Here is a 57,671-nt window from a genome sequence, read left to right on the forward strand (position 1 = left end):
CGGGTACCAGCATTACCCCAAACGATCTGCTGACCTGGGTCGAAAGCCTGCAAAGCACATTGCCCAAAAGCTACCGGCAGGCCGTCATTTTTACCTTGCTGGCCGACGTTGCCTGGATCGTCTTACGTTTGAAGGAACAAGCCGGACTCACCGGTGCCACAGACGCGATCGCGCGCCTCGATCAGCGAGTCGACAACTGGCGCGAGCGATTCCCACTCCCTATCGACGACCACCATGCCCGTGGCTTGATCGAGCAGCTGGTTCGCGACGCCGCAAAGGTCAAGGTCGAACGACGGGAGGCCGTGCTACTCGTGGAGCGACAGCTTAGACAGGAAGAAGAAGGCGTATGGTCTTTGGTTTCCAACCTGACGCTGCCAGAGAGCATTTCGACCGCCCAGATCGCCAAGCTGTTTGGCATCGACCCTGATGAGATGCCAAGAGTTGGCGAATTATCCCTCAGGGTCGGCGACGCGCATCTGACTACGACCATCCGCCGGATGGCCAGCCAGGATGGCTACCGAATCCAGCGCCTGCCTTGGGGATTCTCAGGTCAAGCGGCGGCGGAAGAACATCTGCTTCAACTTTCCGCGTTGGATGGTCGTGTCTGGGCGATTACAGCCCCGCGTGGCGAAGCGCTGGACAACGGCTTGCCGTGGATATTTTCTGCGGAAGAATCCTCGAACCGACTACTGCGCCAAGGTAGCGGTAATGTGGCCCCTGTGGACGTCCTCATCGCTCTACCAAAGGAATGGACATTCGTCGATGGCAGCCATGCCGACATCCGTCCGCATGGCTCGCTGCCCCAATTCTCTCGCTGCATTTACCGATTGCGCGGATCGGTTCAAGCCAGGGACGATAATGGCCTGACTTGCCGCATTCGCACCGGCCAGGCTGCTGCCCCTGAGGAAAGTTACGAATGGCATGGCCAGCGGCTCTGGCTTAATTTCAAAAAGCCCACCATTGCATTCAAAGGGCTTCCTACGCTTTATCGCGCAAGCGATTCTGTAAGCCAAAAGGTCGATGGCAGCCCAGCATGGTCTTTCATCGGCGCAAACACGCAAAGTTCTTCGCCACTCATCGGCCCATTGCAAGCACGCTACCCCGCCACCGGCGAAGTCAAGCACCGTAGCCGCATGCTTGTTCTGCCTTCCGATGCGGCAATAACGATTCAACCATGCGATGCGAAATCGGGCCTCATCGAGCTTGCAAGCTGGGGAGCGATCGCTGCCAGAACGCAAACTGAGGGCGTCAGGCTCGAGAGCAAGCTGCACGGCGATGATCTACATCTGACGCTCACAGCTACCTCCGATAGGCGCACTCCAGAAACGGTCGATATCGAACTATTTTGGCCGCACACCACCACGCCGGTCAGGCTGACCCTTCCTTTCCCTGCAAAAGGCGTCCGTGCTTTCGATGCCAACGGCAAAGAAATCCTTGCCGGCAGCCTGTTGGCCGCTCAACGATTACTCGGTATACGTCTGCTGATCCTCAGCGGCGGCCAAAGCAGTCGTGTGGCGATCGAAATGGCGGCGAATGGCAGTCGCACCGTGCACGTTCATCAACTGCGCCATTTGCCAGATGCACTTATCACCGAAGTTCGTCTCCAGGACTACGCCGATGACATTCAGCGTCTGCTCTCTGCCGACGATGGTCCAGACGCGCGTGTGCGTGTTTCTTTGCGCATCGGTGGCAGCGAATGTTTCCATCTCGACATCGCACGTTACGCTGCGAAACTGAAGAGGCGCGACAGCGTCATCAGCCTCGACACTGACGACAACATAGCGCTCACAGCCGATGACTTTGCCAAGATGAGGGCGCTCGCCCTCCGCCTCGAACATCCAGGCGATGAGGCAATCCAGCTGCAATCTTGCGAGTCTGAAGGTGTACCGACAGGAACGTGGCGATTCGATCCGCATTCGAAAGAACCCGGTTGCTGGCTGATCTATCCGAGTCCAGATACAGCCATGCCGTTTCGTCCAATCATCTGGCCAGTGCAAGGCGAGCATTCGCTTGCAAGCGGTCTTGCGCGCGCGCTTGGCATCATCGATCAGGCAGAGCGGGAAGCGGCCATCGATGCGGAAATCGATCACATGTCCCGGAACTTCGTGGATGACGGTTGGGCAGAGATAGAACGGCTCGCCGGACAAGTCGGCCACCTGCCGCTTGCAACCCTCGACATATGGCGTCGCCTCGCACGATCCCCGCACGGCATGGCTTCGCTAGCGCTACGCGCTGGCAACCTGCCCAGCGGTTTCCTCGACCGTTTCGACCAAGAACTTCCTTTTGCATGGGAAATCGTCCCCTTCTCGGCCTGGAAGCAAGCAGTGGACTGCCTGGATGAGCAATGCCGGGAAATCTACGGACGAGAAGCCGGCAAAATCGTATTTCAGAGCTTTTTGGATGTACGTATCAAAGACATTACGGCGCGAAACGGCGCCTTGCATTATTTGCTCGGTATCGCCACTGCCGAACACGCCTCTCCCGAGGCCAGGCGGCAGCTCGAGGCGCTCAAGGGGCTTGGCGCTATTGCCGACCAGCAGCTCTTTCAGGGTGAGGACAGTTTACTCATGCGCCTACGCCGTTCGCATTGCGACGATGAGTGGCCCACAGGGTTGCACCGAATCCTCGCTGATGCGCGCAAACGCGCCGAAATCTCACCTTACCTTTGTCCAGATCGGTTTGATTACGCAGACGGCGCCATCAATCTGCCACTGCTGCTCGCCGCGCAAGTCGCGCACGATCAAGCCCAAGAATGGTTTGCCAACCCCCTAGCTATCAACCTGCTAAAAGCGCATAAAGCCTTCGACCCCGAGTGGTTTGAAGAAGCCTACAACTTAACCATAGCACGTTGCCTTGCGGCAGGAGTTCTCTCCACAACTTAAGGAGCGAAGATGAGCCAGATAATTTTTGCCGATCTTTTGCCAACACTGGCGAATCGTGCAAAACAGGCCGCCATCAGTCGTCTGGGTATCGCCAATGTGCCGCTGCGCCGCTACCTGGCCGAAATGTTCGACCGCCCTTTTGGGATGCCTGGGGCATTTCTTGCCGATGCGACTTTTGAAGCCACCTTCGGCTGGATGAAGGCCGATCAGCGTATGGCCGATCTTGCCGGCACTTTGCTCTCCCCGTTCCTCGTCCAGGCAATGGACGAGCCTCCAGCAGAGTTGGCCAAAGACTATCGATTCCCGCAGGATCAATACCCATACAGCCACCAACTCGAAGCCTGGAGCATCCTCTCACGGTCTGTTCCTCAATCCATCGTCGTCGCGAGCGGCACCGGTTCCGGCAAGACCGAATGCTTCATGGTTCCCATCCTCGATCGCCTCGTGAGACTGCGCGAGGAGAAACGAGGTCCACTCGTCGGGGTCAGGGCGCTATTTCTTTACCCACTAAATGCATTGATCAACAACCAGCGCGAACGCTTGCGTGCCTGGACACATGCTTTTGGTGGAGACATTCGGTTTTGTCTCTACAACGGCAACACGCCGGAACGTCCCGAGCCGTCTTGGGATCGGCAAAAGCATCCTTGCGAAATCGCCGATCGTGAAACGCTTAGAGCCTCGCCGCCGCCCATCCTGGTGACCAACGCCACGATGCTCGAATACATGTTGGTTCGCACCGCAGATGCGCCAATTTTGGAGCATTCACAAGGCAAGCTGGAATGGATCGTGCTTGACGAAGCGCATACCTATGTCGGCTCGCAAGCAGCCGAAGCGGCATTGCTTATTCGCCGCGTGTTGATTGCCTTTGGTGTAAAGCCGGAACAGGTTCGTTTCGTCGCTACATCCGCCACCATCGGCGACCCCGAAGGAGAATCTGGACAGAAACTCAAACGATTCCTGGCTGAAGTCGCTGGCGTATCCTTGGATCGGGTTCATTTGGTCGTCGGACAGCGCCGGATTCCTGCGCTGGATGGCAAGAACCCAAAGACCCATACGCCTGTGGACAAACTTGCCGACATCGATGCCGGCATCGAAACGGCCCCCAAACGCTACGACGCATTGGTAAATGACATCACGGCGCGCAGATTGCGAGATTTGTTCGTCGGCGATCCAAACAAGTCGCCTGTCGCCAGATTGTCGGAGATATGCAAAACCATTGGTCTCGATGAATTACCTTTGCATGATCAGCAGTTGAATGCATTGCGTTGGATCGACTTGCTCAGTGCTACGCGCGACGGTACGGGCCCAGGCAAAGATGAAGGGGAGGCATTCCTGCCGGTGCGCGCGCATCTGTTTCATCAAACCTTGTCTGGTTTATGGGCCTGTGCAGATGCGCAATGTCAAGCCAAACATGGATCATCCTTGGATGACCAGGCATGGCCTTTCGGACAGGTCTATTTCGATCCTAGGAAGCATTGCGACTGCGGCAGCCCAGTCTATGAAGTCGTGACATGCAACGGATGTGGTGCCGTCTATCTTCAAGCCGGTGAATTCAAAAACCAGCTTACGCACTTGCAAACGTTCGCCGCGCTCGATGAGTTCGAGCTGGAAGTAGAACCTGGCGAAGTTGCCGATGCAGAGGAGCAACCGGAAAACGACGAAGATGTCGATTCAAGACTCCAAAAGAAAGTGCTCATCGTCAATCGCAAACTACCTAATGTCGGCACCTTGGATGTCGAGCGGTCTAAGCGCCTGATCACCGAGGCCTCCGACAAAACCTTGCGCTTGCTCGTTCAGGAAGAAGATGGAAACGGTCTTTCATGCCCGGCATGCGGAAGTGATGAGTCATCTTATAACAAAAAACTATTTCATGAATGTCGTTTGGGCGCACCATTTCTGCTGGGTATCATTCTTCCTACGCTTCTCGAATATGCACCCGATGGCGATAAACCGGCAGATCACCCCTATCGAGGCCGACGCTTGCTGACCTTCAATGACAGTCGCCAAGGCACGGCGCGCATGGCGGCGAAACTTCAACAGGATGCCGAACGCAATCGCGTGCGCGGACTGGTTTATCACCTGACCTTGCAACACGGCCTCAGCGAGGCTAATGCGCAAACGGTCGCGCTCGAAAACGAAATCAAAACGCTCGAATCGATCTATGCCAGCACCCCCAATCCAACGCTGAGAGCGCTCATCGACACCAAGCACAACGCGTTGCTGAAACTAAGGCGTCCTAGTCCGATCGCTTTCAATGATCTGGCGCAGTACCTGGCCAATCAGGGCAAGGACTTCGAATACATGCTCACGCACTACCGTCGCATCGCGCCAGGTGCATTCGGCGATGTCAGCGGCCCCATCGAACTGGCGAAGATGTTTCTGGTTCGCGAATTCGGCAGACGCCCCAAGCGCCTGAACAACCTCGAAACTATGGGTTTGGTTGCCGTTCGCTATCCAGCAATTAATAGTATCTCCCTCCCCGAATCCGTCAAACGAACAACAGATTTCGACTTGGCTGCCTGGCATGATTTTCTCAAGATCTGTCTGGATTTCTTCGTTAGGGCCGGAGGGTCTTTGGAAATCTCCTCCGCCTGGCGCAATTGGCTCGGCATGCCATTTCCGCAAACCTGGCTGGTGCCAAGGGATCAAGCGGATACGAGCCGCTCTCAGCGCCGCTGGCCGCGAGCACGACGAAGCGGGCCGAAAAGCACGCTCGTGCGTCTGCTTACCTACGCATTGAAAGCAGATCTTCAAAACCCCTACGATGAAGACCGCGTCGACACTGTTCTCGTGGCCGCCTGGGATGCCTTGTGCGCCGCCGGACTTCTGCAGCAAAGGGGGGATGGCAGAGTGCTGCCACTCGATCGCCTGGCCTTTGGTCCGATCAGCGAAGCCTGGATATGCCCTGTAACGCGCCGTTTTTTGGATACCACCCTAGGCGGGTTGACGCCATACCTACCAGAGAAAGCGACCGACGAGACTGCGCGCTGCGAACAGGTTACATTGCCCTTGTACGACGAACCATTTGCCGGGGTTACCGACGATCTCGAAAGAATTCGCCGGGGCAGAGAATGGCTTGCGCGACACGAAAACATTGCACAATTGCGCGAACAAGGTCTATGGTCAGCAATCAATGATCGGGTCATCGAGCTCTCCCCTTATTTCACCGCAGCGGAACATTCTGCCCAGCAAGATTCGCACACCCTCGAACGCTACGAAAAGGCGTTCAAATCAGGCGACTTGAATCTGCTGTCTTGCTCGACGACGATGGAGATGGGTATCGACATCGGCGGCATCAGTCTGGTCGCGATGAACAACGTTCCGCCGCATCCTGCCAGCTACTTGCAGCGTGCTGGTCGAGCCGGGCGACGCCAGGAGTCACGTTCTCTGGCGATGACGCTGTGCAGATCCAACCCGCACGATCAGGCTGTTTTCAGCAACACCCGCTGGGCTTTTGATATCCAACTGCCCGTGCCGCGGGTGTCCCTGGACAGCCCGATCATCGTGCAACGCCACGTACAATCGCTCTTACTTTCACGCTTTCTTTACGAAGCGCTGAAGGGCAGCGGCCATGAGAAAACGCGCCTTACCTGCGGATCATTCTTCTTAGGCGACGAGCCGCTCGATAAGCGCTACATGGCTTGGTGCAAAGGGGGAATGGACAAACGCCCCGATATCGCACGCGATTTGCGGCTGCTCCTGCGTCACACTGTTTATGAAGGTGCTGACCTCGACCGCCTATGCGACATCGCCACAGAGCGCATAGACGAACTCGCCAAAGCCTGGCGACAAGAACACGATAACCTCAAAAGAGAGGCGGAAGAAGCACGAAAAGACTCGATGGCTTTGGCCGCCATCAACAAGCACATCGGTCGCTTGACTGAGGAATATCTCTTGCGTGACCTATCCACTCGTGGTTATCTGCCTGCTTATGGATTCCCAACGCATATTGCAACGTTTGACAACTTCGCATGGAGCCGAGAGCGGATGACCAAAGGTCGCGATGACAACCGCTACCGCAGGCGAGAAATGCCTAGCCGCGACCTCGTCACTGCATTGCGCGAATACGCGCCCGGTTCGGAAGTCGTCGTCGACGGCCTGGTATACAAATCTGCAGGCATCACGCTTAACTGGCATATTCCGGCCGATCAGCAAAGCGCTCGCGAAATTCAGGACATTCGCTTTGCTTGGCGTTGCCGCCGCTGTGGTGCGAGCGGTTCCAGCCATAGCCGCAATATGGCCTGTCATTGTGATGCCTGTGGCGCAAAAATTTCAGCCGAGAACATCCGCGAGTTTCTCGAGCCTGCCGGTTTCACTGTCGACTATTACAAAGAGCCGAGCAACGACATCACGACCCAGCATTTCGTCCCGGTAGAGCCGGCCTGGGTCGATGCCAGGGGGGCATGGATCCCTCTGCCCAACCCCTCACTCGGAAGGTTTCGCATATCTACAACCGGCCACGTATTCCACCAGTCTCGCGGTCTTCATGGAACTGGCTACGCCCTTTGCCTAGAGTGTGGGCGAGCAGCGCCCATGCCCAAAGAGGATGAGCTCCCCGAGATCTTTCAGAAACCCCACACCAAGCTACGTATGCGCGGAGAGAAGGGTACCTACTGCAAAGGAAGCGACGATCCTTGGCGGATCAAGAAGGGCATCACGCTTGGACACGAAACGTGGACCGATATCTTCGAAATTCAGTTAAAGACCAATGGCGTTTGGTTGAATGAACCAAAAGCTGCGCGCACCCTGGCAGTTGCCCTTCGCGATGCGCTGGCTGAATCGATCGGCATTCAAGCCTCTGAGCTCGGTTGTGACATAAAAGAAGCATGCCCGGACACTGGGACGATCTGCCAGTCGATTTTGATTTACGACCGCTTTGCGGCGGGTTACGCCTCGAGCGCTGAGCGCTATCTGGGCACGCTCTTCCATCAAGCGCGCAAGCATCTGGAATGCCCCGCAAACTGTGATAGCGCGTGCCCGCACTGCGTGCTTGACTTTGATCAGCGCTTTGCCGCAGATAGCCTAGATCGCCATGCTGCATTGGAGATGCTGACCGATGGTTGGTTAAATAGCCTTTGTCTTCCCGATGAATATCGCTACTTCGGAAACGACTCAGTTCCAGAATTTCGCCAGCTGCCGGAAGCCATCTGGAGGGTGATTTCTCGTCAAAGCGTCCATGCCGTCCGCCTTTACACCGGTGGTCATGCAGCGGACTGGGATGTTGGTATCTCGCCCTTACGCGAGCTTGCTTACCGTCTGGCTGGGCAAGGGATCGCAGCCGAGATCGCCATACCCAGGTCAATCTTCAACGACCTGGAGGAGGCAGATCGTCATCTGATTGCTAGTCTGGCTGATCATCCAAAAATCTCGATCTGTGAAATTCAAAATGCTTTGCCATGCGGCCATGGATGGTTGTTGGCAGAGACACTGTCTAGTCCCTCATTCCGTTGGGCTTTGGGCGATGCGTGTTCGATCGAGTTCAACGCCGAATGGGGTAACACCAGCGACGGGCCTTTAGTAGCAACGGTAGCTCAGACATTTCTCGATATCCCCACCGTCAGACGCACCGCCGAATCGATTCGACCTGCGTTGCTCGATGCCGGCGACTGCGAGATCGAAATTCACCACGAACTCGATGGATCTGTACAGGGCTTTGGAATGCGGTTGTGGACCTTGCTTGCCCAATCCCACCCGGCAACGCAGATGCGTCTGGCAGATCAAGAGGATGAGGTCGTTGCGGTAACTTACCGCGACCGTTACTTGTTTACTCCCTTGTCGATTGCCTTGTTGGCCGATCTCATTGCCGGCCTGCGCGAGCGCGTTGGACTGTCTCGCTGGGCGGTACGTGCAATTCTCATTGTTACGACTCATCGTCGTCCGACGGGAGAAAACATCTCCAAAAACCGCATTTGGTCTGACTGGGCGGATTCGGCAATGAGAGACCAAGCGCTAAAGGCTGCCTTTGGTTATCTCGGCATCGATGCCAACGTTGAGCTCGCGGATACATCAACAACAGGCCACAGCCGGTTACTCGAAATCATATGGTCGTCCGGAAAGAAACACACCTTGCACCTCGATCAGGGTGTCTCCTACTGGCGGGCATCCTACACGAACAGCAAACAAGCAACATTCTTCGATACCAGCGACGATAACTTCGCCGAGATCGGAAAACACCTGGCAGAGTTGTCGATACAAATCGAAGGATCAACGCTGCCGACTTATGTATTTTCTAAAGTTCGATGATGGAGTAATGGTTGGCGCAACATGTATCGGAATCTGCGGATGATGCGATCTACCTGCCTTTCCGTGCCCAGTCAGTACTTTACTTGTCAGATCCCGGACGATTACGCCGATCCGGGATGACCCGGTCGGCCAAGGCGACGGCCTAGGAGACGTCGTGGGCGACGAGGACGGCCGTACATTCCTCTTCCCGCCGCAGGCGCTCGAGGAGAGTGTGCATCATGTGCGCCCTCTCCTCACTTCGCCACGATGCGATCGAACACGCCGCCATCGGCGAAATGTTCCTGCTGCACTTTCTGCCAGCCGCCGAAATCTTCGATCGTCAGCAGTTCGAGCTTGGGAAAACGGGCGAGGTCGGCCGGGGCGGCGTATTGGGGATGGACAGGGCGGTAGTAGTGCTTGGCCGCGAGGCGCTGGCCCTCGGGGGAATAGAGGTATTCGAGGTAGGCGCGGGCGATTTCGGCGGTGCCGCGGCGGGCGACGACGCTGTCGACCACCGCCACCGGCGGCTCGGCGAGCACGGACACCGACGGGACGACGATCTCGAAGGCGTCCGGCCCGGATTCCTGCAAGGCGAGGAAAGCCTCGTTTTCCCAGGCGAGCAACACGTCGCCCAGGCCGCGCTGCACGAAGGTGTTGGTGGCACCACGGGCGCCGGCGTCGAGCACGGCCACGCGCCGGTAGAGTTCGCGCAAATAGTCGGTGGCCTTGGCCTCGTCGCCGAGCCAGCGTTTGTGCGCCCAGGCGAGCGCCGCGAGATAGTTCCAGCGTGCCCCGCCGGAGGTCTTGGGATTGGGCGTGATGATGGAGACGTCGCCCTTGACGAGGTCATCCCAGTCGCGGATGGCCTTGGGATTGCCTTTGCGTACGAGGAAGACGATGGTCGAAGTGTAAGGGGCGCTGCGCTGCGGCAGGCGCTGCTGCCAGTCGGGGGCGAGTTTGCCCTCCTGGGCAATGGCATCGATGTCGTAGCCCAGCGCCAGGGTGACGACGTCGGCCTCCAGTCCGTGGATCACCGCCAGCGCCTGCTTGCCCGAACCGCCGTGCGACTGGCGAACCGTCACCGTCTCCCCGGTGCGCTCTTTCCAGTGGCGCGCGAAGGCGGCATCATAGGCTTGGTAGAACTCCCGTGTGGGATCGTACGAGACGTTGAGCAACGACACGTCGGCACGCGCGCTGCCCAGCGCCAAGGCCGCCGCGGCGGCGACAAAGAACGAATGAGGTATGAAACGCATGGCGATCTCCCGACTGATGATGACCTCATGGTAACGAGGTCACATAGTCGGGAGAAGCTGGTTTTTTCCAGTTTTATATTACTTTCAAGAATAAATCGATCGAGATAGAATCTTTCCTACGATGACTTCAAAGAAGGCATCCACCAGCAACACCCTCCAAGCCACCCCGAGCGGCCGACCATATGCGTGTTCTACAGGGATTGGAGCATCTGGGCCAATCGGTGTGCTACAAGGATTCGTCAGAATTTCTGTGGACACCTCGACCCTTACTGATCCAAACTGATCCATGCCATCGGACGGGCAAGAGCCGACTTTACCCCCATCTCGATGACCTCTTGCGACGATATCCGGCGCACGGATGGCTCGTGCAGCCCAACGCCATCCCTTGGTGATGCCCACTCACGCCGCTGGGCGCCGAAAGTGGTCGAGGCTGAGTAAAATCGGGTACGATGCCGTAACGAGCGGCCAAAACGACGAAAATCGATGGCAAACAAATATCTATCGTCATCGACGGCCTATTACAATCCATATTTCATGAAAAAATGGTTTGATCGATATTTCGAAAAACAATTAGAAATCTTTTGTCATGAAAATAGACGTCCCTGATACTTTTATGCTTGAATAGCAAAATGTCCGGACTTTATACAAAATTTTTGAGTAACGAATTTTCTTTGCTTACAATAAAAAGACATTTCATTTTTTCATTTGAAAATACATGATGTCAATAAAATACAGGCAATATCCGCCAAAACAAACTCGTCAAGTGGTATAATATTTACTTATTGGGATTTCACGGCGATCAAACCCATGATGGAGCATCTCACACAAATCCTCTTACTCCTGTCCATAGCGATAGCCGTCGTGGTTACATTTCAGCGGCTACACGTCCCGACCAGTCTGGGTTATTTATTGGTGGGTGTAATTCTCGGGCCACATACTTTGGGGCCAACGGTTTCGGTACCCGAACTCGAAAAACTTGCCGAATTCGGCGTCGTCTTTTTGTTGTTCACGATCGGGCTCAATTTCTCCCTGCCTCAATTGCAAGCCTTACGGCACCAGATTTTTGGACTGGGAACCGGACAGGTCGTATTTACAACCTTGCTCGTTGGAATCGTCGCGTGGCTCGCGGGGTTTCCTGTCGCGGTCGCGTTCGTGTTCGGCGCCGCCTTCGCCCAGTCGTCGACCACCATTATCGCAAGCATCCTGAAGGAACGAGGCGAAGACAACACTCAGCACGGGCGCCTCGGGATTGCCATGTCTGTTTTCCAAGACGTCACCGCCGTTCCATTTATCGTCATCATACCCGTGCTGGGCACCTCGGTCTCCGCCGGGGTATTGGCAGGCTCTTTGGGTTGGGCGCTTGCGAAAGCCATGCTCGCGTTCGCACTGGTGTTCATTGCCGGTCGTTGGTTGCTGCGCCCGCTGTTTCATATCATTTCCGAGCAGCGATCGCTCGAAATATTCACGTTGGCAGTGCTCCTGATCGCCTTGCTCGCAGCGTGGACCACAAACAGCCTCGGCTTGTCGCTGGCATTCGGGGCATTTCTGGCTGGAATGATGCTGGGCGAAACGGAATTCCGTCATCAGGTGGAATCGAGCATACGTCCGTTCCGTGATGTACTACTTGGCCTGTTCTTTATTGGTATCGGCATGCGTTTCGACCCAACCGCGATACCACCAATATGGCACTGGGCCCTAGTCGGCGCGCTACTCATTCTGGCGAGCAAGACGCTGATCGTCGCCGCGATGCTGTGCAAGACTGGGGTTGACAACCAAGTCGCGTGGCGTACCGGCTTGTTGTTGAGCGTGGGCGGCGAATTCGGCCTTGCCCTCATTGCCATCGCATTGGATTCCAACGTGATCGAAGGGCAACAGGCTCAGATTGCGATCACCTCGGTATTGCTTTCGATGATCGCAGGCGCCGTTCTCATTCGTTTTAATGGTGTCATTGCGTCCCGGCTCGTCAGTACCCCGCATACCGAGACACCAAGTATTCCCGAGTTACCGGAAACATCGGAACAACAGGTCGTAATTGGTGGTTATGGTCGCGTAGGCCACACCATCGCTGTGCTCTTGCATTCATTCGGTATTCCATTCGTGGCTTTTGATATCGATCCGAAGCGGGTCGCCCAGGGAAGAGCAGATGGTTTCCCTGTATATTACGGTGATATATCTGATCCAGAATTGCTAGCAGCCATCCATGTAGAACGCGCGTCGCTGATAGTGCTTACCACCGACGATCCCACCAAAGCATTGCATGCTCTTGCATATTTACGCAGGAATTGTCCGCAGGTACCGGTCGTCGCGCGGGCACGGGATCTCGAAACGAGCGCAAAGCTCCTTCAAGCCGGCGCGGTTTACGCCTATCCGGAAGCCATTGAAGCGAGCCTGCGCCTTGGCGCAGCGGCGCTACAGATACTTCGGGTGCCGTCTGACGTCATTGATCAAGAGATCCAAGGAATCAGGGACTTGGGCTACAAGCCCGTGCTGGAAGATGAGCCGGACAAGCAGGAAAAAGCTGCCCATTGACGGACTTGTTGGTGGCGCAGACAGATATCGGACAGGATGGACAGCCGCCTTTGGGTTGGCGCCAGGTCCTGGATGATTCCGTGGTCTTTTTTATGAAGCGTTCCGCTTTTTGACTTCGTCGAAACTTGCGCCGATCGCTTTCCGCGAACCATCTTTTCATGGCTTCGATGGGTGTGACATGCACCATGGCTTTGTACCTCGCTGATGCGGCCGTTGCATTGGTCAGCCGATGCTCGATCTCGAGCGCCTGGTACAGGACATCGAAGGTATGCGCTTCCGTAGGGGTATGTTCTTGCGCGGGTAATGAATCGGTGAATTCCTTGCCGTTGTAGGAGAGGATCATACTCAGGCGCAAGAGGCTGCCTCGAGAAGTGCTTGCAGGAAGCTCCGGGTCTTCAGCATCGGGGCTTGTTGCCATGTCGAATGTTCTCCGCCGACACCCCGGTTCTCGGGCAAGGCGGCGCACCGGCAGGTTCGAGCTTTGAATGGTGTGCCGGGTCGCAGGGGTCGTGGCGGCGCTTTCGTACAGTCGGACCTTCACGACCCAAGAATGATGCACGACGTCGCGGGTCGATGCGATCGTCCGGGACCTGACGCATTAGAGGCACTCCACACGGCGTTCGCTCGAAGCCTAGACCGAGCCATCACCCCCCGTTCCTCGCTTCCGAGCGCTCCCCGACGCCAGCGCATGGGCCGCGCGGGTGGTCTCGGGCAGGCGGTAGCGGGTGGTGCAGGCCATCACCCAGTCCACGGCACGCTCCAGGCTCACGCGATGGCCGATGGAGACGTAGACCGGTTGCACGCCCACGCGGGTGCGCAGCACGGCGCCGATGATTTCGCTGCCGTCGCGCAGCGGTACCCAGGCGCCGCGCCGTTGCGGCACCGGTTCGTGCGTGCCGACGAGGCGCGACTTGGCCACGCCGATGCTGGGCAGATCGGTGAGTACGCCCAGGTGGCAGGCGATGCCGCAGCGGCGCGGATGCGCCCGGCCGTGGCCGTCGACGAGGAGCAGGTCGGGCGGGGCCGAGAGCCGTTCCAACGCCTGGAGCACCACGGGCAGCTCGCGGAAAGAGAGTAGCCCCGGCACATAGGGGAAGTTCACCTCGGATTCCGCGACCGCCGTCTCGCTCAGGGCGAGCGATGGAAAGTCGAGCACGGCAATGGCGGCCCGTCCCCGCGTGCCGCCGCCGGGAAAGCCGACGTCGATGCCGGCCACACGCTCTATCTGCCCGTGCGCCTCCTCGCACACGACCCGCCGGGCGATCTCGCGCTGTAGGGCGATCGCCTCCGGTATGCTGCGCGGCTGCAGAAGCGACAGATCTGCCACTACCCCTCCGCTGCTGCCGTGGCCGCGGGGCGGGGTCTGCGGCTCATCATCACCACCCCGCCGATCACCAGGCCACAGCCGGCGAGCTGAGCGAAGGTGAGCGGTTCGTCGAGCAACCAGGCGCCGAGCAGCAGGGTGAGTACGGGGCCGAGGGTGCTGATCATGGATACCGGCCCAGGACCCAAACGGCGGATGGCCTCCGAGGCGAGCCACACCGGGGCGACGGTGGAGACGAGCGCCATGGCGAGGCCGAGCCACAGCACCGGCGCCGGTTGTTGCCACAGCGAAGGCAATGGCCGCATGACGACGAACTGGCCGAGCACGAGTAGACAGGCGAAAGTCGTCGCCCAGGCGCTGAGCCGGGTGGCGCCGATCTTCCCCACCACTTGGCCGGTTCCCAGCAGATAGAGCGCAAAGGCCACGGCCGAACCAAAGACGAGCGCTCCGCCGAGCAAGACGTCGTGCACGCTACCGGGATTTTGGCCGAGGTCATGCACCAGCGCGAGCGCCAGGCCGGCGTAGCAGACGGCGAGCGAGGCGACGGTGCGGCGGTCGAGCCGCGTGCCGAGGAAAGCTGCGGACATCAACACGACCAGCGTCGGGTAGCAGAAAAGGATCATGCGCTCCAGGCCGGCGCTGATGTAGCGCAACCCCAGGAAGTCGAGGTAACTCGATCCGTAATAGCCGAGGAAACCGAGCACGAAGAGCGTGCCCCATTGCCGCGCGGTGAGGCGATGGGTCGCCTTTTTCTCCGCCGCCCAGCCGAGCAGCAGGAAGAACGGCAGGGCGAATCCCATGCGCAGCGCGAGGATCGTCTCGGCGTCGACGCCGTGGCGATAGGCGAGCTTGACGAGTACCGCCTTGAAGGAGAAACCGAATGCGCCGGCAAAGGCCATCCACAAACCGAGCGCGGTGTGTTCCCGAGTCGTCATCGTCTTTCTCTTTTACTCCACAAAACATCGTCCCACCGGACGACAGGTCGAACCCGGCGCCCAGAAGAGTTGTTCCGGATGCCAGGTGCCGAAATAGGCGCGCAGCTTGCGTGCGGCCTGGGGTTCACGCTCCAGCGCCACGGCGGGTACCCCGAAAGCGCGGGCGGTGAGCAGCAGATGCAGGCTCGTGGCGCAGACTTCCACCGCGCCGGCGGCGAGCCCGCCGATCGCTTCGAGCTCGAGTTCGGCAATGAGGCACGTCGCCGCCCGGCTCGAGGGCGAGAGAAAACGAAAAAGGCGCTCGAGCGCTTCCAGCGTGTCGTGCCACGGGGCGGCACCCGCACGGACGAGTGCGAGCCGTTCCCCGTGTTCTTGGCGCGATTCCAGCCAGGCGGCGAGCGCCGCGAGCCACGGATCGGTGGCGCATTCGGCGGCGAATTGCACCAGGCGATAGGCGCCGAGGCGTGCGCGCCAGTCGTCCGCACGCGCCCTGAAGGCATGTGCAAGCTTCGAGGCGGTGAGCGCCTCGGCGGGATCCGGCGCGAGCGGCAGGTACAACCCTCGTCGGGCGAAGATCGCCCGGGTGCGGGCATCGCGCACGCTCGCTTCGTCCGCTTCCGCGAGTGCCGTGAGTGCGGCGCGCTGGATGCTGCGCGGCAAGGTGTCGAGGCCCGTACCGCCGCAGGGGGCGAACTCGAGGCGGCGCACTCCGGGTGCATCGCGCCGGCGCAGCACGTAAGGCAGCGGCCGATGCGTACCGAGCAGGCGCACCGCCTCGCGGCGACGGGCGCAGGGGTCGGCATCGAAACGGCCGATCGCCCGCGCGGCACTTTCTTCGTCGAGCAGCATCACCGCCGTGGTCCAGGCATCGCAATCGAGGATCTCGCCGCCGACGTGACGCAGGTCGTAGCCGCCCGGGGTCAGATCCGAAAGCACTTCGGGCAGGGGATGCACGGCGAATCCGGCCACGGCGCGCGCATCCCAGGCACGCAGTCCCGCGAAGTGCACGCGCCGCCCGCCACTGGCCCCGGCGGCGAGCCGGGCGAGCAGCAGGTCGCCATAGTTGTGCCGGTCGAAGGCACCGAAGAGCACCAGGTCGCTCATATCGCCCGGCGCAGGCGCAGCGAGTGCGTCACCACGAAGAGGCTGGAGAGGCTCATCGCCGCGGCGGCAAGCATGGGGTCGAGCAGCCAGCCGGTCCACGGATGGAACGCACCGGCCGCGAGCGGAATGAGCGCCACGTTGTAGCCGTAGGCCCAGACGAAATTCCAGCGGATGGTGCGACGCGTGGCACGCGCGAGGCGCACGGCCTGCGGCACGGCGGCCGGATCGCCGCGCATGAGCACTACGTCGCCGGTCTCGATCGCCACGTCGGTGCCGGTGCCCATGGCGATGCCTACGTCGGCCTGGGCGAGCGCCGGCGCGTCGTTGATGCCGTCGCCGACGAAGGCGAGCCGCCGTCCCTGCGCTTGCCATTGGCGCAACACCTCGGCTTTTTCTTCCGGGCGCACTTCGGCACGAACTTCCTCGATGGCGAGCGACCGAGCCACCGCCTCGACGCTACGGCGAGAATCGCCGGAAAGAAGCGCCACCCTCAGCCCAAGCGCATGGAGTTCGGTCACTGCCGCCGCACTCGTGGGCTTGAGCGGATCGGCAAACGCCATGACCCCCACGGGCACTCCCTCCGCTACCACCCACACGAGCGTTCTCCCCTCGCTCGCCTGCGCCTCGGCCCACGCCTCCAGCAGCGGCTCTGGCGCCCGCGCACCCGTTTCCGTGTCCACGAAACGGCGCGACCCCACCGCGAGCCGCACGCCCTCGACGCGGCCGCGGATGCCGCCGCCCGGCACCGGTTCGACCGCCTCGGTGGCGGGTAGCGGCACTTCGCCCACCGCCGCGAGCAGCGCGCCGGCGATGGGATGCTCGCTCGCTTTTTCCAGGGCGGCCACGCGCAGCAGCCACTGCTGCGCCTCACCTGGCGCACTCCAGGACGAGGCCACCAGTGCCGGGCGACCGGCGGTGAGGGTGCCCGTCTTGTCGAAGACCACGGTGTCGATCTCGGCGAGCCGCTCCAGGGCCGCGCCGCGGCGCACGAGGATGCCGCATTCCGCCCCCCGCCCCGTGGCGACCATGAGGGCGACGGGCGTGGCGAGCCCCATCGCACAGGGGCAGGCGATGAGCAGCACACTCACCGCGGCGACGAAAGCGTAGGAGAGCCGCGGCTCGGGGCCGAAGGCCAGCCAGAGCGCAAACGTGAGCGCCGCCACGGCGAGCACCAGCGGCACGAACACGCCGGCCACGCGGTCGGCGAATGCCTGGATGGGCGGTTTCTCGGCCTGAGCCCGTTCGACCAGCGCGATGATGCGCGCGAGCAGGGTCTCACGGCCGACTTCGGTCACTTCCATGGCGAAACCGCCGGACGTGAGGACACTGCCGCCGACGACCCGGTCGCCGGGGCGCTTTTCCACGGGCAACGGCTCGCCGGTGAGCATGGACTCGTCGACCCAGCCCGCTCCCTCGCGCACGATGCCGTCGGCGGGCAGGCGCTCACCCGGGCGTACCTGGACCCGGTCGCCGGGGCGCAGTTCCTCGACGGGCAATTCCCACACCGAACCGTCGTCGCGCAGAACCCGGGCCGAGCGCGGCTGCAGCCGCAGCAAGCGCGAGATGGCGCGGGATGCCCGGCCGCGGGCGCGCGCCTCCAGCATGCGTCCCAGCAGAATCAAAGCGACGATGACGCCGGCCGACTCGAAATAGAGGTGGGCGCTGCCCGGCGGAAAAATGTTCGGCACGAGCCAAGCGAGCAGCGAATAGCTCCACGCCGCCCCCGCTCCCAGCAAGACGAGGGCGTTCATCGCCGGGGCACCGTGGCGCAGCTCCGCCCAGCCGGCACGCAGTAGCGGCGCACCGCAGACGAAGAGGATGACGGAAGAAAGTGCCGCCTGCAGCGCCTGCCACACCCAGGTCGGCGCGAGGCGGGCAAAGCGCGCTTCGCCACCCGGCAGCATCGGCCCCATGGCGATCAGCACGAGCGGCACCGCGAGCCCCACGGCCCAGAGCACCCGGCGCCGCGCCATGCGTGTGGCTTCGTCCTCTTCATCGGGGGACGTCTGCCGCGCCCGCGCCACCGGCTCGTAGCCAAGCTCACGGATCGTGCGCCGGATGGCGGCCTCGTCGACCCGGCTCGGGTCGTAGTGCACCGTGGCGCGCTCGAGCGCCAGATTGACGCTCGCCTGTCGCACGCCCGGCAGCCGCTGCAGTCCCCGCTCGATGCGCCGCACGCAGGCGGCACAGGTCATGCCGCGGATGCCGAGCTCGAGTTCGGCCTCGTCGGCCACGCCCGGATCAGACGAGCTTTGCGTCATAACCTTCTTCGAGGATCGCCTCGATCACCGCCTGCGGGCTCGGGTCGCCTTCGATCACCACTTCCTCCCGCTCGCGGCTCACCGACACGACGCGCTCCACACCTGGTACTTTTTTGAGCGCCTCGGCCACGGCCTTCTCACAGTGTGCGCAGCTCATCCCCGTGACTTGGTAACGTTGTTGCATCGCCCTTGCTCCTTTCTGTCAAATTTCCAACGGCGAAGAAGAGAGCAGCGCCGCCACGTCCTCTTCGGTGAGCGCAAACCCGCCCGCCTCGCCCGTCTCCAGCGTGCCTTCGGCAAGCGAGCGTTTGCGCGCCTGCATCTCCAGCATTTTTTCTTCGACCGTATTGGCGGCGATCAGTTTATAGACGAAGACCGGCTTGTCCTGACCGATGCGGTGCGTGCGGTCGATCGCCTGCTCCTCCACCGCCGGGTTCCACCAGGGGTCGAAGAGGATCACCGTGTCGGCCTCGGTGAGGTTGAGCCCCACGCCGCCCGCCTTGAGGCTGATGAGGAAGACCGGCGCATCGCCCCGGCGAAAGCGGTCGATCACCTCGTCGCGCCGACGGGTGCTGCCGGTGAGTTTCACATAGGGAATCTTCTGCTCGGCGAGCACCGGCTCGATGCGCTCGAGCATCTGCACGAACTGGGAGAAGACGAGGATGCGGCGCCCCTCTTCGACGAGCTCGGGCAGGGTTTCGCGCAACCAGTCGAGCTTGGCCGACTCCTTCACCTGGCGCGCCTGCGGCAGGTCGACCAGCGTGGGGTCGCAGCACACCTGCCGTAGTTTGAGGAGCGCGTCGAGCACCGTGATCTGGCTGCGGGCGAGGCCCTTTTCGGCCAGCGCCCGGCGCACGCGCTCCTGCATGGTCAGCCGGATCGCCTCATAGACCTTGGCCTGTTTCTCGCCCAGCGTCACGGTCTGGACGATCTCGGTCTTGGGCGGCAGCTCCGCCACCACCTCCGCCTTGGTGCGCCGCAGCAGGAACGGACGGATGCGCCGGCGCAAGTGTTCGAGACGCGCCGCGTCGCCCTCCTGCTCGATCGGATGGCGATACCAGCGGTTGAAGGTCTCGAGCGAGCCGAGAAAGCCCGGCATGAGGAAATCGAAAATGGCCCACAGTTCGCCGAGATGGTTCTCCATCGGCGTGCCGGTCAAGCACAGGCGCTGCTCGGCGCGAAACTTGCGCACGTGCTGCGAGACCTGGGCGCGCGGATTCTTGATCATCTGCGCCTCGTCGAGGATCATCACCGACCACGCCTGCGGGCGCAACAGCTCCACGTCGCGCCACACCAGGGGATAGGTGGTGATGACGAGGTCGTGCCCCGAGATCGCCTCGAGCCGTTCGCGCCGCTGCGCCCCGTGCCAGACGAGCACGCGCAGATCGGGGGTGAAGCGCGCCGCCTCGCGCGCCCAGTTGCCCACGAGGCTCGTGGGTGCCACCACCAGCGCCGGTTGCGTGAGCCGGCCAGCGGCCTTCTCGGTGAGCAGGTGCGCGAGCGCCTGCAGCGTCTTGCCCAGGCCCATGTCGTCGGCGAGAATGCCGTGCAGGCGGTGCCGGCGCCAGAACTGCAACCAGGCAAGGCCCGTGCGCTGGTAGGGGCGCATCTGCGCCTGCAGCCCCGGCGGCTCCTCCACCGGCATGGGCCCGCCGTGGCGCTCCAGTTCCTCGAGCATGGCCGAGAGGGTCGGCGCCTGGATCTGCGCCAAGGTGCCGGGCGGCAACTCGCGCAAGAGCGAGAAATCGTAGCGCGACAGCCGCACCGGCCCTTCGCGCCGCGGTTCGCGCCGCAGCAATTCGAGCGTCAGTTTCAGGATGGGCGCGATCGGCTCGAGCGGCACCACCGCGCAGGCGTCTTCCTCGGGGAAGGGATAGACGATTTTCTCCGGCCAGTCGTCCTCGCCATAGCGCTCGAAGACCTCCGCCGCGAGCTCCGTGAGGTCGATCTCGCGCTCGCCCGCCTTCACCTTGGCGTCGAACGCGAACCAGTCGCCCCCCTCGTCGGCCTGGGCGAGCTCCACGTCCGCCGTGCTCGCCTCCCATTCCTGCGGCCAGAAATCGTCCGCCACCTCGAGCTCGGGGGAAAACTCACCCAACACCCCGGATTCGAGCCGCTCGCGCAGTTCGTGCCACAGCAAGGGTGATTCGGCCTGCGCCTCGTATTCGGCGAAATCGGGCCAGACGAGCGCCATCCGCAGCGGCTCGAGCAGCACCCGCACCGTGCCGAACCACTGCTTTTCCCGGGCCACCGAGCGGTGCGGCAGCTCGAGACGCACCTCGTCCCCGAACGGATGATGGACCCGCCCCTGAGCATCGACGGCGACTTCGCCGTAGCGCACTTCGGGACGCACGCGCCGCCTTCCTTGCTCGTCGCGCCACAGGATCAGGCGAAAGCGGGCCGGCTCCTCGACCCGCGTGGTCGCCACCGGCGCCGGGGCCGGCAAGGCTTGGCCGAAGAGCTCGCTCCAACGGCGCGCGAACACCGGCGCGTCCTCCTGAGGCACGGGAGGCAGGGCATCGAGCCGCTCCACGTCGCCCCAATCGAGCCCTTCGGGCAGCAGCAAAGGGCCCACCGTATGGGTCTTTCGCTGGAAATAGTGCCATGGCTGCATGAAGCGCAGCGGCACGATGCCCGCATCGCCATTGCCTTCCACGTGCCACACGCCCTGAAAGGCTCCGCGCGCCGTCTCGCGCCACAGCCACAGCAAGCGCCTCGGCTCGCCCCAGCGCAGGAAGACGCCCTCCGTGTGCGATCCCAGGCAGGCGCGGCCGCTCTGGACGATGGCGGCAAAGGCCGCGCCGAGCCAGGTTCGCGGCGGGCCGTGCATCGAGGCCACCGCCAGCCCCATCAAATCGGCGACGGTGAGCGCCCCGTAGACTTCGGGGTGGTAGTAGATCGTGAGGAGATCGACGGGCTTGCCGGCGACGAAGCGGCGCGGATCGCGCTTGTAGGGACGGGTGAGGAAGGCATTCCAGCCGAAGATACCGCGGCGCTCGTCGAGCCGCACGTCGTAGAGGATGCGCTCCGGCGGCTGCTGGTCCGGCCCCGGGTGAGGGTGCGGCTCGTGGCGATGAAAGCGCAAGCGGGCCGTCTCCTCGATCCAGCGCATCGCCGGGGAACGCTTGGCCTCCAGAATCTCGGCGGCGCGCTCGGCGACGGCGGAAACGCCCCCCTTGCCCGGCGCAAGGGGCCGGTTGCCGAGCATGAGCTCGACGAGCTCGCCCAAGGGGATCCGTCCCTCTTCTTCAGGTGGTGGCGCGACATCCCCTGAACCCAGCGTGTCGAGCGTTTCCGCTTCGGCAGTCTCCTGCTCCAAGAGCCGTTCGCCGAACTCGATGAGCAGCGCCGCGCAGTGCTTGCACGCCTCCCCGATGGGGCAGGTGCAGGAACATTCGATGGACGAGGGTTTGACGTCGCCCTCACCTTTCCATGAAATATCGATGTTTTGGGTGTAAGGAGCACGCTGCGTGCCCTGGACCCGGCCCGCGATGTGCCAACGCCGCTCGTCGGCAGAGAATTCGCAGGAGCGCACTCTTCCCCGTTGCACCAAGTCTTCCCCCCGTGACCAGTAGTCGGGATCGAAGACGTACTGCCTCAACCATTCGAGACGGCGACGGTTGCGTTCTGCCGGATTCATCGCGCGCAAGCCGAGGAGAAAGAGAATCCCACAGTATAATTGGCCCAAGGTGCAAACTCAATCGCAACGCGGCAGGAGAGGCAATGGCTGGCCATTCCAAATGGGCAAACATCCGTTTCCGCAAAGAACGGCAGGATGCCAAGCGCGGCAAGATCTTCACCCGGCTCATCCGCGAGATCACCGTGGCCGCCCGCAACGGCGGGGGCGACCCGAACTTCAACCCCCGGCTGCGCGCCGCCATCGACAAAGCCAAAGAACACAACATGCCCTCCGAGAACATCGAGCGCGCCATCAAGCGCGGCACCGGTGAGCTCGAAGGGGTGAGTTACGAAGAGATCCGCTACGAAGGCTACGGCCCGGGCGGCGCGGCGGTGCTCGTCGACTGCATCACCGACAACCGCACCCGCACCGTGGCCGAAGTGCGCCACGCCTTCAGCAAGCACGGCGGCAACCTCGGCACCGAAGGCTGCGTCGCCTTCCAGTTCAAGCATTGCGGCCAGATGATCTTCGCCCCCGGCACGGACGAAGAGGCGCTCCTCGAAGCGGCGCTGGAAGCCGGGGCCGAAGACGTGATCCCCAACGAAGACGGGTCGATCGAGGTCATCACCCCGCCGTTCGAGCTCGAGCGCATCCGCGCGGCGCTGGAAGCGGCCGGTTTCACCCCGGCCATGGCCGAAGTGGTGTGGAAACCGCTCAACGAAATCGAGCTCACGGGCGAGGATGCCGCCAAGATGCGCAAGCTCCTCGACGCGCTCGAATCGCTCGACGACGTGCAGGCGGTCTATACCTCGGCGGTCTTCGACGAAGAGGAACCATGACGGCGGCGCGCATCCTCGGCCTCGACCCGGGGCTGCGCATCACGGGGTTCGGTGTCATCGAACGACACGGCGCCCGGCTCGCCTACGTCGCCAGCGGCTGCATCCGCAGCGGCGAAGGCACCCTACCCGAGCGCCTCGCCACGCTCTTTCGCGGCGTGGAGGAGCTCATCGCCACCTACCACCCGGCCGAGATCGCCGTCGAAAAAGTCTTCGTAAACCTCAACCCCCAATCGACCCTGCTCCTGGGGCAGGCGCGCGGCGCCGTGCTCTGCGCCGCGATCCTCGGCGCCACGGCCGTGCATGAATACACGGCACTGCAGGTGAAGCAGGCCGTGGTCGGCTATGGCAAGGCCGACAAAACCCAGGTACAGGAGATGGTGAAGCGGCTGCTCGGCCTCGATGCCGCCCCCGGAACTGACGCAGCCGACGCGCTCGCCTGCGCCATCTGCCACGCGCACCAGAGCACCCACCCTTACGCCGCCCAGGCCGTGCGGCGCCGCGGTGGGCGGCTGCTCGTTCCCCCGCCCTCGCGCCGATGACCCCGATCGCACTATGGCCCGCCTGGGCGCGCAACCTGCCGCGCCTGCTGCTGCTGGGACTGCTCGGCTGGTGGCTCATGAGCAGCGCCACCGCCAACGAGATCGCCGCCGGTCTGGCGCTTTTCCTCTTGGGTCTGCGCTCCCTCGAAGACGGGGTGAAGGCGCTCGCCGGCAGCACGCTCGACACGCTCATACGCACGAGCACCCGCAGCACGTTCGGCGGGCTCGCCTTTGGGTTCTTCGCCACCGCCGCGGTGCAATCGAGCAGCATCGTCTCGCTCCTGACGATGTCTTTCGTCTCCGCGCGGATGGTCACTCTCGGCGGCGGCCTGGCCATCATCCTGGGCGCCAACCTCGGCACCACCACCGGCACCTGGATCTTCGCCACGCTGGGCACCTCGCTCGATCTGGCGCGATATGCCCTGCCATTCGTCACGCTCGGCATGGTGCTGCGTTTTTCTCGGGAACGCCCCTTCTGGGCCGCGGGACACGTCCTGATCGGCCTCGGTTTGATCCTGTTCGGTATCCATTATCTGAAGATCGGTTTCGAACTCTTCCAGCACCAGTTCGACCTCAGCGCCTACGCCCTACCGGGGTATCAAGGGGTACTGGCCTACACCGTGGTCGGCACCCTCATCACGCTCGTGATGCAATCGAGCCACGCGACCATGCTGCTCACCGTGGCCGCACTCGCCTCCGGGCAGATAGGGTTTGACAATGCGCTCGCCATCGCCATCGGCACCAACATCGGCACCACCGTCACCGCGCTGCTCGGCTCCATCGGCGCCGACCTCGACGCCAAGCGGCTCGCGCTCGGCCACTTTCTCTTCAACGTCTTCACCGCCCTGCTCGCGCTGGCCGCCTTTCCGCTCTTTCTCGCAGGCACGCTACTCGGCTCGAGGCTGATCGGCCTACCGCAAGACGATCCGCTGCTTCAACTCGCCTTCTTCCACACCTTCTTCAATCTCGTGGGCGTGTGCTTCCTCCTGCCGAACCTCTCCCGCTTTCTCCGGTTGCTGCAAACCCTCGTGCCCGAGACTGCCCAAACGCTCACCGCGCCCAAATACCTCTCGCCGACCCAGCTCAAAACGCCCGAGATCGCCCTCGAATCGCTGCGCAAGGAAACCTGGCGCCTGTTCGACCGAGCGATCGACCTCATCGCCCTGGTGATGCAGGTCGATCCCAAAGCCATGCGCGCCGGCGAAAATCCACACGAACTCGATCGCCCGCCCGCGCGAATCCATACGCTGGACATCGATGGTCTGTACCGCTCACGCATCAAACCGCTTTCCGGGCTCATCGTCGACTTTGCCGCCCGCATCGCAGCCACCCCGGAAGTCGCCGCCAAAATGCAGCGAATCCTGCAAGCCAGCGCCGCGATCCAGGAAGCGGTGAAAGACACCAAGCACCTGCAGAAAAACCTCGTACGGTGTTTGACGCACTCCAATCCGATCATCCGCCGCCAGTACTTGCGCTACCGCCGACACCTCGTCGAAACGCTCTATGCCATCGCCAATCTGCCGCGCGAGCAGGGCAGCGACGGCAGTGCGGCCGAGCTCACGATGGTCACCCACACGGCGCTGGCCCAGCTCGACCCCTTGGCGAACGGTCTGCTGGAAGAATGGCTGAAGAACGGAGAGATTTCGCCCGAAGAAGCCACCTCGATGATGAACGACACGGCCTACGTGCGCCGCATCACCGAGAACCTACTCACCGCCGCCCGCGCGCTGGGCGAGGCGGCGCTGCCGCCGCATGCCGCCTGAGCGGGACGCCCCCTCAGGCAGAAAGCACGGCCGGACAATCCCGGTGGCGCACCACCACGCGCCCGCGCGCCGCGAAGGCTCGCCCCAGGCGCTCCACCAGGTAGACCGAGCGATGCTGCCCGCCGGTACACCCCACCGCTACCGTGAGATAGGCGCGATGCTCGCGCTCGTAGCACGGCAACCACCGCTCGAGAAAACCGGAAATCTCGGCGAACATCGCCCCCACTTCCGGGATCGCCTCCAGCCAGCGCACCACCGGCTCGTCACGCCCGGTCAAGGGGCGCAGCGCCTTGTCGTAGTACGGATTGGGCAGGCAGCGGGCGTCGAACACCAGATCCGCATCGAGCGGCACCCCGTGCTTGTAGCCGAAGGATTCGAAGGTGAGCGTGAGCCAGCCGCCCTCTCCGGCGAAGACGAACTCACGGATCCACGCGCGCAGCATTCCGGCCGAGAGATCGCTCGTATCGATGCGGTGCGCCCGCTGCGACAGCGGCGCGAGCAGCTCCCGTTCGAGGGCGATCGCCTCCACCAGCGGCCGTCCTTCGCGCGCCAACGGATGCGTGCGCCGCGTCTCGGAAAAGCGCTCGAGCAGCACCCCGTCGCGCGCTTCCAGAAAGAGCAGATCGACGCCATGTCCCTGCCCCGCCAGGCGCTCCAGCGTGCCCGGCAACGCATCCAGCCCACCAGTACGCGCGTCGATGGCGATCGCCACCTGCCCCACCCCTTGCCGAGCCAGGTGCTCGACCACCGGTGCGAGAAAGGCCACCGGCAGGTTGTCGATGGCCACGAACCCCGCGTCCTCCAGCGCCCGCAAGGCCACCGTCTTACCGGAGCCCGAAAGCCCGCTCACCAGCACGATGCGCATTGGGTCCTCTCCGATGGTTCAGTCATTCCCCTCTTCGAACCGGACTTCTGCTCCTCCACCACCCGCTCGGGAATCATGGATTTCCTTGCGGATAAATGCGCCTCCCCTCCCGGCGGATTTTATCCCTGAGGACTGTATTGGCGAGGCGATCCCAGTGCAGGAGGTCGATCTTGAAGAGGATGGGAAGGTCGTCGATCTCCTGCCACAGGGCGGCGAATTCCGCCTCGCTCATCGAGGGGGCGAACACGGCGAGGTCGATGTCGGAGCCGGGGCGATGCGTTCCCTTGGCGCGTGAACCGAAGAGGCGCACTTCCTCGATGCCGGGATGGCGGGCAAAAACGCGGCACAGGTCGGCGAGGATTTCGTCCGACAGGCCGGAAGGGTCGGTCACTTGGGCAACCATTGGCGCACCTGCCGTGCGAGTTCCTGAAAGAGGGGCAACCCCGTGCGGCAGACGAAGCGATAGACTTCTTCGGCCAAGGATTCGTCGTAGGTGTGGCTGGTGAGGTTGCGCATGCGCTGGGCTTGGCTCCAGGCGTTGCCGTCGTGCAGCAGCCCCGCGGCCAGGGCCTCACGGAAGACTTCGCGGGGCGTGAGTGCCTCGATTCCCTCCTCGAGCAGCTTGAGTCGCAGGACCTTCCAGGCGAGCTCCCAGCAGAACTCGAAACGCTGGATGACCGAATCGCGGAGAAATTCCGAGTAGGGTTGGGCACAAGCATCGGCGAGCCGCTCGGTGGCCTTGAGGAAATCCTGGCAGCGTTCATGAAATCGTTCGTGATGCGTCATGCCGCCTCCCGAAAAGACCGAAAGACCGATCGTATCACCGTCGGCGAGCCCGGGCACGCGGGGCGCTCAGGCCGGCAGCATCGCCTGCCACTGCCCTTCGGCGCGGCGGATCGCACCGGCGCGCTCGAGTTCGTCGCCCAGCCAGCGCACCGCCTCCTCGGGCGTCAGTTCGATCCAGTCCAGGGCGCGTTGGAAGAGTTCGACCCCGGCCAGAGTGGTACGCAGCTCTTCTTCCTCCATGCACCCCCGTTCGAGCAGGGTGAAGGTAACGCAGGCGCGCAGGGCGTTGCGCGCGATGCGCCGGGGATCGTTGGCGAAGGCTTCGAGCCGCCCCCAGACGCGCTGCAGGGCGGCCGCAACGTCCTGAAAGGGGGCGCCGTGCCCGGGGATCACCCAGCGCACCGGCAAGCGTTCGATCGCCGCGAGCGCCTCGCGCGCCGCGGCGATGGCGTCGGCCTGGCCGAGCAGGGAAGGAAAGAGAATGCCGAAGCCGTCTTCCCACAGGGCGTCGCCGCTGATGAGCACGCCGTGCGTCGGCTCGAAATAGGCGAGCGCGTGCATGTCGTGCCCCGGCACGGCGATCGCACGCCATTCCCATTGACCCATCGCAATCGTATCGCCCGGGGCGATGGTGGCCGAATAGGAGAAAGGTTCGGCCCGTTGCCCGGCGTTGGACAGCAGCAGCGCAGCTTCGTCCCAGCGTCCGATGGGATCGGCCAGCCCTTCCGGCACCCAGATGGGGCAACCGTAGCGCCGCGCCACCGCGGCGTTGCCGCCGAGATGATCCGAATGAGAATGGGTGTTGACCAGCCGTACGATGGGCTCGCCCCGCACCGTGGCTTCGAGAAGCGCCAGCGTCTCGCCAGCTTTCGTCACATAGCCGCTATCGACCAGCGTCCAGCCGTCGGTGCCGCGCAGCAGCACCGAGTTCGACGACAGCCAGCCGCGCTGCAGCACCACCATTCCTTCGGGCAAAGTCTGCGTCGTCATTATTTCTCCCGATTCTTCGCCATACATGCGCCGGCCGCAGCCGACGCATACTCCGTCTTCGATCGTGCAGATACCAACGCATTCGGGTTCCATGGAACGCCTCGAACGCACTACGGCACCGTCGGATCGCCGCGTTGCGCGGCACCCGACCGCGCATCCAGCGCCTGGCTGTTCGCTTCCCCCTCACCGAGCGCGGCGCGACGCCGCACCACTGCCGCGAGGATACGGCGGCGCTCGGCCTCGTCCGCGTCGCGCCAGCGGGCGATCTCTTCGCGCGTGCGCAGGCAGCCGACGCACCAGCCGGCCCGCTCGTCGAGCCGGCACACGCCGATGCAGGGCGAGGTCACGACCGTCATGACTGCGGCGCGGCGCAAGATCCGCCCAGCGCCCGGGCCACGCGCGAGGCCGGTTCGCGCCCGAGCAGCCCACTCACCCACCAGGCGGTCTCGATGAGCGCTTTCAAGTCCACGCCCGTCTCCACGCCCAGGCCGTCGAAGAGATAGACCAGCTCCTCGGTGGCGACGTTGCCCGAGGCCCCCTTGGCGTAGGGACAGCCGCCCAGGCCGGCGACGGAGGCGTCGAACGTGGCCACCCCGAAACGCCAGGCGGCATAGACGTTTGCCACCGCCATGCCGTAGGTATCGTGGAAATGTCCGGCGAGCCGCTCGAGCGGCACACGCCGCGCCACCGCCTCGAGCATGGCGACCACCTGCCGCGGCGTCCCCACGCCGATGGTGTCGCCCAGTGAAATTTCCTCACAGCCCATCTCGAAGAGAGCGGCGGCGACCTCCGCGACTTTCTCCGGCGCCACCGGCCCTTCGTAAGGACAGCCCACCACGCAGGAGACGTAGCCGCGCACCCGCACTCCGGCCGCGCGCGCCCGGCTCACCACCGGGCGGAAACGCTCCAGCGCTTCGGCGACGCCGCAATTGATGTTCTTGCGGCTGAAGGTTTCGGAGGCGGCACCAAAGATGGCGATCTCGTCGACGCCGGATTCCAGGGCCGCTTCCAGCCCCTGGAGATTGGGCACGAGCACCGGATGGCGCACGCCGGGGCGGCGGCGCTCGCGCAGGGCACGCATCACGGCGGCGTGATCGGCCATCTGCGGCACCCATTTGGGCGAAACAAAGGCGGTGGCCTCGATCACCTTCAGGCCGCAGGCGGCGAGCCGCTCGATCAGCGCCAGTTTGTGCTCGAGGGCGATCGGGGTCTTCTCGTTCTGCAGGCCATCGCGCGGCCCCACTTCGACGAGCGTGACCTTGGCGGGTCCTTCCATCACGCCTCCTCCTTGGCAGGTACGAAATCGACCAGCTCGGCCCCGTCCGGCACCTGTTCGCCCACGGCAAAGCGCACCGCCTCGACCACGCCGTCGGCCGGCGCGACGATGGCGTGTTCCATTTTCATGGCTTCGAGCACCACCAGCGTTTGTCCGCGACTCACCCGCGCCCCCGGTTCGACCTTGACCGCGATCACCCGCCCCGGCATGGGCGCGGTGAGACCGGCCGCATCGACCCCGGTGCCGGATCCTTCCGCTCCTTCTTGGCCGCAGAGGTCGAACACCCAGGCGCGGCCATCGAAGAAGACGTGCCGCCGGCTGCCGGCGATCACCGCGGTCACGGTCGTCCGCCGCCCGTCGAGCTCGAGACGCAAGTTCTCCTCGTCGAGCATCGCGCCCCAGGCGGTGGCGCTCGCCAGAATCTCCCCCTTCTCGTCGAGCAACTGCAGCTGCAGCTTCTCGCCCAGACAACGGGCCTGCACGCGGCGCGTTGCCTCGCCGCAGCGCCACTGCCAGCGCCGCAGCGCCGGCGCGTTGACGCGCCAGCCGTCCACCGCATGCCAGGGCGAGGTGGGGTCGGGCGCGCGGCGGGCGAACTCCTGCATGCGACGCGCCTCGGCCAGGCGCTCGGCGCAGGAGACGGCGAACCAGGCCGCCGGCGGCGGTGTTTCGGGTGCGCCGAAGAGAAAGGCCGATTCGCGCTCGATGAGGCCGGTGTCGAGATCCGCCTGGCGAAAGGCCGGAGAATCGACCAGTTTTCCCAAGAATTCGACGTTGTTCGCCACGCCGACGATGCGATAGTTCGCCAGCGCCTGCCTCATGCGCGTGAGCGCCTGTGCGCGGTTTTCGCCCCAGACGATGAGCTTGGCGATCATCGGGTCGTAATAGGGCGTGATCTCGTCGCCCTGCTCCACGCCGGTATCCACCCGCACCCACACGCTCTCGGGCGGCGGCTGCAAGTGCACGAGCCGACCCACCGAGGGCAGGAACCCCTTGGCCGGATCTTCGGCGTAGATGCGCGCCTCGATCGCGTGCCCCTCGAGCGGGATTTGGTCCTGGGCGAGCGGCAGCGGTTCGCCGGCGGCCACGCGCAGCTGCCATTCGACCAGGTCGAGCCCGGTGATCATCTCGGTGACCGGATGTTCGACCTGCAGCCGCGTGTTCATCTCCATGAAGTAGAAAGCGCCGGAAGGCTCGACGATGAACTCGATCGTACCGGCGCCGACGTAACCCACCGCCTTGGCCGCCGCCACCGCCGCCTCGCCCATGGCGGCGCGCCGCTCGGGGGTCATGCCGGGGGCCGGCGCCTCTTCCAGCACCTTCTGGTGGCGGCGCTGCACCGAGCAATCCCGCTCGTAGAGGTGGATCACCTGGCCGTGGCTGTCGCCGAAGACCTGCATCTCGATGTGCCGCGGCCGCAGGATGTATTTCTCGATCAGCACCCGGTCGTCGCCAAAGCTCGATCGCGCCTCGCGCTGGCAGGATTCGAGCGCCTCGGCAAAATCTTCGGGCCGATCGACGCGCCGCATTCCCTTGCCCCCGCCGCCGGCGCTCGCCTTGATGAGCACCGGAAAGCCGATGCGCCGGGCCTGTTCGAAAAGAAACTCCGGGTCCTGCTCCTCGCCGTGATAGCCCGGCGTGAGCGGCACGCCGGCCGCCTCCATCAGGCGCTTGGCCTCGGCCTTGGAGCCCATCTTGCGGATCGCCTCCACCGGCGGGCCGATGAAGACGATGCCGGCATCGAGACAAGCCTGGGCGAAGTCCTCGTTCTCCGACAGGAATCCGTAGCCGGGGTGGATCGCCTGAGCACCGGTACGTCGCGCGGCCTCCAGGATGCGTTCGATATCGAGATAGGACTCGCGCGCCGGCGGCGGCCCGATCCACACGGCCTCGTCGGCGAGCCGCACGTGGCGGGCGTTGCGATCGGCATCGGAATAGACCGCCACCGTGGCGATGCCGAGCCGCCGTGCCGTGGCGATCACGCGGCAGGCGATCTCGCCGCGGTTGGCGATCAGAATCTTCTGGAACATTGCTCCCTCCTCAAGGACGCGGCACCCAGGCAGCAGGACGTTTTTCCAGGAAAGCGCTCAGCCCTTCGCGCGCCTCGTCGGTGGCGCGCAAGCGGGCGATGCGTTGCGCCGTGTCTTCGAGCACCGCCTCGCTGAGCGGACGGTCGGCCACGGCGTCGATGAGCGCCTTGGCCGCCGCCTGCGCCTTGGGCCCGCCGGCGAGCAGCGCCTGCACCACCTCCTCGATCTTGGCATCGAGCGCCTCTTCTTCCACCACCTCGTGCGCCAGGCCCAAGGCAAAGGCCCGGGCGGCGTCGATGCGCTCGGCACTCTGGAAATAGCGCGTCGCCTGGCGCACGCCAATCGCCCGGATCACGTACGGGCTGATCGCCGACGGGATGAGTCCCAAACGCACCTCGGAGGTGGCGAATACCGCCCGCTGCGAGGCGATGCAGATGTCGCAGGCGCTCGCCAGCCCCATGCCGCCGCCCAGGGCCGCGCCATGCACCCGGGCGATGGTGGGCTTACTCAGGTGCGCGATCTGCCACAGCATGCGCGCGAGCCGGCGCGCGTCTTCGAGATTCTCCTCGAAGGATGCTGCTCCGGCCGCCTTCATCCAGTTGAGATCGCCCCCGGCGGAAAAACTCTTGCCGCGCCCGGCGAGCACGACCACGCGCACCTGCGCGTCGGCATCGAGCCGCGCGAAGGCGGCCGTGAGCTCCTCGATCACCTTGGCGTTGAAGGCGTTGTGCACCTCCGGGCGATTGAGCCACACCGTGGCCACCGGCCCGCGCGTCTCGATCACCAGTGTCTCGTACATCCTCTCCTCCTCGATTTTTTCCGTTACATGCGGAACAGGCCGAATCGCGTCTCGGCAATGGGGGCGTTGAGCGCCGCCGACAGGCTCAGCCCCAGCACGCGCCGCGTCTGCGCCGGATCGATCACGCCATCGTCCCACAGGCGCGCCGTGGCGTAATAGGGGTGCCCCTGGCGCTCGTACTGTTCGCGGATCGGCGCCTTGAAGGCTTCTTCTTCCTCGCGCGACCACGTTCCGCCCTTGGCCTCGATCGCGTCGCGCCGCACGGTGGCCAGCACGCTCGCGGCCTGCTCGCCGCCCATCACCGAGATGCGGCTGTTGGGCCAGGTCCACAAGAATCGCGGCGAATAGGCCCGGCCGCACATGCCGTAGTTGCCGGCGCCGAACGAACCGCCGATGATGACAGTGAACTTGGGCACCTGGGCGGTGGCCACGGCCGTGACCATCTTCGCCCCGTCCTTGGCGATGCCGGAATTCTCGTACTTCTTGCCCACCATGAAACCGGTGATGTTCTGCAGGAAGAGGAGGGGGATGCCGCGCTGGGCGCACAGCTCGATGAAGTGCGTGCCTTTTTGCGCCGACTCGCCGAAGAGGATGCCGTTGTTGGCCACGATCCCCAGGGGAAAGCCGTAGAGCTCGGCGAAACCGGTCACCAGGGTGGTGCCATAGCGTGCCTTGAACTCGTCGAAACGCGACCCGTCGACCAGCCGCGCGATCACCTCGCGCACGTCGAAGGGCTTGCGCGTATCTTGCGGCACCACGCCGTAGAGCTCCTGCGGATCGTAGGCCGGCTCCTCGGCGTCGTGCCAGGACAGATCCACGGGCTTGCGCGCGTTGAGGTGCGCCACGATGCGCCGCGCCAGGTAGAGCGCATGCGCGTCGTTTTCGGCGAGGTGATCGGCCACGCCGGAGATGCGGGTGTGCACGTCGCCCCCGCCGAGCTCCTCGGCCGTGACCACTTCGCCCGTGGCCGCCTTCACGAGCGGCGGCCCGCCCAGGAAGATGGTGCCCTGGTTGCGCACGATGATGGTCTCGTCGGACATCGCCGGCACATAGGCCCCGCCCGCGGTGCACGAGCCCATCACCACCGAGATCTGCGGAATGCCCAAGGCCGACATGTTGGCCTGGTTGTAGAAGATGCGCCCGAAATGGTCGCGATCGGGAAAGACCTCGTCCTGCAGCGGCAGGTAGGCGCCGCCCGAGTCGACCAGGTAGATGCACGGCAGGCGATTCTGCTGGGCGATCTCCTGCGCGCGCAGGTGTTTCTTCACCGTGATCGGGTAGTAGGTGCCGCCCTTGACGGTGGCGTCGTTGGCCACGATCATGCACTCCACGCCCTGCACCCGGCCGATCCCGGTCACGATGCCGGCGCCCGGGGCTTCGTCGTCGTACATCCCCCAAGCGGCCAGCTGCCCGACCTCCAAAAAGGGCGAGCCCGGATCGAGCAGGCGCTCGATGCGCTCGCGCGGCAGCAGCTTGCCGCGGGCGGTGTGGCGCCGCCGGGCCTCTTCCCCGCCGCCCTGCTGCACGCGGGCCACCTTCTCTTCCAGATCCGCGACCAGGCCGCGCATCCACTGCGCATTGGCGGCGAACTCCGCGCCGCGCGGGTCCACCTTCGATACGATACGGCTCATCCCCTCCTCCTCGATCATTCTGTCACAGCGAAAGGCCGCGGGCGATCACCAGGCGCTGGATCTCGCTCGTACCCTCGTAGATTTGGCACACGCGCACATCGCGGTAGATGCGCTCCACCGGAAAGTCGCTCACGTAGCCATAGCCTCCGTGGATCTGGATCGCCGCCGAGCACACCCATTCGGCCATCTCGGAGGCGAAAAGCTTGGCCATCGAGGCTTCCTGCAGGCAGGGGCGGCCGGCGTCCTTGAGGCTGGCGGCATGCCACACCAGCTGGCGGGCCGCCTCGATCCGGGTGGCCATGTCGGCGAGCTTGAACTGCACCGCCTGGTGCTCGAAAATCGGCTTGCCGAAGGCTTCGCGCTCATGCGCATAGCGCAACGCCGCCTCGAACGCCGCGCGCGCCATGCCCACGCTCTGGGCGGCGATGCCGATGCGTCCGGCCTCGAGTTGCGACAAGGCGATCTTGTAGCCCTCGCCCTCGGCGCCCACCAGCGCATCGAGCGGCACGCGGCAGCGCTCGAAAGTGATCTGCGCCGTGTCGCTCGCGTGCTGCCCCATTTTCTCCTCGATGCGCGTGACGAGATAACCCGGCGTGTCGGTGGGCACGAGGAAACAGGAAATCCCCTTCTTGCCCGCGGCCGGATCGGTCACCGCCAGCACCAGCGCCACGTCGGCGTTCTTGCCCGTGGAAATGAACTGCTTGACCCCGTCGATCACCCAGGAATCGCCCTCGCGCACCGCGGTGGTGCAGATCGCCGCCGCGTCGGATCCCACGTGCGGCTCGGTGAGACAAAAGCAGCCCAGCGCCTCGCCCCGCGCGAGCCGTGGCAGCCATTCCCGCTTCTGCCGATCCGAACCATAGGCGAGCGTGATGCCGCACACCAGCGAATTCTGCACCGACACCACCGTCGAGGTCGCCCCGTCGCCGGCGGCGATCTCTTCGATCGCCAGCACCAGGCTCAGGTAATCGAGCCCCGCCCCGCCCCATTCGACGGGCACCGTCACCCCCATCGCGCCGAGCTCGCCGAGTTCCCGCAGCGCCTCGCGGGGAAAGATATGCTCGCGGTCCCAGTGCGCCGCGAAAGGGGCGAGCCGCTCCTGGGCGAAGGCGCGCATCGTGTCGCGAATCATTTCGTGTTCGGAATCCAGGATCATTCTCGCTCCTTTTTCGTTCGTCGTTTTCGTTCAGCGCCGGGTCGTCAGCCACACGCCGGCGAGCACGGCCGCACCCCCCAGCGCTACCGAGGGCACGACAGTCTCCCCCAAGGCGATCGCCGCCATCAGCACCGCCGCCACCGGCACCAGATTGATGAACATCGCCGCCCGCGCCGCTCCCAGCACCCGCACCGCGTCGGTGTACCAGGTAAAGCCGATCGCCGTGCCGAAGACCCCGAGAAAAGCCACCGCCGCCCACACCGCCGGGCTCCACTGCGCCCAATCGACGCCGCCGGCGGCAAAGGCCGCCGCCCACAGCAGCACGGCCCCGAGGGCACAGGACCAGAAAGTGGCCGCGAGCGCCGAGATGCGCCGCGTGGCACGCCGCCCCACGAAGGTATAGGCCGTCCAGCAGGCGACGCAGCCCAACACCAAAACTTCACCCAAGCCGATGTGGCCGGCGAGCGGCGCGAGCGGATCACCGTTGCCGATCACCGTGAGGCAGCCGACGAAGGCGAGCACGGCCCCGAGCACCGCCAGCGGACGGGCGCGCTCGCCGCCGAGCCACCACGCCAGCGCCGCCACCACCACCGGATTCAAGGCCACCACCAGTGCACCCCGCCCGGCTTCGACGTACTTCAAGCCATAGAAAAAGCACAGGTTGTAGAAGAAGACGCCGGTAAGCGCCAGCCCCACGATCGGCCGCCAGGCACGGCGCAGCGCAGACCCGTCGAGCGGTTCGCGCTTGGCGAACATCACGGCACCGAGCACGAGGGCGGCGAGGGTGAAACGCGCCGCCGCCGCGGCGATCGGCGTGCCTACCGCCTGCGCCACGACCCTGCCGGCCACCCAGGTTCCACCCCAGCTCAACATCGCCGCGACGAGTTTCAGATAGACCGGCAAGGTCGCCTCGCCGGCGACGGGGCTCAGCCGCAAGCCACGCCCCCTTCGAGCTCGATCGCCATGGCCGTGGCCTCCCCCCCGCCGATGCACAGGCTCGCGACACCCCGCCGCCCGCCGGTGCGCCGCAACGCCCCGATGAGGGTGACGAGGATGCGCGCGCCGGACGCCCCGATCGGATGCCCCAGGGCGCAGGCGCCACCGTGGATATTGACCTTCTCGTGCGGCAGGCCCAGCTCCTTCATCGCGATCATGGTCACCACGGCAAACGCCTCGTTGATCTCGAAACAATCCACGCCGGCCGGATCCCAGCCCGTCTTCGCGAAGAGGCGCTTCATCGCGCCCACCGGGGCCGTGGTGAACCACGCCGGCTCGTGCGCGAAGGTGCTGTGCCCGACGATGCGGGCGATCGGCGTGCAGCCCAGGCGCTCGGCCTCGGCCCGGGTGGTGAGCACCAGCGCCGCCGCTCCGTCGGAGATGGACGAGGAATTGGCCGCGGTGACGGTGCCGCCCTCACGAAACGCCGGCTTCAAGGTGGGGATCTTGTCGAGCTTCGCCTTGAGCGGCTGCTCGTCGATCTCCACCACCCGCTCCCCGCCGCGCCCGGCGATTTTCACCGGAACGATCTCCCAAGAGAACGCCCCTTCCTTGATCGCCCGCTGGGCGCGTTCGGTCGAGGCGATGGCGTAGGCGTCCTGCTGCTCACGGGTGAAACCGTAGTGCTGCGCCGCATCCTCGGCGAACGTCCCCATCAGCCGGCCCTTCTGGTAAGCGTCTTCCAGGCCGTCGTAGAACATGTGATCCAGCAGCTGGCCGTGCCCCAGACGCAGGCCGACCCTGGCCTTGGGCAAGAGGTAAGGGGCGTTCGACATCGACTCCATGCCGCCGGCCACGGCCACCGCCACGGAACCCGCCTTGAGCGCGTCGTGCGCGAGCATCACCGTTTTCATGCCGGAACCGCACACCTTGTGCACGGTGGTGCAAGCAACCGAAGTCGGCAGCCCGGCGCCCAGCGCCGCCTGCCGCGCCGGAGCCTGACCTTCGCCGGCCTGCAGCACGTTGCCCATCAACACCTCTTCGATCGTCTCCTTGGAGATCCCCGCCCGGCCGATCGCCGCCTCGATCGCCGCCGCGCCCAGGCGCGGGGCCGGCACGTCGGCCAGATCCCCGAGAAACCCTCCCATCGGCGTGCGCGCCACGCCGACGATCACCACGTCGTCGGCCCGTTTGTCCTGCGTCATCGATCTTTCTCCTCGTGTAGTATCGTCAACGTCAACGATCAGGCCGTCTCGTCGAAGAGCTCGCGCCCGATGAGCATGCGGCGGATCTCGGACGTCCCCGCCCCGATCTCATAGAGCTTGGCGTCGCGCCACAGCCGCCCGGTGGGATAGTCGTTGATGTAGCCGTTGCCGCCCAGCGCCTGGATCGCCTCGCCGGCCATCCAGGTGGCTTTCTCCGCCGCGTAGAGGATGACCCCGGCGCAGTCCTTGCGCAGCTTGCGGCTGTGGTCGCTGCGATCGAGCGCCTGTCCCACCGCATAGACGTAGGCACGGCAAGCCTGCCAGGTGGTATACATGTCGGCGATTTTCCCTTCCATGAGCTGGAATCGGCCGATCGGCTGGTTGAACTGGCGCCGCTCGTGCACATAGGGCAGGACCACGTCCATGCACGCGGCCATGATCCCCAGCGGCCCGCCGGCGAGCACGGCGCGCTCGTAGTCGAGCCCGCTCATGAGCACCTTGACCCCCTCATTGACCTTGCCGAGCACGTTCTCCTCGGGCACCTCGCAATTCTCGAAGAAGAGCGGATAGGTGTTCGAACCGCGCATGCCGAGCTTGTCGAGCTTGTTACCGGCGGTAAAGCCCTTCATCCCCTTCTCGACGATGAAAGCCGTGATGCCGCGGGGTCCCGCCGCCGGGTCGGTCTTGGCATAGACCACCAGCACGTCGGCGTCCCCGCCGTTGGTGATCCACATCTTGCTGCCATTGAGCACGTAGCGATCGCCCTTTTTCTCGGCGCGCAGTTTCATGCTCACCACGTCGGACCCCGCCTCGGGCTCGCTCATCGCCAGCGCCCCCACCCATTCGCCGGAGACGAGCTTGGGCAGGTATTTGCGCTTTTGCGCCTCGGTGCCGTTGCGGTGGATCTGGTTGACGCACAGGTTCGAATGCGCCCCGTAGGAGAGCCCCACCGCGGCGCTCGCGCGCGAGATCTCCTCCATGGCGATGATGTGCGCCAGATAGCCCATGGCGCTGCCGCCGTACTCCTCGGCCACCGTCATGCCGTGCAAGCCGAGCTCCCCCAGCTTGCGCCACAGATCCGGCGGAAAAGCGTTGTCACGGTCGATCTGTGCCGCCCGCGGTGCGATCTCCTGCGCACAGAACGACTGCAGCGTCTGGCGCAGCAGGTCGTGTGTTTCTCCCAGCCCGAAGTCGAGCCCGACCGTTTCCATGTTTCCCCCTCCTTTGGTGTTGACGTTGACGTTAACGTAAATCAAACCGGGGCGTTTGCAAAGACCCCGTCAGGTGGCGGCCTCGACGCGCGCCTGCAGTTCCTGGCGTGCGGCCTCGGCCCCCCGGGCATCGTGCCCCAGCAAGCTCAGGCACTGGCGCTCGAGCATGTCGATCTCATCGAGCACCGCCTCGATGTCGCGGCGCTGCTGCTCGAGGGCGCGGCGCCGTTCTTCGAGCACGCTGAGGAAGCGGCGCAGTTGCGGCGCCGAATCGTGGCGCCCGTCGTACATGTCGATCAATTCCTTGATCTGCGCGAGCGACAACCCCAGGCGCTTGCCGCGCAGCGTGAGCTTGAGCCGCGTGCGGTCGGCGCGATCATAGACCCGCACCCTCCCCTCGCGGCGCGGATGCAGCAGCCCCTGATCCTCGTAGTAGCGGATCGTACGCGGCGTGATACTGAACTCCCGCGCCAGATCCGAGATGGTGAAGTATTCCCTTGTCCGGCTCATCCTCGCCTCGCGATTTTCCGGTAGACTGATTTCCGTTGACGTCAACGGAACATTACCACATGCACACCGAACTCAGCTATCCGCACCCGGCCACCCCCGAGCTCGGGCAAGTGACCACCGTCGCCCCCGGCGTACACTGGCTGCGCATGCCGCTGCCGTTTGCGCTCGATCACATCAACCTGTGGCTGATCGACGACGCCGAGAACCAGGTCGCCCTCGTCGACACGGGGTTTGCCTCGCCCCAGGTGCAAGCGGCCTGGCGCGAAGCACTGCGCCTGCGCCTGCCCTCGCGACTCATCGTCACCCACTTTCACCCCGACCATTTCGGGCTGGCCGATTGGCTCATGCGCGAATGGAACATCGAGCTGTGGATGAGCCATTCCGAATTCCTCACTGGCCACGCCGTGTGGAACGAGATCGCAGGCTACCAGCTGAGCGCGAGCCTCGCCCTCTATCGCGCCCACGGCTTGGACGAAGAACGCCTGGAAGCGATCACGGTACGCGGCAACGCCTATCGTCGCGGCGCTCCCCAATTGCCGGAGCGTTTTCATCGGCTACACGACGGCGACGAAGTAGTGATCGGCGGGCGCACGTGGCAAGTGATCACCGGGTGGGGGCACTCCCCCGAACACGTCAGTCTCTACTGCGCGGCGCAGAAACTGCTCATCTCCGGCGACATCCTGCTGCCCCGCATCTCCACCAACGTCAGCGTGTGGACGGTCTCCCCCGAAGACGACCCGCTCGCCGATTATCTGCGTTCACTGACTCGCCTCGAAGCCTTGCCCGAGGATACCCTTGTGCTACCATCGCACGGGCTGCCCTTCGTGGGTTTGCATGCACGCATCGCGCAATTGCGCGCGCACCACGAAGAGCGCCTGGCGGTGCTCGAAGCCGCGCTCGACGCGCCGAAGACGGCGGCCGAAGTAATTACCACGCTCTTTTCTCGCACGCTCGACACGCACCAGCTGGTGTTTGCCCTCGGTGAGTCGCTCGCCCACCTCAACCACTTGGTCGCGCTCGCGCGTGTCGAACGGCTGCGCCACCCCGACGGTCGATGGCGCTTCGTGCGCATCGCCTGACGAACTCCCTGCGTTTCACACACCACACACCCTGAGAGGGAAAAAATGAGTGAGGCACAAGTCAAATCCAAAACGCCCGCATCTCCTCCGCCCGAATTGCCGGACCCCCAGGAGATGGCGAAAATCTATGCCGAAGTAGCCGAGCGTGCCGCACGGCTACTGGGCGAGACCATGCGCAAGCAACTCAAAGAAGGGATCCAGCCACCCAGTGACGACGTCGGCATCGCTCAGACCTACATGGAGATGATGGCGCGTCTGCTCGCGAACCCCTACCGCCTCGCCCAGACGCAAATGAACCTGATGTGGGACTACTTCACCCTGTGGCAGCGCTCCATGCTCAAACTCATGGGCATGAAGGCGCCGCCGGTGGTCGAGCCAGAAAAGGGTGACCGCCGCTTCAAAGACCCGGACTGGGAAGAGCACTTCCTCTTCGACTACATCAAACAGTCCTACCTCATCGCCGCGCGCCGCATCCATGAAGTCATCGCCGACATCAAAGGGGTGGACGAGCGCACGAAAAAACGCATCGAATTCTTCACCCGCTATTTCATCGATGCGCTCTCGCCGTCGAATTTCGCCCTCACCAACCCCGAGGTCTTCCGCGAAACCCTGCGCACCCACGGTCAAAACCTCATCCGGGGGTTGAAGAATCTCCTGCGCGACCTCGAAGAAGGCGGCGGGCAGCTGCGCATCCGCATGACCGACACCTCCGCCTTCGAACTGGGCAAGAACATCGCCACCACGCCGGGCAAGGTGGTGTATCAAACCGAGCTCATGCAGCTCATCCAATACACCCCCACCACCGAGACGGTCTACAAGCGGCCGATGTTGATCGTCCCCCCGTGGATCAACAAGTACTACATCCTCGATCTACGTTCGGAGAATTCCTTCGTCAAATGGTGTGTCGAACAAGGGCACACGGTGTTCATCATCTCCTGGGTCAACCCCGACGCGCGGCTCGCCAACGCCACTTTCGACGACTACGTCGCCAAAGGCGTGCTCGCAGCGCTCGATGCGATCGAACAGCAAACCGACGAGCGGCAAACCAACGTGGTCGGCTACTGCCTCGGTGGCACCTTGCTGGCCACGACCGCCGCCTATCTCGCCGCCAAGCGACAGAAACGCATGGCCTCCACGACTTTCCTCGCCACCCTCACCGACTTCTCCGAACCCGGCGAGCTGGGGGTCTTTACCACCCCCGAGACCGTGGCGGCGCTGGAGAAGAAAATGCAGGAGCGCGGCTACCTCGAAGGCTCGGAGATGGCCACCACCTTCAACATGCTGCGCGACAACGATCTCATCTGGTCCTTCGTGGTCAACAACTACCTGCTCGGCAAAGAGCCCTTCCCCTTCGACCTGCTGTACTGGAACTCCGACTCCACCCGCATGCCGGCCGCAATGCACAGCTTCTATCTGCGCAAGATGTACGTCGAGAACAAGCTCGTCGAACCGGGCGGCATCGAAATCCTCGGCACCCCGATCGACCTGGGCAAGATCAAACATCCCTGCCACTTCGTCTCGACCCTCGAGGATCACATTGCGCCCTGGCGCACCACCTACAAAGGGGCCCGACGTTTCACCGGAGCCCCAGTGCGTTTCGTGCTCGGCGGCTCGGGGCACATCGCCGGCATCGTCAACCCCCCCTCGGGAAACAAATACGGTCACTGGACCAATCCCATCTCGCCTCTGCCGGAGGATCCGGACGAATGGCTGCGTGGCGCCGAACACCATCCGGGTTCGTGGTGGCCCAGCTGGAACGAATGGCTGGTGGCGCAGGACGACACGCGCGTGCCGGCGCGCGACCCGGCCAACGGGAAACTCCCCGTGATCGAGGATGCCCCTGGTTCTTACGTGAAGGTGCGCGTCTGATCGACGAAATCGCCACCACCGCCGTCAGCGAGACGGCGGTGGTGCTCGACACCAACGTGGCACTGGCGCTGTGGTACTTCGCCGACCCGGCGCTCGCCGGGCTGGCCACAGCGCTCGCCGCCGGCCGCCTCGTGCCGGTTGCCACGCCGCCGATGCGCGCCGAATGGGACTGCGTGCTCGAGCGCCCCGAATTCGACACCCGGCGCGCAGCGGCAGCCCGCGCCGCCTATGGGGCGTTGCGTCGCGAACTGCCCCTCCCCGAGCTGGAAGCTCCGGCCCACTGCCGCGATCCCGACGACCAGAAATTCCTCGTCTGCGCGCTCGCCTACGCGCCGCTTTTAATCACACGAGACAAAGCGCTCCTGCGCCTCGCGCGCCACCGCCGCATCGCCCCGCGGTTGCGGATCGTACGGCCGGAAAACGCTTTTCCGCGGTGACGAACAGGCTCCCGGTGACCCGTGCCACCGGGACGATTCTCACTTGCGCCAGGCGTCGGCCTGTACCAGCGAATCGTCGCGCCAGGCTTCGCGCGCGGCCTTGTTCGCCATCCAGTTGGGCAGGAAGGTGAACGCCTCGTCGAGCAGGTGCGGCGTGTGCTTGCCCGGCGAGTAGCGCAGCGCCCGCTCGAAGTATTCACGCAGCGCCGGCTTGAAGTTGGGATGGGCGCAATTCTCGATGATGACGCGGGCGCGCTGCTTGGGGGAGAGGCCGCGCAGATCGGCCAAGCCCTGTTCGGTGACGATCACCTGCACGTCGTGCTCCGTGTGATCCACGTGCGAGACCATGGGCACGATGCAGGAGATGGTGCCGCCCTTGGCGCTCGAGGGCGTCATGAAGATCGAGATGAAGGCGTTGCGCGCGAAGTCGCCCGAGCCGCCGATGCCGTTCATGATCGAGGTGCCCATGATGTGGGTCGAGTTGACGTTGCCGTAGATGTCGGCCTCGATCAGCCCGTTCATGGCGATGACGCCCAGGCGCCGGATGACCTCGGGGTGATTCGAGATTTCCTGCGGCCGCAGCAGGATCTTGTTCTTGAAGTCTTTCAGGTTGGCGTTGAGCGCGGTGAGCGCGTCCGGGCTGAGCGAGAAGGACGTGGCCGAGGCGCAGGTGAGCTTGCCGCAGCGGATCAACTCGAGCATGCCGTCTTGCAGCACCTCGGTGTAGGCGGTGAGATTCTCGAAGGGGCCGTCGCGCAGCCCCGCCATCACGGCGTTGGCGACGTTGCCCACGCCCGATTGCAGCGGCAGGAGGTTCTCCGGCAGACGCCCTTTTTTCACTTCGTGCTGTAGGAATTCGAGGATGTGGCCGGCGATGCGACGCGAATTCTCGTCGGGTGGGGAGAAGGGGGTGTTGCGGTCGGGATGGTTGGTCTCCACCACCGCGATCACTTTGTCGAGGTCGACGCGGTAGTAGGGGATGCCGATGCGATCGGCCGACTTCAGGATGGGAATGGGCTTGCGGTGCGGCGGCAGGGCCGTGCCGTAGTAGATGTCGTGCATGCCCTCGAGCTCGGGGTTTTGCCAGGCATTGACCTCGAGGATGATCTTGTCGGCCAGATCGAGCCAGGTCTTGTTGTTGCCCACCGAGGATGAAGGAATCAGCAGGCCGTCTTCGGTGATGCCCGCCACCTCGACCACGGCGATGTCGAGCTTGCCGAGGAACCCGCCCCAGACGAATTGCGCCACGTGCGAGAGGTGTATGTCGATGTACTCCATCTCGCCGGCGTTGATGCGCTTGCGGCAGGTGGGGTCGGACTGGTAGGGCAGGCGCATTTCGATGCCGTCGACCATGGCCAGCGCCCCGTCGAGCTCGGGGGCGGTGGAAGCGCCGGTCCACACGCTGATCTTGAAACGCTGTCCGCGCAGGTTCGCGTCGAGGATGCGCTTGGCCAGCGCCGCGGGCACCACTTTGGGGTAGCCGGCGCCGGTGAAGCCGCTCATGCCGACGTTCACGCCGGAAGGAATCAGGGCTGCGGCCTCGTCGGCCGACATGATCTTGCCGCGCAGCTGAGCATCGAGGATACGATCGTTCGCGCTCATGATCCATGAAAAGGGAAGGGAGAACGTGCGATTCTACCCCGCACGTCATGCGTTTTATATAAAACATCAAAGACTTGCCATATGAATCCCTTTATCCTTCGGTCTTCGCATAGCCCTGCGGATTGGCCTGCTGCCAGCGCCAGGCGTCGCGGCACATCTCCTCGATCCCACGCGTGGCACGCCAGCCGAGGCGCTCGGCAGCGAGGCTCGGATCGGCCCAGCACGCGGCGACGTCGCCGGGGCGGCGCGGGGCGATCTCGAAGGGGATCGCGCGTCCGCTCGCCTGCTCGAAAGCGCGCACGAGTTCGAGCACGCTATGGCCCCGGCCCGTGCCGAGGTTCACCGCCAGGCATTGCGGCGACTCGGCGGCAAGCGTGCGCAGCGCCGCCAGATGCCCCAGCGCCAGATCCACCACGTGTAGGTAGTCGCGCACCCCCGTGCCGTCGGGCGTGGGATAGTCGTTGCCGAAAACGCGCAGTTTCGGCAGCCGCCCCACCGCCACTTGGGCCACGTAGGGCATGAGGTTGTTGGGCACGCCGCCCGGGTCCTCGCCGATGCGCCCGGAAGGGTGCGCGCCCACGGGGTTGAAATAGCGCAACAGGGCGATGCGCCAGTCGGGCTGGGCGCGGAAGAGGTCGCGCAGCATCTCTTCGACCACCAGCTTGGTGCGGCCGTACGGGTTGGTAGCGCTCAAGGGATGGTCTTCGGTGAGCGGCAGGCGCTGCGGCTCGCCATAGACCGTGGCCGAGGAGCTGAAGACGAGGGTCTTCACGCCGCACGCCTGCATCGCCTCCAGCAGCCGCAGGGTACCGAGCACGTTGTTGTCGTAATAGGCGAGCGGCTGCGCCACCGATTCGCCCACGGCCTTCAAGCCGGCGAAGTGGATCACCGCCGTGCAGCCGTGCCGCTCGAGCACGCGCACGAGCGTGTCGCGGTCGCGCACGTCGGCCTCGATCACCGTCGGCGCACGCCCGGCCAGTTCGGCCACGCGCACGAGCGCCTCGGGGTGGCTGTTGGAGAAATTGTCGAGCGCCACCACCTCGTGGCCCGCCGCCAGGAGTTCCACACAGGTGTGCGAGCCGATATAGCCGGCCGCGCCGGTCACCAGCACCTTCATCCTTCACCCCTACCGAAAAAGGTTTAGTGTACGCGAAAGCGGCTCGGTCCTCGTCGGGCGCTGCTAGAATCGCCGATTCCCTTTTCCCGACCATCCCGGCATGCGTTTCCTCCTCAAGCTCTCCCCCGAGATCATCATCAAGAGCACCTCGGTGCGCAAGACGATGACCAAGATCCTCGCCGACAACGTGCGGCGTCTGGCCGAGAAAGACGGCATTGCCTGCCGTGTGCGTCGATTCTGGGACAAGATCGAAGTCGAAGTGGCCGACGAGGACGGCGGGCGGCTGCAGCAGCGCCTGTGCGACACCCCCGGCATCGATCTCGTCTTGCGCGTGCGTGAGCTCCCTTTGCCCGAAGTCTCGCCGCAGGCCGTGGCCCAGGCCGTGGCCGAGATCGCCGCGCCTTGGGTGGCCGGAAAGACTTTCGCCGTGCGCGCCAAGCGCAAGGGGCGCCATGCCTTCACCTCGCTCGAACTCGAACGCGCGGCGGGCGCCGCGCTCCTCGCTGCCGCACCGGGGGCCAAGGTCGATCTCACGCACCCCGAGGTGACGGTGGCGATCGAACTCTCGGGCGACGTGCTCGAGCTCGTCGAAGGGCGCGAGAAAGGGTTGGGCGGTTTTCCGCTCGGTGCCCAGGGCGAGGCGCTCGCCCTCGTCTCCGGCGGGTTCGATTCGAGCGTGGCCGCCTTTCTCATGCTACGCCGAGGAATCAAGACGCACTTCGTCTTCTTCGACCTGGGCGGAGCCGAGCACGAGGCGGCCGTGCAGCAGGTGTGCCACTACCTGTGGCAACGCTACGCCCGCTCGCATCCGGTGCTCTTCGTCTCCGTGCCCTTCGGCGAGGTGATCGAGCGGCTGCTCTCCGACGTGCGCGAAGGCTACATGGGGGTGATGCTCAAGCGCCTGATGCTGATGGCCGCCTCTCGCCTGGCCGACGAGCTCGGGCTCGACGCGCTGGTGACCGGCGAGAGCCTCGCCCAGGTCTCGAGCCAGACGCTGAGAAATCTCGCCCTCATCGACCGGGCCACCGACAAGCTGGTGGTACGCCCGGTGGTGGCGCTGCACAAGAACGAGATCATCGCCTGGGCCGAGCGCATCGGCACGCGCTCTTTTGCCGAACATCTGCCGGAACACTGCGCCGTCATCTCCAGGCGGCCGGTGATCCACGGCTCCTTCGAGCGACTCGCCGAGCTGGAGCAGAATTTCGACTTCACGGTGCTCGATCGGGCGCTCGCCGCGCGCAAGACCTGGAAGATCGAGGCGCTCGCCACGCCCCCCGAGGCCGGCGAGGCGCTGCCTGTCGTGACACGCAAAGCCCCCGGCGAGCTCCTCATCGACATCCGCCCCCCCGAGCTCGCCGACGAAGCGCCGCTACCCGAAGCCGACCTGGTGATTCCCTTCTTCGCCCTGCGCGAAGCCGTGCTACCCGAAGCGCGGCGCTATCTGCTCTACTGCGACCGCGGCCTGCTGAGCCAGTGGCACGGCCGGGCGCTCGCTGCGCGCGGATTGGACGTGGCGGTGTATCAGCCGGAGTTTTGAGCCGACACCTTCGTACTGCGACGCCATGAGACCACACCCAGTACCGCCAACAGCAAAGCCCACAGGCTGATCGCTACCGTCATGGAAGCGCGCGGCGTCAAGGTGCTTGCTCCCAGCGCCAAACCGGTAAGGAAGACGCACAGCATCATCACGAAGCCCGCCAAGGCCGAGGCCGAACCGGCTGCGTGAGGAAAAGGAGAAACCGCGCCACTCTGGCCGCAAGGCATGTGGATGCCGTGCGCGAGCATATAAGGATAAAAGGGCAGAACGACGGCCCACCAATGATCGACCCCCGAGAATGTCACCATGCCCACGGCTCCGAGCACACTCGCGGACGCCCCGAAAGCCACCGTACGCGCAATGCCCAAGGTACGCAATAGGCGGCGGCAAAGCAAAGTGCCTAATAGGAAAGCGGCGGCCGTAGAGCACAATACCCAGCCGCAATCCTGCGGGGTCAGCCCATAGCGGTCGATCAGCACGTAGGACGAAGTGGCGAGAAAGGTGAACACGCCCCCATAGGACGCACTGGAGAGCAAGGTGAAGTACCAGAAATCGGGGTGGGCGCCAATCTCGCGCCAGGTAAAGGCGAAACGACGCCAGCGCAGCGCCTCGGCATTGGGTCGGGGAAGGGTCTCGCGCAACCCCCATAGCACCACGGCCAAAGTGAGCACGCCGATGACGACCAACACCCCCAGGGCGGCGCGCCAGCCGAGCGCCCAAGTGAGCAAACCGCCCAAGGGAGGTCCGAGACAAGCCAACACCCCGAGGCCGGACAAAGCCTTGCTCATGGCCAGGGCGGCCGCGAGCGTTTCATAGACGTCGCGAACGATGGCACGCGCCGTCATTACTGAAGCCCCCAAAGCCACGCCCTGGACGATACGCCACAGCAGCAGCTGCCCTATGCTGGTAGCGAGGACGCCCCCCAGGGCGCTCATGACGTAGAGCGCAAGCCCTGTCGCCAGCACCGACTTGCGTCCGAAGCGGTCGGACAAAGCCCCCCATAGGGGTTGCGACACACCGAAAGCGAGCAACAGCGCTGCCAGGGTCTGCTGGCCTTCGGCCAAGCTCGCGCCAAGCTGAACCGTCAGCTCGGGTAAAGCCGGCAGATAGAGATCCGTGGTCAGCGGCTGTAGCCCCAGCAACAAGGACAACACCACCACCAGTAGAACCGAGTCCGGTTCCTTCCGTCTGCCATCCGCGTTACTATTCGAGGCATCCATCGAAAAATCGCATTCCATGATGCAAGGTTTTGCATACTATACGGGGCCATCTGCTGGCCGACAAGCGGCCTACGACTTCGACTCCGCCCCCGACCGCACCCTCGTCCCCGGTGAGAAATGGGAGCGCTATGCGGGCCGTGACGTCATCCCCATGTGGGTGGCCGACATGGATTTCGCCGTCGCCCCCGAGATCCGCCAAGCCCTGGCGCAGCGGCTGGAACACCCGGTCTATGGCTACACCGACCCTTGGCCTTCGCTCGTGGAGGTTGTGTGTGCCGGGATCGAGCGGGATCATGGCTGGGCGATCGACCCCGCCTGGCTCGTGTGGCTGCCGGGGGTGATCCCGGGGTTCCACTTCGGCTGCGCCATCGCGCCGGGCGAGACCATCGTCACGCACACCCCGGTCTATCCCCCTTTTCTCGCCGCGCCGGCCAACGTCGGCAAGCGCCTGCGCGCGGTCGATCTGGTATGCGTCAAGGGGCGCTGGGTGCACGACGAGGCGGCGATGGCGGCGGCTTTCGCCCCGGGCGACGTCGGCGCCTTGCTTCTCTGCCACCCGCACAACCCCACGGGGCGGCTGTGGGACGACAAAGAATTGGCCTGGCTGGCGGAACTCGCGCTCGCCCACGACGCGATCCTGGTGAGCGACGACATCCACGCCGGGCTGGTACTCACGCGCGAGCGGCGCCATCGCCCCATCGCCACGCTGGCCCCCGAGGTGGCCGCGCGCACGGTCACCCTTTTCGCCCCTTCCAAGACCTGGAACGTTCCGGCGCTGCAATGCGCCTTCGCCGTGATTCCGGGCGAGGCGCTGCGTGCGCGTTACCGCCGGGCGCTGCGCGGGCGCATTCCCTCTTCGCCCAATCTCTTTGGACTGGTCGCCGCCGAGGCGGCCTATCGCGATGGTTGGGCCTGGCGCGAGGCGCTCCTCGAGTACGTGCGCGGCAACGTGGCGCTTGCCCTGGAATCGGTCCGGGCGCTGGATTTGCCGGTGGCCGAGCCGGAGGCGACCTATCTCTTGTGGATCGACGTGCGCAGCCTGGGGCTCGAGGATGCGGCGGCGCACTTCGAGGCGCATGGCCTGGGGCTTTCCGATGGCGCGGCCTTTGGCGCCCCCGGATTCGTGCGCATGAATCTCGGCTGCCCGCGCTCGCGCCTCGCCGAGGGGCTGCGGCGCTTTGCCCGGGCGGTCGAGGCCGCGCGCCGACGGCCATGAGCCTTGCACCGGAGGTCGTGCTCGGCGGCGCCGCTCAAGGCTGCCTCTACGGCCTGACGGCGCTCTCCCTCGTCTTCCTCTACCGCGCCACCGGCGTGCTCTCCTTCATGCAAGGCGAGGCGATGGCCGCCGGCGCCTATGTGGCGGTGGGGCTCGCGGCGATGGGCGCGCCGCTCGCGCTCGCCGCCGTCGGCGCGATCGCTGCCGGTCAGGTCTTCGGAACGCTGGCGGCGCGCTTCGCCCTCGAACCGGTGCGCACACGTGCCCCCTGGGTGGCGACGCTCACCACCTTCGGCCTGGCGCTCGCACTGCGCGGCGTACTCCTGAGCCTGCCGGCCGCCACGCAGGGCTGGTATCGCTTCGACTGGGTGGGCGAGGGGCGCTGGCTGGGGCTGGCGGCGCGCCAATGGGCGGTGATGCTCGCCGCCGCCGGCGTGGCCGCGGCCTTTGCCCTGCTACTGCGGGGCACCACCTGGGGGCGGCGCGTGCGCGCGAGCGCCGAGGATGCCGTAACCGCCGAACGGCTCGGCATCGACGTCGCCCGGCTGCGACGGCAAGCCTGGGGCGTGGGCACGGCGCTCGCCGTGGCGGCGGGGCTTGCCGCCGCCCCGATCACCTTCGTGCATCCCGATCTGGGCAGCCTCGCGCTCAACGCCTTCCCCGCCGCCGTCCTGGGGGGCATGAAACCGGGCCCCACGGTGCTCGCCGCGGGCGTAGGGCTCGGCGTGCTCGAGGCGATCGCCGCCTGGCAACTTCCGCCCGGCGGCAAGGAGCTCTTGCTGCAGCTCGTGCTCATCGCCGCCTTGCTCGCCCTGCCGCGGGAGCGCGCGGCGGCGCCATGAGCCGTTTTCTTCCGCCTCCGCGCCGGCGCGGGCTGCTGCTCGCGGCCCTCCTCGTGCTCGCCGTGGGTACGCTCGGATCGAGCGGCGGGGCGCGCTATTTCGCCCATCTGCTCGCCCTCGCGGCCGCCATGGCCACGGCCGCCCTGGGGCTCGCCCTGGTCCACGGGCGCGCCGGCCAGGTCTGTCTCGGTCAAGGGGCAGCGATGGCCGCCGGCGCCTACACCTGGGCCGCCCTCGCCCCTCGGTCGCTGCCGCTCGCGCTCGTGGCCGCCGCCGCGGCCGGGACGTTGGCCGGGGCCGCCATGGCGCTGCCGGCGCGCCGTCTCTCGGGCCTGCCGCTCGCGCTCGCGAGCATGGCTTGCGCCGTCATCGCCGAAGTGCTGGCGATGCGTGCCGTCGCCTTCACCGGCGGCACCGCCGGCCGTTTCGTCGCCCCGCCGTCGCTGAGCGCCTTCGACGAGGCGAGCGCCGCGCTCGCCTTCGCCACGCTCTGTCTCGGCCTGGCCGTGCTGCTGCTCTATCGGCTCGATCGCGCAACGCTCGGGCGCGCCTGGCGCGCGCTCGCCCAGGCGCCGGAGGCGGCGCTCGCCCTCGGCTTGGACGTGGGCGGTCTGCGCCGGCTCGCCTTCGTCGCCGCCGGCCTGTGCGGCGGCCTGGGCGGGGCGGCCTACGCGCAGACGCTGGGTTTCATCAGCCCGGAACAGTTTGGCCTACCCCTCTCCTTCGAACTCCTCGTCATCGCCTTCCTCGGCGGCCTGCGCCGTCCAGCCGGGATCGTGCTGGCGAGCCTCGCCTTCGTCGCCCTGCCCGAACTCGCCGATCGCCTGCGCCCGCTCGTCGGCGAACTCGGCGGCTGGAACCCTCTGGTGTTGGGACTGGCCGTCGTCTTCGTCACAGTTTTCCGTAAAATGTAGTAAAATCGACGACGTTCAAAGAAATTTGGCGAAGATCATGCGCATCCTTGTCCTTGTCACCGCGCTCCTTGCCTTGGTCACGACCCCGGTTCGCGCCGAACGGGTGCTCACCGTCGGGGCGCTGCTCGATCTCTCGGGGCCGGCGGCGCTCCTGGGTGTGCCGGTGAAAAACGGCATGGAGATGCGTTTCGCCGAAGCGAACGCACGCGGCGAACTGCCGGGAATCACGCTGAAACTGCTGGCCGAGGACACCGGCTACGATCCCAAGCGGGCCATCCTCGCGGCGCGCAAGCTCATCGAGCGTGACGGCGCGATCGCCTTTCTCTCGAACCTGGGCACGCCGGTGGTGCTGGCGACGATGCCCGAGATCCTGCGCCGCGAGCGGCTGCATCTCTTCCCCTTCTCGCCGCACGAAGCCACCTACGCGCCGCTGCACCCCCTGAAATTCCAGATCTACGCGCCCTATCGCAGCTACATGGACCCCACCGTGCGCGCCGTGTTGCGCCGTCACCCCCAGGTGCGGCGCGTGTGCACGCTGGTGCAGGACGACGAATTCGGCGAGGAAGTGAGCGCGGGCGTGCGCGCCGGGCTCGAGCGCACGGGGCTTCCCCTCACCCGGGAAGCGCGGCACGCGCGCGGCGCCACCGACTTCACCGGCCAGATCGCCCGCTTGCGCGAGGCCAGCTGCGAACTCGTGGCACTGGGCACGCTGGTGCGCGAAACCGTCGCCATCCTGCGCACCGCCGACGAGATGGGCTGGAAGCCGCTCTTCCTCACCTCGGCCTCGGCCTATTCGGATCAGACGCACACCCTGGGCGGGGCCGCCGTCGAGGGGCTCTACGGGGTCACCAACCCCATCCGCATCCCCTATCGCGAGGGCGCCTCGCCCGAGCTGCTCGCCTGGCTCGACGCCTACCGCGACCGCTACGGCATGGAAGCCAACGTCTGGTCGGCCATGGGCTACGTCGCCGCCGAACTCCTGGTACGCGCCATCGCCACGGCGACCGAACCCACGCCGGTGGCGATCGCCCAAGCGCTCGAACGGCTCGATTATCCCGGAGACCTATTCGGCAGCCCGCGCTACCGCTTCTCGCCCACCGAGCATCTCGGTCAGCGCACCGGGGGCGAGCTCACCCGCATCGAGCAAGGACGCTGGGTATCGCTGGAGCGCCTGGACGAACCCGCTAGGGAGACACTGAAGAAATGAGCGAGCGGGATGAAGCGCAAGGCACACGGAGCGCAGCGACCGAGACATATCGAGTGGATAGGCGAGGGAGCGGGCACCGCGCAACGCAGCGATTCGCCCGCGCAGCCAAGTATTCAGTGTCTCCCTAATGGCGCCGCCGGAACGTCTCCATGAAATCGGCGAGCGCCTCGACCGCCTCCCGCGTCACCGCGTTGTAGAGCGAGGCGCGGATGCCGCCCAGCGCACGATGTCCGGCCAGCCCCGAAAAACCCGCCCGCTTCGCCTCGTCGAGAAAAGCCGCGCGCAGCGCTTCGCTCGGCAGGTCGAAGACCACGTTCATGAGCGAACGATCCTCGCGCCGCGCCCGCGGACGGTAGAAGCCGTCGCTTGCATCGAGCACGCCGTAGAGCCGCTCGGCCTTGGCGCGGTTGATCGCCGCCATCGCCTCGAGCCCGCCGATCTCGTCCATGAGCCAGCGCAGCACCAGCAGCACGGCATAGATGGCAAACACCGGCGGCGTGTTGAGGATCGAATGCGCTTGCGCCTGCGCGCGGTAGTCCAGCATGGCCGGCAAGCCCTCCGGCGCGCGCTCCAGCACCGCCTCGCGCACCAGCACCACCGTCACCCCCGCCGGGCCGAGATTCTTCTGCGCATGGGCATAGATGAGCGCGTAGCGCCCGGCATCGAACGGACGCGAAAGAAAATCCGACGACATGTCGGCCACCCGCGGCACCTCCTCGAGCCCCACCAGGCGGTGGAACTGCAACCCCTCCACCGTCTCGTTGGTCACCACGTGCAGATAGGGCGCGCGCGGATCGAAGACGAGTTCGTCGTCGTCCGGCAGCCGACGAAACCCCTCCGCCTCGCCGCTCCACACCACCCGCACCGGCGCGACCTTCCTCGCCTCGGCGATCGCCTTGCCGCTCCAATACCCCGTGTGCAGATACTCGGCCGGCACGTCGGCGCCCCGCGCGAGCGCGAGCGGCACCATGGCAAACTGCAGCGTGCCGCCGCCCTGCAGCAGCAGGACATGAAAATCCGGCGGCAGCGCGAGCAACGCCTCGAGGCGCGCCTCCACTTCCGCCACCACCGCCGCGAACCAATCTGAACGATGGCTGATGCCCAGCACCGACAGCCCCACCTCCGGCACGGCGATCATCGCCTCCTTGAGCTGCAGCAGCACCGTTTCGGGCAACGCCCCCGGCCCGCCGGAGAAATTGCGCGCATTCGCCGACAGCGTCATGCCCTCTCCTCCAGCCGGCCGCGCACCCAAGCAACAAACGCTTCGCGCAGCGGTGCGATCCCCTCGCGCCGGTAGGCGAATTCCGCCCCCGGCTCCATCGCGTGCGCCACCATCGCCGGATCGGCCTCGAAGATCAGCAACCGCCCGTCGGCCGTCTCGGCCAGATCCACGCAGCAATAATCGAGCCCCAGCCGTTCGGAGAGCGCCGAGAACGCCGGCGCGTGCCGGTGGGCGAATTCGGCAAACGTGCGAAAGAACGCCGCCTCCTGCGCCCGCTTGGCGGCATCGCCGTACATGCCGGCATTGACGTAATGCACCATCCAGTGCTCCGACACCGCCAGGTGCACCGGAAAAACCCGTCCTCCGACCAAAGCCACGCGAATCTTGCGAAAGCGCCCGTCCGGCCCGGCATAATCGACGTAGCGCGTGAGAAAGAACTCCTCCTCCGGCTGCGCCGCCAGATAGGCGGCAAGCGCCTTGCCCGTATCGATGCGCGCCAGACCATGCCCGCCCTGCGAATCGGGCGGACGCAGCAGAAAAGGCGGCGCCTCCAGCCCTTGCGGCCAAGCTCCGGCCGCGGCCGCCTCCAAAATCGCGCGCGGCACGCGCCGGGTGGGCGGCATGAGCACGCCGGGTGCGTCCGCGAGCAGACGGCTGAGCCGCGCGCGCTCCGTGCGCACGATCGCCGCCGGCGGATTGATCACCGGACGCGGCCAGGCGGCGAGCCGCTCCTGCAGCGCCGCGAGCACCGGCAGCGCCGCCTCGCTCACCCCCATCGTCAGCATCAGCGCATCGTGCTCGGGCAGAGCCTCGGCCAATGGCGCCGAGGGATCGACGAAATGCACCAGCAACTGCAGTCCCTGCCCCTCGAGCAGGCAGTCGAGCGGCGTATTCGCCGACAGCGGGCCCGGCATCGCCAGCAGCAGCAGCCGCGGCGCCGACCCGCCCGGCCCTGGCAGGGCATAAGTACGGGCGCGCGCGAGCGCCTCGCGCTGGGCCGCGAGCGCAGTCGTCGTCTGCCCCAGACACAAGAGCGCCGTGGCGAGGTTCATCCACGCCGCCGCCGTATCCTCCCGCCCGGCCCGATCGAGCCACTGCCGGGCGAGCGCCGCCAGATCGCCGTCCCCCAGGCTCGCGCGCAGAAAAGGGGCCAGGCCGAGATAGCCTGATTGGGGTTCAGGCACTCTTCTCCTCCCACTCGAGCATCGCTCGCTTGCGCGCGAGCCCCCACCGAAACCCCCGCAGGCTGCCACGGGCATCGAGCACGCGATGGCAAGGGATGAGCCAGGCCACGGGATTGGCCCCCAGCGCCTGCCCCACGGCGCGCGCCAGCTGCGGCCGCCCCAGCCGCTCGGCCAGCATCCCGTAAGAGAGGGGTTGCCCCGCCTCGGTCTGCCGCAGCGCACGCCAGATCAACCCGCGAAAAGGCGTGCCCTCCACCACCACCGGCAGGTCCCGCGCGAGAAAGCGCGCCTCCAGCGCCGCGCCTTCATCCGCGGCAAGCGGCGCCCACACGCTCCACGGCCAGCGCGCGCACCACGCCTCCCACCGCGCCTGCGGCGCCTCGCCCTCTTCCAGAAACTCGGCGCGACACACCCCTTCCGGCGTGAGCGCGAGCAGGAGCGCGCCGAACGGCGAGCCGATCAACCCATAGCGAATAGGCACACCGGCATGGCGCTGCCGGAACGCCGCGGGGGAAAGGCAGAGAAACGCCGGATCGGATGCGTTCATCGAGTGTTCCTTGGAATGGACTCAGTGGCGATAGACCGCATCGCGCTATTTCCCAAATACCCAAGCGTAGGCCCTGTGGCTCGCGCGAGCTCGTCGAGTCTGCTTTTTTCCGGCAGACGGATGGCGAACATGATCGGTTCCTTTGCTTGTGCAATACATATAGCACGAGGAACGCAATCCTACCGCCGCGCGTTATGGTTTTTCCTTTCCTCTGAACAGACGCGCGACGTCCTCGTCGTGGTCGTCGATGCGCTCCGAGACCTCGAATTTACCTTTGGCCACGCCGAGGCGACGCATGTTCCCCTTGGCGTGTTCGATCGGAACATCCACCGCCTGCGCTAGCAGCCGCCGCAGCGGTTGCGGCACGCCCAGCGCCAGCGCCTCGTGCGGCGTGAGGCAACGCGCCTCTTCTCCCCATGCCGCGGCAGGTTCCGCTGCCCGCAGGGTTTCAGGCAGGTAGCGCGTCACCGTGATGTTGAGGGTGAAATGCGTCAGCCGATGGGTGAGCCGCGCGATCTCCCCGGCGGCGCGCCAGCGGCCCGGCGGCGCCTCGTCCGCTGGCGGCAGGCACCACAAACCGCCCCAAATGCCCTGCGGCGCGCGGCGCACGAGCCAGACCGCGCCGTCCTCCTCGTACCAGCCCCAACGCAAGTCCTGCTCCGGCACCGGCGCGCGTGCCCGTTTTCTCGGCAGCTGCGCCGCGATGCCCAAACGGTGCGCGGCGCAGAGTTCGGCCACCGGGCACAGGTCGCACCGCGGCCGCGTCCGGGTGCACACCAGCGCCCCCAGGTCCATCATGCCCTGGGTGTAGGCAGGCATGTCGTCGGGGTCGCGCGGCAGCAGGGCATGGGCCGCATCCCACAGACGGCGCGCCGTGGCCGCCGCGCGCGGATCTTCTTCCACGGCGAAGAGGCGGCACAGCACGCGCTGCACGTTGCCATCGAGGATCGGCACCCGCTCGCGCTGCACGAACGCCGCGATCGCCGCCGCCGTCGAGCGCCCCACGCCCGGCAACTGGGCCCATTCCTGCGCCCCCTGAGGGCAGGTGCCCGGCCAGCGCGCCACCCACAGACGGGCGGCCGCGTGCAGGTGGCGCGCGCGGGCGTAGTAGCCGAGCCCGCTCCACAGCGCCAGCACCTCGTCGAGCGGCGCCACCGCCAAGGCCTCCACCGAGGGGAAACGCGTCACGAAGCGGGCGAAATACGGTAGCACCGTCCGCACTTGCGTCTGCTGCAGCATCACTTCGGAGAGCCACACCCGGTAGGGGTCATCGCCCTGCCAGGGCAAGTCGTGCCGGCCACAGCGCCGCTGCCAGTCGACCAGGCGGGCGGCGAACGTCGCGGCAAGGCCGTCGGTGTGGGAATTTTCAGGAAGGAAAGGAATCTCTTGGCCAGTCATCGTTTCTGCGATACATTCTCGTTTCGGCATCATGCACCCGGCACATGCCGGACAAGAGGTTCACCAAGATGGATTCGACCACGACCGTTTCTCCGCCCTCCGGTCTGGATGCGCGGCAGCTGCGCCACACCTTGGGCCAGTTCGCCACGGGCATCGCCGTGCTGACCACGCGCGCGCCCGACGGGGCACCTATGGGTCTGACCATCAATTCGTTCAACTCGGTCTCGCTCGAGCCGCCGCTCGTCGTCTTCAGCCTGGCGCGGCGCCTGAGCCTGCTGCCGTGGTTCGAGGCAGCGTCCCACTTCGGCATTTCGCTCCTCTCCGCCGGGCAGCGCGCGCTGTCGGACCGCTTCGCCGGCCCGGCGCAAGACCGTTTCGCCGGCGTGGAATGGTTTCCCGGACCGTTCGGCTCGCCCCTGCTCGTCGGGGCCTGCGCCCACTTCGAATGCCGCAACGCGATACGCCACGACGGCGGCGACCACCTGCTGTTCCTGGCCGAAGTATGCCACCACGCCGCCTTCGCCCGCGAGCCCCTCGTCTTCTTTGGCGGCACCTACCGGGAACTCGCCCCGTAGACGCAAAAACCCGGCCAGAGCCGGGTTTGCCGAAATTCCTGGAGCGGGTGATGGGAATCGAACCCACGTTCTCAGCTTGGGAAGCTGATGTTCTACCATTGAACTACACCCGCGCAGCCGGCGAATTATAGCCGAGCGCGGGCAATCGGCGCAAGGGCACGCGTCGTGCTACACTTTTCACCATGCCTGACGAAATCCCCCAAACCCTCACCTGCCGCGTGAATGGCGAGCTCCTCATGCTGCCCGCCGGCACGACCCTTGCCGACCTGCTGCGCGAACGCGGCTGGGCAGGCAAGCGCGTCGCCGTCGAGCGCAACGGCGAGATCGTCCCCCGCAGCCTGTATGCCCAGACCGCCATCGCCGAAGGCGACGCGATCGAAGTCGTGGTCGCCGTGGGCGGCGGCTGAATCTCCTCTCCCCGACCATCATGACCGAACCCGACGATACCGACTTCCTCACGCTCGGCGCCCGCCGCTTCCGCTCCCGACTGCTGGTAGGCACCGGAAAATACCGCGACTTCACCCAGACGCGCGCGGCGATCGAGGCTTCCGGCGCCGAGATCGTCACCGTGGCGATCCGCCGCATCAATCTCGGCCAGAACCCGGACGAACCCAACCTGCTCGACTACCTCCCGCCCGAGCGATTCACGCTTCTGCCCAACACCGCCGGCTGTTACACGGCCGAAGAAGCCGTGCGCACGCTGCGGCTCGCGCGTGAGCTCCTCGATGGCCACACCCTGGTCAAACTCGAAGTGCTGGGCGATGCCGAAACGCTCTATCCCAACATGCCCGAAACGCTCAAGGCCGCCGAGCGACTCGTGGCCGAGGGGTTCGAGGTCATGGTGTATTGCTCCGACGACCCCATCCAGGCACAGCTGCTCGAAGAAATGGGCTGCGTGGCCATCATGCCGCTCGCCTCGCTCATCGGCTCGGGCATGGGCATCCTCAATCCCTGGAACCTGCGCCTCATCCTCGAGCGCATCCGCGTGCCGGTGATCGTCGACGCGGGCGTGGGCACGGCCTCCGATGCGGCGATCGCCA

At 65.2% G+C, this 57,671-nt stretch carries 46 protein-coding genes and 1 tRNA gene (2 of these 47 only partly in view); 17 read left to right on the top strand and 30 right to left on the bottom strand.

Annotated features, from left to right (window positions below; genetic code table 11):
• Together EPD80_RS06050 and EPD80_RS06055 are read left to right on the top strand one after the other, a co-directional pair.
• Positions 1-2,882: the 3' portion of an STY4851/ECs_5259 family protein gene (locus EPD80_RS06050; RefSeq protein WP_142810275.1), read on the top strand. The gene continues 493 nt to the left of window position 1, outside the view; the window shows 2,882 of its 3,375 coding nt (coding positions 494-3,375); the start codon falls outside the window, past its left edge; its stop codon occupies positions 2,880-2,882.
• Between the two features lie 9 nt (positions 2,883-2,891).
• Positions 2,892-9,125 carry a DEAD/DEAH box helicase gene (locus tag EPD80_RS06055; protein WP_142810277.1) on the top strand — a complete coding sequence of 2,078 codons (6,234 nt, stop codon included), beginning with the start codon at positions 2,892-2,894 and terminating at the stop codon, positions 9,123-9,125.
• Positions 9,126-9,358: 233 nt separating this feature from the next.
• Here the strand turns inward: EPD80_RS06055 and EPD80_RS06060 are convergent, their stop codons facing one another.
• Complete coding sequence (locus EPD80_RS06060) at positions 9,359-10,357, bottom strand: sulfate ABC transporter substrate-binding protein (protein WP_142810278.1); 999 nt, start codon at positions 10,355-10,357, stop codon at positions 9,359-9,361.
• 810 nt (positions 10,358-11,167) lie between these two features.
• On the opposite strand from EPD80_RS06060, the gene EPD80_RS06065 reads away from it, so the two are divergent.
• Positions 11,168-12,886 (top strand): cation:proton antiporter, encoded by a 1,719-nt coding sequence (locus EPD80_RS06065; RefSeq protein WP_185957731.1) that lies wholly within the window; start codon positions 11,168-11,170, stop codon positions 12,884-12,886.
• Here the strand turns inward: EPD80_RS06065 and EPD80_RS06070 are convergent.
• The 7 genes from EPD80_RS06070 to EPD80_RS06100 form a co-directional block, all read right to left on the bottom strand.
• Entirely contained in the window at positions 12,819-13,304 is a 486-nt protein-coding gene (locus EPD80_RS06070; RefSeq protein WP_142804194.1) for a hypothetical protein, read from the bottom strand. The two genes, EPD80_RS06065 and EPD80_RS06070, sit on opposite strands and share 68 nt — an antisense overlap.
• A 213-nt stretch (positions 13,305-13,517) precedes the next feature.
• Positions 13,518-14,213, bottom strand: a complete 696-nt coding sequence (gene nfi / locus EPD80_RS06075) for a deoxyribonuclease V (protein ID WP_185957725.1) — start codon at positions 14,211-14,213, stop codon at positions 13,518-13,520.
• Positions 14,213-15,145 carry a DMT family transporter gene (locus EPD80_RS06080; protein ID WP_221928879.1) on the bottom strand — a complete coding sequence of 311 codons (933 nt, stop codon included), beginning with the start codon at positions 15,143-15,145 and terminating at the stop codon, positions 14,213-14,215. Before EPD80_RS06080 ends, nfi begins: the two co-directional genes overlap by 1 nt.
• Before the next feature lie 12 nt (positions 15,146-15,157).
• Positions 15,158-16,249: a polysaccharide pyruvyl transferase family protein gene (locus tag EPD80_RS06085; RefSeq protein ID WP_142810282.1), complete on the bottom strand. Its 1,092-nt coding sequence runs from the start codon at positions 16,247-16,249 to the stop codon at positions 15,158-15,160.
• Positions 16,246-18,510, bottom strand: a complete 2,265-nt coding sequence (locus EPD80_RS06090) for a heavy metal translocating P-type ATPase (RefSeq protein ID WP_142810283.1) — start codon at positions 18,508-18,510, stop codon at positions 16,246-16,248. Before EPD80_RS06090 ends, EPD80_RS06085 begins: the two co-directional genes overlap by 4 nt.
• Positions 18,491-18,694 carry a heavy-metal-associated domain-containing protein gene (locus EPD80_RS06095; RefSeq protein ID WP_142804189.1) on the bottom strand — a complete coding sequence of 68 codons (204 nt, stop codon included), beginning with the start codon at positions 18,692-18,694 and terminating at the stop codon, positions 18,491-18,493. The genes EPD80_RS06090 and EPD80_RS06095 overlap by 20 nt, the downstream gene beginning before the upstream one ends.
• 18 nt (positions 18,695-18,712) lie before the next feature.
• Positions 18,713-22,150 (bottom strand): DEAD/DEAH box helicase, encoded by a 3,438-nt coding sequence (locus EPD80_RS06100; RefSeq protein ID WP_221928880.1) that lies wholly within the window; start codon positions 22,148-22,150, stop codon positions 18,713-18,715.
• An 83-nt stretch (positions 22,151-22,233) separates the two neighbouring features.
• On the opposite strand from EPD80_RS06100, the gene EPD80_RS06105 reads away from it, so the two are divergent.
• The 3 genes from EPD80_RS06105 to EPD80_RS06115 are packed head-to-tail and all read left to right on the top strand — an operon-like array spanning position 22,234 to position 25,270.
• The gene (locus tag EPD80_RS06105; RefSeq protein ID WP_142804188.1) at positions 22,234-22,968 is read left to right on the top strand and encodes a YebC/PmpR family DNA-binding transcriptional regulator; all 735 of its coding nucleotides are present in this window, start codon (positions 22,234-22,236) and stop codon (positions 22,966-22,968) included.
• Positions 22,965-23,507, top strand: a complete 543-nt coding sequence (gene ruvC, locus EPD80_RS06110) for a crossover junction endodeoxyribonuclease RuvC (protein ID WP_142810285.1) — start codon at positions 22,965-22,967, stop codon at positions 23,505-23,507. The genes EPD80_RS06105 and ruvC overlap by 4 nt, the downstream gene beginning before the upstream one ends.
• Complete coding sequence (locus tag EPD80_RS06115; protein WP_142810287.1) at positions 23,504-25,270, top strand: Na/Pi cotransporter family protein; 1,767 nt, start codon at positions 23,504-23,506, stop codon at positions 25,268-25,270. The genes ruvC and EPD80_RS06115 overlap by 4 nt, the downstream gene beginning before the upstream one ends.
• A gap of 13 nt (positions 25,271-25,283) precedes the next feature.
• On the opposite strand, the gene rapZ is transcribed toward EPD80_RS06115, so the two are convergent.
• The 14 genes from rapZ to EPD80_RS06185 form a co-directional block, all read right to left on the bottom strand.
• Positions 25,284-26,135: an RNase adapter RapZ gene (gene rapZ / locus EPD80_RS06120; RefSeq protein ID WP_142810289.1), complete on the bottom strand. Its 852-nt coding sequence runs from the start codon at positions 26,133-26,135 to the stop codon at positions 25,284-25,286.
• A 73-nt stretch (positions 26,136-26,208) separates the two neighbouring features.
• Positions 26,209-26,538: a nucleotidyltransferase family protein gene (locus EPD80_RS06125; RefSeq protein WP_142810291.1), complete on the bottom strand. Its 330-nt coding sequence runs from the start codon at positions 26,536-26,538 to the stop codon at positions 26,209-26,211.
• Positions 26,523-26,921: an HI0074 family nucleotidyltransferase substrate-binding subunit gene (locus EPD80_RS06130; RefSeq protein ID WP_142810294.1), complete on the bottom strand. Its 399-nt coding sequence runs from the start codon at positions 26,919-26,921 to the stop codon at positions 26,523-26,525. The genes EPD80_RS06125 and EPD80_RS06130 overlap by 16 nt, the downstream gene beginning before the upstream one ends.
• Before the next feature lie 66 nt (positions 26,922-26,987).
• Positions 26,988-28,004, bottom strand: coding sequence for an MBL fold metallo-hydrolase (locus EPD80_RS06135; protein ID WP_221928881.1), 1,017 nt, complete (start codon positions 28,002-28,004; stop codon positions 26,988-26,990).
• Between the two features lie 17 nt (positions 28,005-28,021).
• The gene (locus tag EPD80_RS06140; protein ID WP_142810296.1) at positions 28,022-28,267 is read right to left on the bottom strand and encodes a DUF1289 domain-containing protein; all 246 of its coding nucleotides are present in this window, start codon (positions 28,265-28,267) and stop codon (positions 28,022-28,024) included.
• Positions 28,264-29,187: a hydroxymethylglutaryl-CoA lyase gene (locus tag EPD80_RS06145; protein WP_142810466.1), complete on the bottom strand. Its 924-nt coding sequence runs from the start codon at positions 29,185-29,187 to the stop codon at positions 28,264-28,266. Before EPD80_RS06145 ends, EPD80_RS06140 begins: the two co-directional genes overlap by 4 nt.
• Positions 29,187-31,217 carry an acetyl/propionyl/methylcrotonyl-CoA carboxylase subunit alpha gene (locus tag EPD80_RS06150; RefSeq protein WP_142810297.1) on the bottom strand — a complete coding sequence of 677 codons (2,031 nt, stop codon included), beginning with the start codon at positions 31,215-31,217 and terminating at the stop codon, positions 29,187-29,189. The genes EPD80_RS06145 and EPD80_RS06150 overlap by 1 nt, the downstream gene beginning before the upstream one ends.
• A gap of 10 nt (positions 31,218-31,227) precedes the next feature.
• Entirely contained in the window at positions 31,228-32,016 is a 789-nt protein-coding gene (locus EPD80_RS06155; protein ID WP_142810299.1) for an enoyl-CoA hydratase/isomerase family protein, read from the bottom strand.
• Positions 32,017-32,039: 23 nt separating this feature from the next.
• On the bottom strand, positions 32,040-33,647 hold the full coding sequence (locus tag EPD80_RS06160) for a carboxyl transferase domain-containing protein (protein ID WP_142810301.1): 1,608 nt from the start codon (positions 33,645-33,647) through the stop codon (positions 32,040-32,042).
• A gap of 22 nt (positions 33,648-33,669) precedes the next feature.
• On the bottom strand, positions 33,670-34,803 hold the full coding sequence (locus tag EPD80_RS06165; RefSeq protein WP_142810303.1) for an acyl-CoA dehydrogenase: 1,134 nt from the start codon (positions 34,801-34,803) through the stop codon (positions 33,670-33,672).
• Between the two features lie 30 nt (positions 34,804-34,833).
• Complete coding sequence (locus EPD80_RS06170; RefSeq protein ID WP_142810305.1) at positions 34,834-35,739, bottom strand: DMT family transporter; 906 nt, start codon at positions 35,737-35,739, stop codon at positions 34,834-34,836.
• The gene (locus tag EPD80_RS06175; RefSeq protein WP_142810307.1) at positions 35,730-36,944 is read right to left on the bottom strand and encodes an acetyl-CoA C-acyltransferase; all 1,215 of its coding nucleotides are present in this window, start codon (positions 36,942-36,944) and stop codon (positions 35,730-35,732) included. Before EPD80_RS06175 ends, EPD80_RS06170 begins: the two co-directional genes overlap by 10 nt.
• A 38-nt stretch (positions 36,945-36,982) precedes the next feature.
• On the bottom strand, positions 36,983-38,155 hold the full coding sequence (locus EPD80_RS06180; protein ID WP_142804174.1) for an isovaleryl-CoA dehydrogenase: 1,173 nt from the start codon (positions 38,153-38,155) through the stop codon (positions 36,983-36,985).
• A gap of 69 nt (positions 38,156-38,224) precedes the next feature.
• Positions 38,225-38,665 carry a MerR family transcriptional regulator gene (locus EPD80_RS06185; RefSeq protein ID WP_142810309.1) on the bottom strand — a complete coding sequence of 147 codons (441 nt, stop codon included), beginning with the start codon at positions 38,663-38,665 and terminating at the stop codon, positions 38,225-38,227.
• 59 nt (positions 38,666-38,724) lie between these two features.
• Here EPD80_RS06185 and EPD80_RS06190 point away from each other — a divergent pair, with 59 nt between their 5' ends.
• From EPD80_RS06190 to EPD80_RS06200, 3 genes are all read left to right on the top strand, one after another.
• On the top strand, positions 38,725-39,744 hold the full coding sequence (locus EPD80_RS06190) for an MBL fold metallo-hydrolase (RefSeq protein ID WP_142810311.1): 1,020 nt from the start codon (positions 38,725-38,727) through the stop codon (positions 39,742-39,744).
• 114 nt (positions 39,745-39,858) lie between these two features.
• On the top strand, positions 39,859-41,613 hold the full coding sequence (gene phaC / locus EPD80_RS06195; RefSeq protein WP_221928882.1) for a class I poly(R)-hydroxyalkanoic acid synthase: 1,755 nt from the start codon (positions 39,859-39,861) through the stop codon (positions 41,611-41,613).
• Between the two features lie 41 nt (positions 41,614-41,654).
• Entirely contained in the window at positions 41,655-42,050 is a 396-nt protein-coding gene (locus tag EPD80_RS06200; RefSeq protein WP_221928883.1) for a PIN domain-containing protein, read from the top strand.
• A gap of 39 nt (positions 42,051-42,089) precedes the next feature.
• Here EPD80_RS06200 and EPD80_RS06205 read toward each other — a convergent pair whose 3' ends face one another.
• Both EPD80_RS06205 and galE read right to left on the bottom strand, forming a co-directional pair.
• A complete protein-coding gene (locus EPD80_RS06205; protein ID WP_142810317.1) occupies positions 42,090-43,652 on the bottom strand; it encodes an acetyl-CoA hydrolase/transferase family protein in 1,563 nt (520 codons plus the stop codon).
• A 91-nt stretch (positions 43,653-43,743) separates the two neighbouring features.
• Complete coding sequence (galE, locus tag EPD80_RS06210; protein WP_142810319.1) at positions 43,744-44,769, bottom strand: UDP-glucose 4-epimerase GalE; 1,026 nt, start codon at positions 44,767-44,769, stop codon at positions 43,744-43,746.
• 100 nt (positions 44,770-44,869) lie between these two features.
• Here galE and thiI point away from each other — a divergent pair, with 100 nt between their 5' ends.
• Positions 44,870-46,306, top strand: coding sequence for a tRNA uracil 4-sulfurtransferase ThiI (gene thiI, locus EPD80_RS06215; protein WP_142810321.1), 1,437 nt, complete (start codon positions 44,870-44,872; stop codon positions 46,304-46,306).
• On the opposite strand, the gene EPD80_RS06220 is transcribed toward thiI, so the two are convergent.
• Positions 46,291-47,466: a Bcr/CflA family efflux MFS transporter gene (locus tag EPD80_RS06220; protein WP_185957726.1), complete on the bottom strand. Its 1,176-nt coding sequence runs from the start codon at positions 47,464-47,466 to the stop codon at positions 46,291-46,293. The two genes, thiI and EPD80_RS06220, sit on opposite strands and share 16 nt — an antisense overlap.
• A gap of 76 nt (positions 47,467-47,542) precedes the next feature.
• Between EPD80_RS06220 and EPD80_RS06225 the strand changes: the two genes are divergently transcribed.
• Genes EPD80_RS06225 through EPD80_RS06240 form a run of 4 tightly spaced genes read left to right on the top strand, consistent with a single transcriptional unit; the run spans position 47,543 to position 51,705 of the window.
• Positions 47,543-48,742 carry a MalY/PatB family protein gene (locus EPD80_RS06225; RefSeq protein WP_221928884.1) on the top strand — a complete coding sequence of 400 codons (1,200 nt, stop codon included), beginning with the start codon at positions 47,543-47,545 and terminating at the stop codon, positions 48,740-48,742.
• Positions 48,739-49,584: a branched-chain amino acid ABC transporter permease gene (locus EPD80_RS06230; RefSeq protein ID WP_142810325.1), complete on the top strand. Its 846-nt coding sequence runs from the start codon at positions 48,739-48,741 to the stop codon at positions 49,582-49,584. The genes EPD80_RS06225 and EPD80_RS06230 overlap by 4 nt, the downstream gene beginning before the upstream one ends.
• Positions 49,581-50,498 carry a branched-chain amino acid ABC transporter permease gene (locus EPD80_RS06235; RefSeq protein ID WP_142810327.1) on the top strand — a complete coding sequence of 306 codons (918 nt, stop codon included), beginning with the start codon at positions 49,581-49,583 and terminating at the stop codon, positions 50,496-50,498. The genes EPD80_RS06230 and EPD80_RS06235 overlap by 4 nt, the downstream gene beginning before the upstream one ends.
• A gap of 37 nt (positions 50,499-50,535) precedes the next feature.
• Complete coding sequence (locus EPD80_RS06240) at positions 50,536-51,705, top strand: ABC transporter substrate-binding protein (RefSeq protein ID WP_142810329.1); 1,170 nt, start codon at positions 50,536-50,538, stop codon at positions 51,703-51,705.
• Between the two features lie 124 nt (positions 51,706-51,829).
• On the opposite strand, the gene EPD80_RS06245 is transcribed toward EPD80_RS06240, so the two are convergent.
• The 4 genes from EPD80_RS06245 to mutY form a co-directional block, all read right to left on the bottom strand.
• The gene (locus tag EPD80_RS06245; protein ID WP_142810331.1) at positions 51,830-52,927 is read right to left on the bottom strand and encodes a phosphoserine transaminase; all 1,098 of its coding nucleotides are present in this window, start codon (positions 52,925-52,927) and stop codon (positions 51,830-51,832) included.
• Positions 52,924-54,111 carry an ATP-grasp domain-containing protein gene (locus EPD80_RS06250; RefSeq protein WP_142810333.1) on the bottom strand — a complete coding sequence of 396 codons (1,188 nt, stop codon included), beginning with the start codon at positions 54,109-54,111 and terminating at the stop codon, positions 52,924-52,926. Before EPD80_RS06250 ends, EPD80_RS06245 begins: the two co-directional genes overlap by 4 nt.
• Complete coding sequence (locus EPD80_RS06255) at positions 54,104-54,658, bottom strand: methylated-DNA--[protein]-cysteine S-methyltransferase (RefSeq protein ID WP_142810336.1); 555 nt, start codon at positions 54,656-54,658, stop codon at positions 54,104-54,106. The genes EPD80_RS06250 and EPD80_RS06255 overlap by 8 nt, the downstream gene beginning before the upstream one ends.
• Before the next feature lie 192 nt (positions 54,659-54,850).
• The gene (gene mutY, locus EPD80_RS06260) at positions 54,851-56,056 is read right to left on the bottom strand and encodes an A/G-specific adenine glycosylase (protein ID WP_142810339.1); all 1,206 of its coding nucleotides are present in this window, start codon (positions 56,054-56,056) and stop codon (positions 54,851-54,853) included.
• A 68-nt stretch (positions 56,057-56,124) separates the two neighbouring features.
• Between mutY and EPD80_RS06265 the strand changes: the two genes are divergently transcribed.
• Positions 56,125-56,631: a flavin reductase family protein gene (locus EPD80_RS06265; RefSeq protein ID WP_142810341.1), complete on the top strand. Its 507-nt coding sequence runs from the start codon at positions 56,125-56,127 to the stop codon at positions 56,629-56,631.
• Positions 56,632-56,670: 39 nt separating this feature from the next.
• Here the strand turns inward: EPD80_RS06265 and EPD80_RS06270 are convergent.
• Positions 56,671-56,744, bottom strand: a tRNA-Gly gene (locus EPD80_RS06270).
• A gap of 69 nt (positions 56,745-56,813) precedes the next feature.
• Between EPD80_RS06270 and thiS the strand changes: the two genes are divergently transcribed.
• On the top strand, positions 56,814-57,038 hold the full coding sequence (gene thiS, locus EPD80_RS06275; protein ID WP_142810343.1) for a sulfur carrier protein ThiS: 225 nt from the start codon (positions 56,814-56,816) through the stop codon (positions 57,036-57,038).
• A gap of 20 nt (positions 57,039-57,058) precedes the next feature.
• Positions 57,059-57,671: the 5' portion of a thiazole synthase gene (locus tag EPD80_RS06280; protein ID WP_142810345.1), read on the top strand. The gene runs 197 nt beyond the window's last position; only the first 613 of its 810 coding nucleotides appear in the window; its start codon is at positions 57,059-57,061; the stop codon falls past the right edge of the window.

It is taken from the genome of Tepidiphilus olei (assembly GCF_006980705.1).
In the GTDB taxonomy this organism is placed as follows: Bacteria; Pseudomonadota; Gammaproteobacteria; order Burkholderiales; family Rhodocyclaceae; genus Tepidiphilus; species Tepidiphilus olei.

Coding starts and splice junctions, on each gene's coding strand:
- EPD80_RS06265 (WP_142810341.1), top strand. CDS start 56,125: ATGGATTCGACCACGACCGTTTCTCCGCCCTCCGGTCTGGATGCGCGG.
- EPD80_RS06060 (WP_142810278.1), bottom strand. CDS start 10,357: ATGCGTTTCATACCTCATTCGTTCTTTGTCGCCGCCGCGGCGGCCTTG.
- EPD80_RS06150 (WP_142810297.1), bottom strand. CDS start 31,217: ATGTTCCAGAAGATTCTGATCGCCAACCGCGGCGAGATCGCCTGCCGC.
- EPD80_RS06240 (WP_142810329.1), top strand. CDS start 50,536: ATGCGCATCCTTGTCCTTGTCACCGCGCTCCTTGCCTTGGTCACGACC.
- EPD80_RS06105 (WP_142804188.1), top strand. CDS start 22,234: ATGGCTGGCCATTCCAAATGGGCAAACATCCGTTTCCGCAAAGAACGG.
- EPD80_RS06205 (WP_142810317.1), bottom strand. CDS start 43,652: ATGAGCGCGAACGATCGTATCCTCGATGCTCAGCTGCGCGGCAAGATC.
- EPD80_RS06140 (WP_142810296.1), bottom strand. CDS start 28,267: ATGACGGTCGTGACCTCGCCCTGCATCGGCGTGTGCCGGCTCGACGAG.
- EPD80_RS06080 (WP_221928879.1), bottom strand. CDS start 15,145: ATGACGACTCGGGAACACACCGCGCTCGGTTTGTGGATGGCCTTTGCC.
- EPD80_RS06100 (WP_221928880.1), bottom strand. CDS start 22,150: ATGAATCCGGCAGAACGCAACCGTCGCCGTCTCGAATGGTTGAGGCAG.
- ruvC (WP_142810285.1), top strand. CDS start 22,965: ATGACGGCGGCGCGCATCCTCGGCCTCGACCCGGGGCTGCGCATCACG.
- EPD80_RS06185 (WP_142810309.1), bottom strand. CDS start 38,665: ATGAGCCGGACAAGGGAATACTTCACCATCTCGGATCTGGCGCGGGAG.
- galE (WP_142810319.1), bottom strand. CDS start 44,769: ATGAAGGTGCTGGTGACCGGCGCGGCCGGCTATATCGGCTCGCACACC.
- EPD80_RS06095 (WP_142804189.1), bottom strand. CDS start 18,694: ATGCAACAACGTTACCAAGTCACGGGGATGAGCTGCGCACACTGTGAG.
- EPD80_RS06125 (WP_142810291.1), bottom strand. CDS start 26,538: ATGGTTGCCCAAGTGACCGACCCTTCCGGCCTGTCGGACGAAATCCTC.
- EPD80_RS06175 (WP_142810307.1), bottom strand. CDS start 36,944: ATGACGCAGGACAAACGGGCCGACGACGTGGTGATCGTCGGCGTGGCG.
- EPD80_RS06085 (WP_142810282.1), bottom strand. CDS start 16,249: ATGAGCGACCTGGTGCTCTTCGGTGCCTTCGACCGGCACAACTATGGC.
- thiS (WP_142810343.1), top strand. CDS start 56,814: ATGCCTGACGAAATCCCCCAAACCCTCACCTGCCGCGTGAATGGCGAG.
- EPD80_RS06165 (WP_142810303.1), bottom strand. CDS start 34,803: ATGATCCTGGATTCCGAACACGAAATGATTCGCGACACGATGCGCGCC.
- EPD80_RS06180 (WP_142804174.1), bottom strand. CDS start 38,155: ATGGAAACGGTCGGGCTCGACTTCGGGCTGGGAGAAACACACGACCTG.
- rapZ (WP_142810289.1), bottom strand. CDS start 26,135: ATGCGCATCGTGCTGGTGAGCGGGCTTTCGGGCTCCGGTAAGACGGTG.
- EPD80_RS06255 (WP_142810336.1), bottom strand. CDS start 54,658: ATGAACGCATCCGATCCGGCGTTTCTCTGCCTTTCCCCCGCGGCGTTC.
- EPD80_RS06245 (WP_142810331.1), bottom strand. CDS start 52,927: ATGACGCTGTCGGCGAATGCGCGCAATTTCTCCGGCGGGCCGGGGGCG.
- EPD80_RS06160 (WP_142810301.1), bottom strand. CDS start 33,647: ATGAGCCGTATCGTATCGAAGGTGGACCCGCGCGGCGCGGAGTTCGCC.
- EPD80_RS06130 (WP_142810294.1), bottom strand. CDS start 26,921: ATGACGCATCACGAACGATTTCATGAACGCTGCCAGGATTTCCTCAAG.
- EPD80_RS06145 (WP_142810466.1), bottom strand. CDS start 29,187: ATGGAAGGACCCGCCAAGGTCACGCTCGTCGAAGTGGGGCCGCGCGAT.
- EPD80_RS06090 (WP_142810283.1), bottom strand. CDS start 18,510: ATGACGCAAAGCTCGTCTGATCCGGGCGTGGCCGACGAGGCCGAACTC.
- EPD80_RS06135 (WP_221928881.1), bottom strand. CDS start 28,004: ATGGAACCCGAATGCGTTGGTATCTGCACGATCGAAGACGGAGTATGC.
- EPD80_RS06115 (WP_142810287.1), top strand. CDS start 23,504: ATGACCCCGATCGCACTATGGCCCGCCTGGGCGCGCAACCTGCCGCGC.
- EPD80_RS06225 (WP_221928884.1), top strand. CDS start 47,543: ATGATGCAAGGTTTTGCATACTATACGGGGCCATCTGCTGGCCGACAA.
- mutY (WP_142810339.1), bottom strand. CDS start 56,056: ATGACTGGCCAAGAGATTCCTTTCCTTCCTGAAAATTCCCACACCGAC.
- EPD80_RS06235 (WP_142810327.1), top strand. CDS start 49,581: ATGAGCCGTTTTCTTCCGCCTCCGCGCCGGCGCGGGCTGCTGCTCGCG.
- thiI (WP_142810321.1), top strand. CDS start 44,870: ATGCGTTTCCTCCTCAAGCTCTCCCCCGAGATCATCATCAAGAGCACC.
- EPD80_RS06155 (WP_142810299.1), bottom strand. CDS start 32,016: ATGTACGAGACACTGGTGATCGAGACGCGCGGGCCGGTGGCCACGGTG.
- EPD80_RS06070 (WP_142804194.1), bottom strand. CDS start 13,304: ATGGCAACAAGCCCCGATGCTGAAGACCCGGAGCTTCCTGCAAGCACT.
- EPD80_RS06190 (WP_142810311.1), top strand. CDS start 38,725: ATGCACACCGAACTCAGCTATCCGCACCCGGCCACCCCCGAGCTCGGG.
- EPD80_RS06055 (WP_142810277.1), top strand. CDS start 2,892: ATGAGCCAGATAATTTTTGCCGATCTTTTGCCAACACTGGCGAATCGT.
- EPD80_RS06230 (WP_142810325.1), top strand. CDS start 48,739: ATGAGCCTTGCACCGGAGGTCGTGCTCGGCGGCGCCGCTCAAGGCTGC.
- EPD80_RS06065 (WP_185957731.1), top strand. CDS start 11,168: ATGGAGCATCTCACACAAATCCTCTTACTCCTGTCCATAGCGATAGCC.
- phaC (WP_221928882.1), top strand. CDS start 39,859: ATGGCGAAAATCTATGCCGAAGTAGCCGAGCGTGCCGCACGGCTACTG.